Origin of the sequence: Agromyces sp. Soil535, from assembly GCF_001428255.1 — a bacterium.
Classification (GTDB): Bacteria; Actinomycetota; Actinomycetes; order Actinomycetales; family Microbacteriaceae; genus Agromyces.
This window is the reverse complement of sequence record NZ_LMRW01000026.1, coordinates 54979-111335: the sequence shown is the minus strand read 5'-3', so window position 1 is coordinate 111335 and position 56357 is coordinate 54979. Positions and strand designations below refer to the sequence as shown.

Genomic DNA, 56357 nt, shown 5'->3' with positions numbered 1-56357 from the left:
GTTGCAGGCCGCGATCGCCGCGGTGCACGACGAAGCGGCCTCGACCGAGACGACCGACTGGATCGAGATCCTCGGCCTCTACGACCTGCTCGCACGCCTCGCGCCGGGTCCCATGGTGACGCTCGGGCGCATCGTCGCGGTCGCGATGGTGGAGGGGCCAGAGGCCGGCCTCGCCGCGCTCGACCGCGCCGAGGGCGACGATGACGGCGGGAGCGGGTCGACGCTCGCCGACCACCACCGCACCTGGGCGGTGCGGGCGCACCTGCTCGAACGGGTGGGATCCCCGGATGCCGCGTCGCTCGCGTTCGCCGAAGCCGCCCGCCGCACGCTCAACGGGCCCGAGCAGCGCTATCTCGCCGCGAAGGCGGAGGCGCTGCGCAGCACGGCGGGTTGAGGAGCGCTGCGCGCCTCCTCAACCCGCGCAGGCGGTCAGAGGTCGAGCACCTCGAGTGCGACCTCGACGTCGTCGCCCCCGCCGATGCCCTCGGCCGTGCGCACCGCCTTCTTGACCGGCAGCACGTAGCTGCCCTGCTTCGCATCGGGGAACACCGACGTCGACCAGGTCGAGCCGCCGATCGTCACCCGCACGCGCACCGCCCCGAAGCCACGCGGCATGCGCGGCACCTCGCGGATGTCGTCGGCTGCCTCGTCGGGCAGGGTGACGAAGAACCAGCCACCCTGAGCGCTCCACTCCCAGAGCGGCGCGGTGAAGCGGAATCGCATGTTCGGATGCTACCTGCGAGGTCCGACACGCGCGGGCCGCGCTCCCGAGCCACGTACCCTTGAGCGCATGAGTCGGCCCCCTGCCCCGGCGCGCCTTGCGACGCGTCGCGCAGCCACGACCTCGAGAGCGGCGGTCGGGCTGTCGCTCGGCATCGCCCTCGTGCTGCTCTTCGTGGCGATCCGCGTGCTCGCGCCCGAGTCCGTCGGCGACGTGCTGTCGAACACGGTGCGGGACTTCTTCACCCTCTCGATCAGCGTCGTCATCGAGAGCCTGCCGTTCGTCTTCCTCGGCATCCTGCTCTCGATCGTCGTGCAGGTGTGGCTGCCCGACGGCTTCCTCCTGCGGCACCTGCCGAAGAACGCGGTCGCCCGGCGCGTGACGATCTCGCTCCTCGGCGTACTCCTGCCCGTGTGCGAATGCGGCAACGTGCCGCTCGCACGCGGCCTGATCCTGCGCGGACTCACCGTGGGGGAGTCGATGACGTTCCTGCTCGCGGCGCCGATCCTGAACCCGGTCACGATCATCACCACCTACCAGGCGTTCGGATGGTCCGACGGCATCCTCGTGTCGCGCATCCTCGGCGGCTTCGTCATCGCGAACCTCGTGGGCTGGATCTACAGCCGGCACCCGAGCCCGATGAACCTGCTCACGCCGCGATTCCAGGCGAGTTGCGCGCACGCGCACGACGAGGTGCACGCGCCGCGCGTGCGTCGCACCGTCGACATGTTCGCGAAGGAGACAGGGGCGATGCTGCCGGCGCTCTTCGTGGGGTCGGCGGTCGCGGGCCTCATCCAGGTGGCCGTCTCACGCGACGTGCTCATCACGCTCGGCCAGAACCCGGTGCTGTCGGTCTTCGCGCTCATGGCGCTCGCGTTCGTCATCGCGATCTGCTCGAACGTCGACGCCTTCTTCATCCTCGCGTTCGGCTCGACATTCATGCCGGGCGCGATCGTCGCGTTCCTCGTGTTCGGCCCGATGATCGACGTGAAGATGCTCGCGCTCATGCGCACGACGTTCACGGCGAGGACACTGCTCCAATTGACGCTGATCGTGGGGCTCGCGAGCGCCGCGCTGGGGCTGGGGGTGAACGCCCTTGCGTAGGCGCCTCATGGCACGGTGGCAGGGCATCGTCCTGGCACTCATCGGCATCGTCGCGACGGTCTGGCTCGCTCTGACCGACCGGCTCGGACTGTACATCCACCCGCGCTACGCCGTGTTCACGGTGGTCATGGCGCTCATCGCGGCGGTGCTCGTGATCGCGGCCTTCGCCATGACGCCCGTCGGAAACGACGACGCAGACCAGAACGACGGGCACGACGGGCACGACGGGCACGACGGGCACGACGGGCACGACGGGCACGATCACGGTGGCCACGGCGATGACGGCGCCGAGGCGGACCTTTCGCCGGTGCCGAGCCGCCGCGCCGACACTGTGCGCGCCGTGCTCGCAGGCGCGATCGTCGTGGGCGCGACGGTGGCGCTGCTCGTGCTCCCGCCCGCCACGCTGACCTCGGCGACGGCGACGCAGCGCGCGATCAACAGCGGCGGGACGACCCTGGCGAGCGCCGACGCGCCGACGCTCGTCGGCGGCGACACCTCGCAGTTCACGGTCAAGGACTGGGCGCTGCTGCTCCGGCAGAACCCCGATGCCGGGTACTTCTCCGGCAAGACGATCGAGGTCACCGGGTTCGTCACCGCCTCGCCGGATGACCCCGAGAACGTGTTCTACGTCTCGCGCTTCGTGGTGACCTGCTGTGCCGTTGACGCCCAGCCCGTCGGCGTGCCCGTCTACCTACCCGGATGGGATGACCGCTTCGACCCCGACCAATGGGTCACGGCGTCAGGCGCGTTCCAGCCGAATCCGGGCTCGTCGAGCGCCGAGCCGCTGCTGCTCGAGCCCGCCGATCTCGCTCCCACCGACCAGCCCGCCCAGCCGTATGTCTTCTGACGCGCGACGCACCGACCGTCGACGTGGCGTGTTCCGGCGTCGGTTCGTGGGCACGATCGTCGTGCTCGCGACGATCGCAGTCGGCTTCGCGCTCGTCGGCGCGTTCCAGGGTCCGCGGGTGGTGGACGGCGAGATCGACGCAAGGACCGCCACCCGGCTCGTCGGCCAGCAGCTCACGCTCACCCTCGACCAGGCCGTGTCGTCGCTCGATGAGGGCGACGTGGAGGTCGAGCCGGCGGCGTCCGCCACCGCCTCCGCTCATGCGGGCGAACGTGCGGTCGTCGTCACGTTCGACGAGCCCCTCGACTACGCCACGGAGTACACGGTGCGCGTGCCGGGCGTCGTCGGTGCCGCCCCGACGGCGGGCACGCTCGAGTACCGCTTCCGGACCCCCGACGAGGAGGTGTGGACGCTCCTCCGGCGCAGCGATCGCGGCGAGGACGACGTCGTCCAGCGTTCCTCGCTCGCGGATCCCGAGCCCGAGGCGGTGATCGCCGCGCCGCGCATCCAGGAGTTCGCCCGGGTGGGCGACATCGTCGCGGTCGCGACGGTCGACGACGAGGACCGGAACGACCTGCTGCTCTCGAAGGGCGGCCAGGCGCAGCCGGTCGACGTCGGCCTCCCGGATGAGGCTTCGATCCGCGACCTCGCCGCATCGACGACGAACCCGCTCATCGGCTTCGTCCTCGACACGCCCGCACGCGACGGCGTGAAGCAGTACGAGGCGACCCTGATGACGATGGACCTCTCGGGCGCGGCGCCGGCGGATCCGACACCGGTGCTCGGCCTCGACGGCACTCCGCTGCGCGTGTCGAGCTGGGTGTTCGTGCCGGGCACGACGTCGATGATCGTGCAGGACTTCGACGGAGTGCTGTTCCTGGTCGACGTGCTGGGAACCCAGCCCATGACGCCGCTAGGGGCGCACACCGAGATCCGGGGGTTCGTTCCCGGCACCACCCGGCTGGTGATCGCCGATCCCGATCGCGGTGCGCTCATCGACCTCGCGGACGGCACCACGACCACGCTCGAGCTCGCCCCGGCGAACCTCGCCGACAACGTGTACCCAGGCCACGTGACCGTGCTCGACGACACGTCGCGGTATCTCATCACCCTCATCGCGGCGAACGTCGAGGGCGGCCACACCGTGCGAAGCTCACTGCTCGCCGAGGTCGGCGGTGCCGGCGAGCTCAGCCAGGTGTTCGCGCCCGCGCTCGAGACCAGCCTGATCCGGGAGTACTGCGTCTCGCCGAACGGCCGGTACGCCGCGGTCGCGGTGTCGGCGGAGAGCGGCCGCCCCGACGGGTACTCCGCGAATCCCGGGTACACCGAGACGACGACCTCGATCGTCGAGATCGCGACCGGCCGCACCGTGATGAGCACCCCCGGGGGATTCTCCGACTGGTGCGTCCCCTGACTGAGGCCGACGCCCGCCCGTCGACGAGTGGTCAGCGCAGCATGAGCGCCGCGAGGTTCGACACCGCGCTCCACACGAGCACGACGGCGCCTGAGACGAGGGCGAGGGCGACGACGGCGCCCCCGATGATCCACACGAGGCGCTTCCGCTCGTTCGAGAACCCAGCGGATGCCGCGTGGCCCGCGTCCTCCGGCGGCAGCGGCACCGTGGTGTGCTCCTCCTGCACTTGCACGGTGTTGTCCTCCTCAGAAGTGCGCACCCGGGTCGACTCGTCGACCTCGTCGACGGCGTCCTCGGCGTCCTCGGCATCTGTGGGCCTCGGGGCGGTGTGCGGGCTCCACTTCACGCCGTCCCAGTAGCGGAGCAGCGCGGCATCCACCTCGTCGTCGTACCAGCCCGCGACCCGGGCGCGCTCTGACGTCACGCCGCCCTCTCCTTCCTCTGGAGCCGGATGGCGCGAATCGCGAGTTGCACCGCCGCGACCACCATGAGCGCTGCGAACAGCCACGCCGACCACTCGGGCGAGAGCAGGAACGCGATGGCCACGCCGCCGAAGGACGCGACGGTCGCGGCGAGCCCCACCACGAGGGCGACGCGCAGGTCGACCATGCCGGCACGCGTGTTCGCCACCGTGCCGCTCACCGCGGTCGGGATCATCACCGCGAGCGACGTGCCCTTCGCGACGAGGTCGCTCATGCCGAACAGGGCGATGAACGCGGGCACCATGATGACGCCGCCGCCGATGCCGAACAGGCCCGACGCGATGCCGATGACCACGCCGAGGGCGATCATGCCGAGGATCGGCAGCGCGTCGAGCTCGAGGAGGCCGTCGGCGCGCACGGGTGCGACGAGCACCAGGCGCACCGCGACCGCGATGAGCAGCGCGATGAACAGCCATCGCAGCCACCCGAGCGACAGCCGGCGCAGGAGCCACGACCCGATCCACGAGCCGATGATGCCGCCGACCGCCACGATGAGCGCCGCGAGCAGGTCGATCTGGCCGTTCGCGAAGTACGTCAGGGAGCCGGCGATGGCGGCCGGCACGATGGCGGCGAGTGACGTGGCGGACGCACGGCGCTGGTCCATGTTCGCGAACACGATGAGGAGCGGGACCATGAGGATGCCGCCGCCCACGCCGAACGCCCCGGACAGCAGTCCTCCGGCCGCGCCGACGAGCGCGAGGCGCACCCACGGCAGGCGCGCCGGAGCAGTGGGCGCGTCGGGGGTGGTCACCCGCCCACTGTACCGGCGCCCGGGGCGAGGCCGCGGTCAGGCGGCGCGGTCGGCCGCGCCGGTCGCGACGGGGTCGTGGGCGCCTGACGCGTGTGCGCCGACGAGCGCGTCGTCGTGCCCGGTGAACGGCGGCTCGCGGCGCACCGCGGCGGCATCCGCCGCATCGATCGGCATGACCGCGGCGACGGCGACCGAGCGACGCACCAGGCGCGCGGCGAGCACGAGCACGACGCCGAGCACCGCGCCGCTCGTGTTCATCACGAGGTCGCGTGGGTCGGAGATGCGGTCGGGCTCCGGCACCTGCACGAGTTCGATCAGCGTGGTGAACGCGAAGCCGGCGAGCAGGGCGAGCGGCCAACGTCGCCGTGGGATGAGCAGCGCTGCGAGCAGCCCCACGGGGATGAAGAGCGCGACGTTGAACGCCATCTCCGAGAGATACCCGGTGGTCCAGGTGACGGGTGCCGTCCACGCATCGGGGTTCAGGATGCCGCCCACGAGCTGGTTGCCGGTCGTGCGCCACGGCGCAGGGCCGACCGTCACCCACAGCACGACGGCTGTATAGGCGAGGGCGACGAATCGCAGGGGGCGGCGGTTCATTCCCCGATTCTCCACTGTTTTCCTATGAGCGTGCTGGCACATTGCCGCATGTCCGCCGATCGTCCGGATCGGAGGCCCGACCGTCCATCGGGCTCCCCGGCGACCTCGGCGACGCCGAGTGGACGTCATCCCATGTCACGATCCGATCCCGAAGGGGTGTGTTGCCGCGCGCAACCGGCTAGGGTAAGTTCAACGATTCCTCCATCAAGCGGGCGCTCGCCCGTGCCTCCACCTGATTGCCCGGAGGCGGACCGATCCGCGTGGCATGACCCGATACGAGACGGCGGATGCCTGAGCGCACACCCGCCCCTCGCCCCATCGCATCGACGGCACCGTGTCGTCGACGCCGCGATCGACCGTGATCGCATCGGGCACGCATTCAGCGGCCCATACGACAGAAGGACAGCAGTATGGCAACCGGAACCGTCAAGTGGTTCAACGCCGAAAAGGGCTTCGGCTTCATCGCTCCCGACGACGGCAGCGCCGACGTCTTCGCACACTTCAGCGCCATCACGGGCAGCGGCTACCGCTCGCTCGAAGAGGGTCAGAAGGTCGAGTTCGAGGTCGCGCAGGGCCCGAAGGGCCTGCAGGCGGAGAACATCCGCGGCCTCTAGGTCTCGGCTCTCACCAGGCGAACGCCTCCACAGCAGTTGCTGCGGGGGCGTTCGTCGTCAGCTCGGGCGTACGGATGCCGCGGCATCCGTCACCTCGTCACGCCACGAGTGGCGTGGCTCGTATCCGAGCAGTCGACGTGCCTTGTCGATGGAGAGCAGCGTGTCGTTGACGCCGAGGTCGCCGCGCACCGGGACATCCGGGAACACCTCGGCGACGAGCTCGGCGTTGGGACGCGACATGACCGTGTCGGCGGCCGCGATGATGAAGCGATCGAAGCCGGGCCCCGCGTTGGCGAGCGCACGGCTCACCGCCTGTGCGCCGTCGCGGGCGTCGATGTAGCCCCAGAGGTTCCACTTGCGCAGGGTCGCATCGGCGTCGAACGAGGGGAACGCCTCGTAGTCCGCGGGATCCATGACGTTCGAGAACCGCAATGCAGTGATCGAGAGCTCGGGATTCCAGCGCACGAGCTCGATCGCCATCGTCTCCTCGAGGTGCTTCACGAGCGAGTACGTGCTCTCGGGGCGCGCCGCATACTCCTCGTCGACGGGGATGTACGGCGGGGGCACGTCGAAGGGGAGGCCGAGCACGGTCTCGCTCGACGCGTAGACGATGCGGGTGATGCCCAGGCGGCGGGCCGCCTGGAAGACGTTGAACGTCGAGAGCATGTTGTTGTGGAAGGTCGCGACGTCGCTCAGGATGCCGGGGGCGGGGATCGCCCCCAGGTGCACGATCGCGTCGACGCCGTCGTGTCGGTCGTCGACCCCGGCGATCGCGTCGACGACCTGGCCGAAGTCGGTGAGGTCGACGCGGGTGACCGCGGATCGTTCCCCCTGCTGGTCGAGGTTCACGACCTCGTGGCCCTCCTCGCGGAGCGTGCGGACGACGGTGCGGCCCAACTTGCCGGAGCCTCCGGTGACGGCGATGCGCATTGGACAAGTCTTGCACCGGATGAACGGCAGGCGCCGGGGTAGTCTCGTCTTCCGCGCGACACGCCGGGAAATCCGGCGTGTCTCCCAGCCCGTTCCCATGTGCAGGCCATAGCGTTCGAGCATCTGCAGCGGGTGGTTTACCCGCGATCCCCGGCTGGGAAGTCGACGACCAGCTGGGACGAAGACATCTCACACACCGAATCCCTCGGTGCGATCCGGGCGACGAAGCCCCGCACCGGTGCCGCAGACATCACACGCAGCTTTACCGCCCTCTCCCGCGTCGTTCGCGAATCGGGCCTTCTGAACCGCACGCGCTGGTTCTACCTCGGCCTCGTCACCGTCCTGACCCTCGCCCTCGGCGGCGCGATCACGGGATTCATCCTGCTCGGCGACTCGTGGTTCCAGCTGCTGATGGCGGGCGCGCTCGGCCTCATCTTCACGCAGTTCGCGTTCCTCGCGCACGAGGCGTCGCACCGGCAGGTGCTCGAGTCGGGCCCCGCCAACGACCGGATCGGGCGTGCCATCGCCGCGGGCTTGGTCGGCATCAGCTACTCGTGGTGGATGACGAAGCACACGAGGCACCATGCCAACCCGAACAAGGTCGGCAAGGACCCCGACATCGACTTCGACACGATCTCGTTCATCGAGGCGGATGCCGAGAAGCAACGCGGCCTCATGGCGCTCATCACCCGCAAGCAGGGCTACCTGTTCTTCCCGCTGCTCACGCTCGAGGGCGTGAACCTGCACTACCGCTCGATCAGCACGCTCTTCGAGCGCGGACCCGTGAAGGGTCGCTGGATCGAGCTGAGCCTCATCGCCGCGCGATTCGCCGTGTACTTCGGCGCGATCTTCTGGGTGCTGCCGCTCGGCATGGCATTCGCATTCATCGGCGTGCAGCTCGCGGTCTTCGGGGTGTACATGGGTGCGTCGTTCGCGCCGAACCACAAGGGCATGCCGATCATCCCGGCCGACGCGAAGCTCGACTTCTTCTCGAAGCAGGTGCTCACCTCGCGCAACGTCTCGGGAGGCGTCTGGGCGAGTGCGCTGCTCGGCGGACTCAATTACCAGGTCGAGCACCACCTGTTCCCCAACATGCCGCGCCCGCACTTGGCGAAGGCCCGCGAGATCGTGCGCGAGTACTGCGCCACCCTCGACGTGCCCTACACCGAGACCACGCTCGTGCAGTCGTACGGCATCGTCATCCGGTACCTCAATCGCGTCGGGCTCTCCGCGCGCGACCCGTTCGACTGCCCGATGGTGAACCAATTCCGCCGGGTCTGATCGACATGCACTTGACATGTGCGACTGGGTTCGCACCACATGCTTCCGTCGGCGGACGTCGCCGTCGGAACCCCGCACGGCCTGAGGTCGTGCACGTCGCAGCCGCTACGGCGGCTCGGCTTTACAGAAGGAAATGAACATGGCAACCGGAACCGTCAAGTGGTTCAACGCCGACAAGGGCTTCGGCTTCATCGCTCCCGACGACGGCACCGCCGACGTCTTCGCGCACTTCAGCGCGATCGCGTCGGGCGGCTACCGCTCGCTCGAGGAGAACCAGAAGGTCGAATTCGAGACCGCCCGCGGCCCCAAGGGCCTGCAGGCCGAGAACATCACCGTCATCGGTTAGTTCTCGCAACACCTGATCGGCGGCTCGCACCGCCGGTCGACGAGCGGATGCCGCAGCCCGCACCTCCCCGTGAGGTGCGCGGCGCGGCGTCCGCTTTCGTGCTTTCCGGCGGCCCTCCGGCACCCCGGCACTGCGGCACTGCGGCACTGCGGCACTGCGGCACTTCGGCACTTCGGCACCTCCTTCCTCGGGGACGAAGTACTTCGGCCGCCGCACCGACGAGGTTTCGAGCATGCTCAGAGGACGGCTCCCGTAGGCTCGCGGAAGACCCTGAAGGAGGAGCCCCGGATGCAGCGCCCCAGTGACGGAACCGTGCTCGTGATGAGCGAGCGCAGCGGCATCGAGATCGACTACTGCCCCACCTGCCGCGGAGTGTGGCTCGATCGGGGCGAGCTCGACAAGATCATCGAGCGGGGTGCACGCGAGTACGGCGGTGTCCAGCAGCTCGCCGCGGCTCCCGCCGCTCCTTCACCGCCCCAGGCTCCGGCGTACGGCCAGCCGCCCGCCTACGGGCAGCAGTCGTACGACGACCGCGGATATGACAGCCGCGGATACGACAACCGCGGCCATGACAACCGCGGCTACGGCGACCAGGGCTACCCCCGCAAGAAGAAGCGGGAGAGCTGGCTCTCCGAGCTCTTCGACTGAGTCATCAGGCGGGATCGGCCCGCACGTCGACGACCGCGAACGGATGCCGCGGCGCGCGCCCCTCGAGGCGTCGCGCCGCGGCATCCGTCGCCTGCGGTGTCTCCGCCCAGGCGGCGAGGGCGCGGGTTACGCGGCCGCGCCCGAGATGTTCACCAGCCAGGAGATGCCGTACCGGTCGGTCAGCATGCCGAAGGCGTCGCCCCACGGCGCGACCTCGAGCGGCTGCGCCACGGTGCCGCCGTCGGCGAGCTTGTCCCAGTAGCCGCGCAGGGTCGCTTCGTCCTCGCCCGAGAGCGAGACCGAGAACCCGGCCGGCTCGCGGTACTGCACGTGCTTCGGGGTGTCGGCGCCCATGATGGTCAGTCCGTTCGGCCCATCGAGCTGGCCGTGCATGATGAGGTCGTTCTCCGACGGGTCGTGCGCCGACTGGAAGTCGGCGAACGTGTTCAGCGTGAGCTCACCGCCGAAGACCGAGTAGTAGAACTCCATCACCTCGCGGGTGTTGTCCTTGAAGTTGAGGTAGGGGTTGAGCGTGACGGGCATGGTGGCCTCCAGATCGTCGTCGTTCCTCCGCCCGATTCTGCACCGATCGGCTCGCCGACGCGAGGGGGGTCGACGTGAACGGATGCGATCGCGAGGCTGAACGCGAACAGGTGTTGACAGCGGCATCCGAGCGTCGTAAATTGTAATCAACCAATTGATTGATCAAGCATCGAGTTGATAAAGGAGGCGGGCGATGGTCATCGATCCGAGCTCCGACGACCGCCTCGACCGCGCCTTCATGGCGCTGGCCGACCCGGTTCGCCGGCGCATCATCGCCCGTCTCAGCCGCGGCCCTGCCACCGTCAACGAACTGGCTGAGCCGTTCGAGATCTCCAAGCAGGCGGTCTCGAAGCACATCCAGGTGCTCGAGCATGCGGGGCTCGTGACGCGTTCGCGCGACGCGCAACGCCGACCCGTGCACCTGGATGCCGCGCAACTCGAGGCGCTCACCGCGTGGATCGATCGCTACCGACTGATCCACGAGCAGCAGTTCCGAAAGCTGGACGCGCTGCTCGCCACCACCAGCGGCACCGATGCCGCGACCTCCGACGCCGGCCCCGAGGCCGGCTCCGCACAGGAAGCAACGGAATCATGACCACCACCACCCACCCCGTCATCATCACCGCACCCGAGGGCCTGCCGTTCATCGACATCGAGCGCGAGTTCGACGCGCCCGTGGCCGCCGTGTTCAACGCGCACCGCGACCCCGAGCTCGTGAAGCAGTGGACCGGCCCGAACGGCTACGAGATGACCATCGACCGCTGGGACTTCAGGACCCACGGCGGCTACCGCTACGTGCACACGAATCCCGAGGGCGAGTCCTTCGCATTCAACGGCACGTTCCACGTCGTGCGCGAGAACGAGTTCGCGATCCAGACCTTCGAGTTCGAGGGCTACCCCGACGTCGTGAGCATCGAGTCCGCGACCTTCGAGGACCTCGGCGACGGCCGCACGCGCCTGAAGATCCACTCCGTCTACCCCGATGTCGCCTCGCGCGACGGCATGGTCGCGAGCGGCATGGAGAGCGGCGTGCGCGAGGGCTACGAGCGACTCGACGAGATCCTCGCCCACTGAGCGAGCGGATGCCGCGCGCGTACCCGGCCCGCGGCATCCGGGCCCGCGGCATCCGGGCTCGCCGGCAGTACTCAACGAATCGAATGGAGCACATCATGGACTGGACCCTCGAGGTCGTCCTCCTCCCCGTCACCGACATCGATCGTGCGGTCGCGTTCTACCGCGACCAGGTCGGGTTCGACCTCGACCACGACACCCGCACCGACCTGATGCACGTGGTGCAGCTCACGCCCAGGGGATCCGGATGCTCGATCGTGATCGGCGACCTGCCTTCGCAGACCGAGATGGCGCCCGGCTCGATGCGCGGCCTCCAGCTCGTGGTCGCCGACGCGGCCGCAGCCCGCGAGGAGCTCGTATCGCGCGGCGTCGAGTGCAGCGAGATCACCATGTTCGACGACCGCGACGGTGGCACCTTCTTCGGGTTCGCCGACCCCGACGGCAACACCTGGGCCGTGCAGCAGATCAAGGCTCGCGGCGAGCGCCCGCTCATCCCCGTCGAGGCGCGGCAGCGGTTCGGCGCCGAGCAGGAGGGCTGAACGCCGCCGACACCACCACGAGCGGATGCCGCGGGCCCGTCCCAACCCGGGATGGCCGCGTCATCCGCTCGTCGGCGCCACGGGCTGGCGCAGGATCGTGCGGAGCTTCTCGGGCGCCGTGCGCCGAGGGTCGCCGAGGTAGATCTCGTGGTGGCGCCCGTTGAAACGCAGGCCGTGCTCGGGCATGAACTCGTCGTGGAGGCGGGCGAGGGTCGGCCCCTCGTCGTCGTACGAGCCGAGATGGAGCGTCTGCACCGTACGGCCCTCTTCGATCGACTCGAGACGTGCCAGGCGGGCGGCGGGGGCCCTCGCCACCGCGTGCTCCCGTGCCGCGGCGAACAGCTCGTCGGTGATCCAGTCGGGCTGCCAGATCATCATCGTCCAGTCCCATGCCGACTTCTCGCGGGTGACGAAGGTCGCAGGATCGTCGGCGCTCCAGAGCCCCTCCAGCGGGCCGACGACGTAGTCGCGCCCGAGCTCCCGCTTGCTCGCGAACTTCGCGGCGTACGACACCGCATAGAGGGCCTCCACGGCGGCCGCGTACTCGGGCGCGGCGTTCGGGTCGCCATGACCGTCGATCATGCAGAACCGCTGCTCGGGGACCTCGACGATCTCGAATCGACCGCGAGGTGCGGTGTACCAGGGCAACTCGCGCTTCGGATCGTACTTCCCCGCCATTCGCACAGTGTGCCACGGCGCGACATCCGGTCAAGGCATTGCATCGAACCCGATCCGCGGGGATCATTTACCGGGGGGTTCATGCATGGGGAGGCAGGCGAAGGCGACCTGGATCGGCGAGCACGGCGGTGCCGCGGAGGTCACGCTGCACCTGGAGGCGGCGGGGTTGCACATCTCCGGGGAGCGGCGGGCGCGGGTGCCCCGATCGGCGTGGTCGCACGTCGAGGCGGCCGACGGCGTGGTCTCGTTCGAAGCTGATGGGCAGACGTACCGTTTCGAGTTGGGTGCTGCGGCGCCGACCTGGGCGCAGGCACTGACGACCCCGCCGCCGGCGCTCGCCGAGAAGCTCGGGGTGTCGCACGGCGAGACGGTCGCAGTGCGGGGCGAGTTGCCGCTGCCCGAACTCGACGATGCACTCGCGGACGCATCGCGCGTGCCGCCCTGGGAGGCGGACGTGGTGGTCGTCGTCGTGCGCACCGACGCCGAGCTGGAGTCGCTGCCCGTGTGGTTCCGCGAGTGCGGCATCGGCTCGCACGTGTGGATCGTGCACGGCAAGGGCCGCGCCAGCACGGCGCCGGGCGACAACGCCGTGCGGGAGGCGCTGCGATCGGCCGGTTGGCGCGACACGAAGGTGAGCGCGGTCGCCGACGAGTGGTCGGCGACGAGGTACTCGCCGGCGAAGGCGTCATGAGCGCAGAGCCCCGCGTGCTGCGGTACACCGCGTTCGCCGACGATCCGGACGGCGGCAACCCGGCCGGCGTCGTCCTCGATGCGTCTGAGCTCACCGACGACGCGATGCAGCGCATCGCCACCGAGCTCGACTACGCCGAGACGGCATTCGTGACCGGCGAGGCCGACGGCGTCCGAACGGTGCGGTACTTCTCGCCCATCGCGGAGGTGCCGTTCTGCGGGCACGCCACCGTCGCCACGGCCGTCGCCATCGCCGAGCGCACGCGACCGGGCACGCTGCGCTTCGCGACGCCGGTCGGCGAGATCGTCATCGAGACGAGCGACGACGGCATCGGGCTCCGCGCCGCGTTCACGAGCATCGACACCGAGCTCGCGCACTTCCCCGAGTTCGTGCTCGACGCGCTGCTCGAGCTGATCGGCGTCGATCGTTCGCAGCTCGACGAGCGCTATCCGCCGCGGCTCGCCTTCGCCGGCGCATGGCATCCCGTCATCGTGATCGCCGAGTCGCATGTCTTCGACGGGTTCGGATTCGACCCGGGAGCGATGCGCGCGTTCATGGACGCGCAGGGGTGGCCACTCACCGTCGCGATCCTGCACCGGCTGTCGGATGCCGCGCACGGCGCGCTGCGGTTCGAGGCGCGCAACATCTTCCCCGTCGGCCGCATCACCGAGGACCCGGCGACCGGCTCGGCCGCCGCCGCGGTGGGCGGGTACCTCCGCGGCCTCGGCGCGGTGCATCCGCCCGCTCGGATGGTCATCGAGCAGGGGCGCCACGTCGGCCGGCCCAGTCGGCTCGACGTCGACATCCCCGAGCGAGGCGGCATCGTCGTGAGCGGGCGGGCGGTGCCGATCCGCTGAGACGTGGCCACGTGGGTGGGGAGTCGCCCCGCGGGCTAGGCTCGACTCCATGCATACCCGCACCCTCGGACGCACCGGTCGCCCCGTCTCGGTGATCGGGCTCGGCACCTGGCAGCTCGGCGCCGACTGGGGCGAGGTCGACGAGGCCGACGCGCTCGCCGTGCTCGACGCGGCCCACGAGGTGGGTGTCACGTTCTTCGACACCGCCGATGTCTACGGCGACGGACGAAGCGAGTCGCTCATCGGGCGCTGGCTGGTCGCGAACCCCGACTCGGGCGTCACGGTCGCCACGAAGATGGGGCGACGGATGCCGCAGGAGCACGAGAATTACTCGCTCGAGCACTTCCGCGCCTGGACCGAACGCTCCCGCGCGAATCTCGGAGTCGACACCCTCGACCTCGTGCAACTGCACTGCCCGCCCACCTCGGTGTACAGCGACGACCGCGTGTTCGACGCGCTCGACACCCTCGTGGATGAGGGGGCGATCGCGAACTACGGCGTGAGCGTCGAGAAGGTCGAGGAGGCACTCACCGCGATCGCGCGGCCGCACGTGGCGAGCGTGCAGATCATCCTGAACGCGTTCCGGCTGAAGCCGCTCGACGAGGTGCTGCCGGCCGCACGCGCGGCGGGCGTCGGCATCATCGCGCGCGTACCGCTCGCGAGTGGGCTGCTGTCCGGCCGGTACACGCTCGACACGCAGTTCGCCGCGAACGACCACCGCACGTACAACCGGCACGGCGAGTCCTTCGACGTCGGCGAGACGTTCTCGGGCGTCGACTACGCGACGGGCGTGCGGGCGGCGGGGGAGTTCTCCGAGTTGGCGCGGGCGGCGGCGCCCGACGCCACGGCCGCCCAGGTCGCGCTCGCGTGGATCGCGGCGCAGGACGGCGTGAGCTCGGTGATCCCCGGCGCGCGCAACCCCGAGCAGGCGCATGCGAACGCCGCGGCCGGGGCGCTCGAGCTTCCCGCCGGATTCGACGACTCGGTGCGGGCGCTGTACGACCGGGAGATCCGCGCGCAGGTGCACGAGCGCTGGTAGCGGTCCAGAACGGCGGAAATACGATCCGCCGCGCCGCGCAGCCGGCATGATCCCAGGCGGCAGATCGTATATCCGCCAGAGCGTGCGCCATCCGGCGCGCCGGCCTGGGCGCGCGGGTACTCAGCCCGCCCGGAACTCCCACCCGGTGATCCACGGCGGGTCCTCGCCGTGCTCGTACGCGTACGCGCGCGCCGCCGCCCGCGCCGCGTGCCACTCGTCCGCGATCTCGGCGACGCCGGGCCGCGAGGCCAGGCCCGGCACCCGGTGCACGACGTCGAGTGCGAGCCGGTATCGGTCGAGGTCGTTGAGGTGCAGCATGTCGAACGGCGTGGTCGTGGTGCCCTTCTCGATGAAGCCGCGCACGTGCAGGTTCGCGTGGTTCGTGCGCCGGTAGGCGAGCTGGTGCACGAGCGACGGGTAGCCGTGGAACGCGAAGATCACGGGCGAGGACCGCATGAAGATCGCGTCGAATGCGACGTCGCTGAGCCCGTGCGGGTGGTGCGAGGCATCCTGCAGCCGCATCAGGTCGACCACGTTCACGACGCGCACCTTGAGCTCGGGCAGGCGGTCGCGCAGCAGTTGCGCGGCGGCGACGACCTCCATGGTCGGCACGTCGCCCGCACACGCGAGCACGACGTCGGGCACGGATGCCGCGGGGTCGGCCGCGTCGAACCCGGGCTCATTGCCCGCCCACGCCCACACGCCGAGCCCTGCCGTGACGTGCGCCTCCGCCTCGGAGGCGGTGAGCCACTGCGGCTCTGGCTGCTTGCCCGCGACCACGACGTTCACGCGGTTCTGCGTGTCGAACGCGTGCCGCATCACGGCGAGCAGGGTGTTCGCGTCGGGCGGCAGGTAGACCCGCACGACGTCCGCCTGCTTGTTGACGACGACGTTGAGAAAGCCCGGGTCCTGGTGCGAGAAGCCGTTGTGGTCCTGGCGCCAGACGTGCGACGAGAGCAGGTAGTTGAGCGAGGCGACGCCGCCGCGCCACGGCACCAGGCTGGCTGACTCGAGCCACTTCGCGTGCTGGTTGAACATCGAGTCGACGATGTGGATGAACGCCTCGTAGCTCGTGATGAGCCCGTGCCGCCCGGTGAGCAGGTACCCCTCGAGCATGCCCTGCATGAGGTGCTCGCTGAGCGCCTCGATCACGCGGCCCTCGCGGGCGAGGTGCTCGTCGAGCGGATGCAGCGACTCGGCCCACGCCCGCGAAGTCACGTCGAACACCGCGCCCAGCCGGTTCGACAGCACCTCGTCGGGGCCGAAGAGCCGCACGTCGTCGGGGTTCTGCCGCAGCACCTCCGCGAACCACCGGCCGAAGACCGTGGTCGACTCGGCGGAGGCGCCGCGGGCGTCGGCGGCGACCTCGACGGCGAACGGCTCGGTCGGCGGCAGCTCGATCGCGCGCGCGATGCCGCCGTTGGCGAGCGGCGTCGCGCTCATGCGCAGCTCGCCCCGCGGCCGGAGTGCGTCGAGCTCGGGAATCGGGCGTCCGTCGCGATCGAACAGCTCCTCGGGCCGGTACGAGCGCAGCCACGTCTCGAGCATCGCGAGGTGCTCCGCGCTCTCGCGCACGCCGGCGAGCGGCACCTGGTGCGCGTGGAAGGTGCCCTCCACCTGCACGCCGTCGACGACGCGCGGCCCGGTCCAGCCCTTCGGCGTGCGCAGCACGATGGCGGGCCAGCGCGGGGCGGCGTCGGCGAACGCGCCCGCCGCGGCATCCGCACGGATCGAGGCGATCCGGTCGAACGCCACGTCGACTGCGTCGGCGAGCCGCACGTGCACGGCCATCGGGTCCTCGCCGTCGAAGCCGCCGGTGACGAGCAGCGGCTCGTAGCCGTTGCCGCGGAAGAACTCCACGAGCTCCGCCTCGGGGATGCGCGCGAGCAGCGTCGGGTTCGCGATCTTGAAGCCGTTGAGGTGGAGGATGGGCAGCACCGCACCGTCGGTCAGCGGGTTGAGGAACGAATGCCCGCGCCAGCTCGTCGCGAGCGGCCCGGTCTCGGCCTCCCCGTCGCCGACGACGCACGCCACGACCAGGCCCGGGTTGTCGAGCGCGGCTCCGAACGCGTGCATGAGCGAGTAGCCGAGCTCACCGCCCTCGTTGATGGAACCGGGCGTCTCGGGCGCGGCGTGCGACGGGATGCCGCCGGGGAACGAGAACTGCCGGAAGAGCCGCGCCATGCCCGCGCGGTCCGCGCTGACCGCGGGGAACAGCTCCGAGTAGGTGCCGTCGAGCCAGGTGTTCGCGACCATGGCCGGGCCGCCGTGGCCGGGCCCGCACACGTAGAGCGTCGGCGTGCCGCGTTCCACGATCGCGCGGTTCAGGTGCGCGTACACGAGGTTCAGGCCGGGCGACGTGCCCCAGTGGCCGAGCAGGCGCGGCTTGATGTCGTTGGGTTCGAGCGGCCGGTCGAGCAGCGGGTTGCGCATCAGGTATATCTGTCCGACGCTCAGGTAGTTCGCCGCCCGGAACCACTGGTCGACGAGCTCGAGGGGCACGGATGCCGCCGCCTCGCCGGTTCCCGAATCCTCGCCCTGCCCGACCGCTCCGGCCATGGTCTCCCCACCCGTTCGATTCAGCGTGCGCTTCGAGCCTAGGTCGCGGCCCCGGCCCGAGGCCAGCCTCGCATCAGCGGGCGAGTATGGTCGAAGCGATGAGCGACGCGCCCGTGCCCCGGACGGCGGGCCGGCGCGCATGATCCAGATCTTCACCGGGTTCGCCGTCATCGCGCTCGCGGTGTTCGTGGGCTGGGTCGCCGGCCGCACCGGCGTGCTCGGACCCGGCGCCCGCCAGGTGCTCGCCCAGCTCAACTTCAACGTGCTCGCGCCGTTCCTGCTCTTCTCGGTGCTCGCGACGGCCGACGTCGGCGCGCTCTTCTCGGCGCTGCTTCCGGTGTCGGCGCTCGCCGCGGTCGCGATGATGCTCGTGTTCGGGCTCGTGTCGCTCGCGATCTGGCGGCGTGGGCTCGCGCGCACGGTGATCGGCTCGCTCGCCTCGGGCTACGTGAACGGCAACAACTTCGGCATCCCGATCGCGGTGTACATGCTCGGCGACGCCGCCTACTCGGCGCCCGTCGTGCTGCTGCAGCTGCTGTTGTTCGCCCCGGTGGCGCTCGCCGTGCTCGGCGCCAAGGTCGAGGGACGCACGTCGGCGTGGGTGATCATCCGCACCACCATCACGAACCCGATCATCGTGGGCTCCCTGCTCGGCGTGCTCGTTGCGGTCACGGGGCTCGAGTTGCCGCCGATCGTGCTCGAGCCGATCGAGCTCATCGGGCACGCCGCGGTGCCGCTCATGCTCATCGCCTACGGACTTTCGCTGCACGGGCAGCGCCTGCTGAAGCCCGGCACCGGCCGACGTGACGTGCTGCTCGCCACGATGCTGAAGCTCATCGTGATGCCGGTCGCCGCGTGGGCGCTCGGGCGGTTCGCCTTCGGGCTCGACGGCATCGACCTCTACGCCGTCACGGTGCTCGCGGCGTTGCCGACCGCGCAGAACGTGTTCGTCTTCGCCCAGCGCTACGAGACCGCCGAGGTCGTCGCCCGCGACACCGTGTTCCTCACGACGATCGGCTCCGTGCCGGCGTTGCTCGCAGTGGCGCTCCTCCTCGGCTGACCGGTCACGGCAGGATGGTCGCGAGCGAAGGAGACCACATGCCGTTCCTCACCGACGACGGACGACCCCTCGACGAGCTCGTGCTCGCCCAGCGCCCCGCCGACGGCTACCGCTTCCACGTGCGTGCGCCCTTCGTCTACGAGGATCCGGTGTCGGGCCGGCGCTACCGCGTGCCAGCGCGGCCGCCGGGCGGACCCGACTCCGCTCCCGACGAACGCGAGCCGCGGGTGCACGGCATCACCGACCTCGCGTCGGTGCCGATGTGGCTGTGGAGCTTCATCGCGAGCTACGGCCGGCAGTCGGCGCCCGCGGTGCTGCACGACGAGCGATCCGTGGATGCCTCCGAGCTCGGCGACCGCCGGGCGGCGCTCGCCCAGCGACGCGAGGACGACCGGGTGTTCCGCACCGCACTCCGCGAGCAGCGCGTCCCGCTGCTGCGGTCGTGGCTCATGTGGGGATGGGTGGCCGCCGACCGCGAGCTCGAGTTCAACGGCGCAGCGGGGGTGCTGCTGCTCGTGCAGGTGATCGTCGGCGGGCTCGTGGTGCTCGGGGCATCCGTGGCCGCCATCTGGCAGCCGTGGTGGCTGCTCGCCATTCCCATCGCCGCGCTCGCCGCGCTGCCGTGGGGTGCGCTGGCGCCGCTCGTGCTCTTGCTGACGGGCTCGATCCTCGTGCTCGGGCCCTTCCTGCTGCTGCACCTCGTGGCGCTCGTGCCGTTCCGGCTCGTCGAGGCGATCGTGGAGGTGCTCTCGGGCGGCGATCCCATGGATGTGCTGCGGCCGACCCTGCGCGCGTCGAGGCGTGGCGGACCCACGGAGGGCTGAGGCTCAGCCGCCGGAGCTCGTGGCGCCGCCTGTTGCCGCGGCCGGCGGCCGCCACCCGTGGAAGCGCTTCGCCCACGTGGCCGACTCCGACCAGCGGGCCTCGAGGATCGCGACCCTGCGCTCGACGGTCTCGGGCGGGGCATCCGGCGCCGCAGGGTCGGGGCGCTTCGGGAACCGCACGGTGGCCGTCACCATCGGCATGTCGCCCGAGAGGTCGGAGTCGTGGATGGTGACGCCGTGCTCGTCGCCGGCGCCGATCACCCGGTCGCGGGCGAGCCAGTCCATGCGCTCGAGGATCGGCTCGGCCCACTCGAGCAGGATCTGGCTCTTGTAGGCGTCGCCCATGCCGTGCACCACCACGAGGGCGACGTCGAAGACGCCGTCCTCGGGTGCCTTCGCCGATTCCGAGCCCGCGTCCGGGGCGATCAGCATGCAGTCCTCCTGGGTCGTCGGCGTGCCGGCGTGCGTCGGCCTGAGCGAACGTCAGTGGGCGCCGCAGGGGCGGATCAAGCACCCGCCCCCGAACGCGTGGCACGGCGCCGACGCAGAGCGCCGTAGCCGCGCAGCAGCCGCGGCACGACGACGTACACGGCGAGCGGTACGACGACGAGCGTGAGGACGAACGCGCGGAGCACCGGATGCCACGACTCCGAGATCGGCGCGAGCAGCATCATGCCGATCGCGACGAGCGGGAAGATCGCGAGCCATGTGATGACGGCGCGCACGTGCACGGACGGCGGCGTCGGCGCGACGCTGGCGACGCGGGCGGCGGGGGTGGCGGGAGCGGCGCTGGTTGTGGCGGTGGTTGCGGTGGGGGTGGGAGCGGTGGGGGTGGTCATTGGGATTCCTCGTGGTCATTTCCAACTGAATGGTTGTAATTGAAGCACATCGGATGGCGCAAAGCAACTATATGGTTGGAAATTGCTAGACTGGGGCCATGGCCTGGGATACCGAGCGCACGAAGCAACGGCTCCTCGACGCCGCGACGGCGGAGTTCAGCGCGCACGGCCTCGCCGGCGCACGCATCGACCGCATCGCCGCCACCGCCGGCGTCAACAAGGAGCGCATCTACCAGTACTTCGGCAAGAAGGACGACCTCTTCGCCATCGTGCTCGCGACGCGCCTGCGCGCCTCCATGGACGAGGTGCCCATGCGTGGCGTGGGGCCAGAGGCGGCGGGCGACTACGCGGGGCGCCTCTTCGACCACCATCTCGCCGACGACGTCATCCCGCGGCTCGTGTTCTGGGAGGGCCTCGAGCGCGGCGCGGCCACGTCGGCCGACTCGGCCAGGGCGGCCTACCACGACGAGAAGGTCGAGCGCTTCCGAGAGCTCCTCCCCGGGGTCGACCGTGCCACGGCCGGCGAGCTGCTCCTCACGATCGTCTCGCTCGTGAACGCCTGGCCGGTGCTCGGGCACCTCGACGCGTTCCTCGTCGGCGACGGTCCCGACCGCGCGGCACGGCGTCGCGCCACGCTCGTCGCCTCGATCACGGCCCTCGCGCGCGACGCGGTCGACGCCGCGGCATCCGAGCAGACCCGACCAGCCGACCCCGCTGCATCCGCCGGTCGTGGGGCGGAAGTTCAGTGATAGCCCTGATGCCCGCGGTGCCACACGCTCGTAGCGTGGGAACCGATCGCCGGACCGCGGACCGCAGGGGGAACTGTCACCGCGGCAGGTGATCGGATAGCCGGTCAGCACCTCGTCCCCGAACCTGGTGCGGGCCGGCTTCCCCCATTTCCTCCCCGGATCGGCGGGCGGACCTTCCGGGCGACACCCGGACGATGAGCGGAGCACCCCATGGACCAGCGGATGACGCGACCCGCGCGGATGACCCAGTCACACCCCGCGCGCGCCGGCCTCCTGCCGAAGCGCCTCGACCGAGCCGTGAGCTGGTCGGACTTCCGCACGGCGGTGCGCTACGACCCGGACTACCGACTGCTGCTGGCCGTGCCCGCCATCAGTGCCAAGCGCGCCGAGCACACGTGGCTCGGCGAGGCCGTGTCGCTGCACACCCGGGTCGGCGACGCCGACGTCTACCGCCGCGTGTACGAGCACGGCTCCGTGTACTGGTCGGAGCGCACGGGAGCGCATGAGGTGCACGGCGAGATCGCCGCGCGGTGGCTCGAGGCGGGCGGCGAGGCCTCGTACCTCGGCCTGCCCACCGGCGACGAGCAGCGACTCGTCGGTGCATCCCGGCGGACCGCGATGGGTCGCGCCGACGGCGGCTTCGCCCACTTCGAAGGCGCGTCGATCTACTGGACCACGCGGCACGGCGCTGCGATCGTGCACGGCATGGTCCGAGACATCTGGGCGCTGCTCGGCTGGGAGCGGTCGCCGCTCGGCGTCCCGGTCGCCGACGTCGTCGTCGATGCGACGGGCGTGATGAGCGGATGCTTCGAGCACGGCACGATCACGTGGTCGCCTTCGGGCGGCCCCGAGATCGTCGTGACCGCGCCGGCGGCATCCGCTGCGTTCGGCGAGGCGACCTTGTCGTTGACAAGTTGACCTGCTGACAAATCGACCGATCGCCGAGCGCGATTCGCTGGCCCGGCTCTGGAGCGCCTTCGCGCCTCACGGCTGAGGGACCGGACGCGACACCGCAGGGCGCTCGCTACCCGGTCTCCACCTCGCGCCAGAGCGGCGAGCTCACGAGCCGCACCTCATCGAGGGCGACGAGCGATCCGTCCACGGCGCGTCGGCGTCGCTCCGCCTCGGTGGGCAGGTGCACGGCCGCGCCGGGATGCAGCGGGACGATCCGCAGCGTGAGCTCGGCGCCGGGCGCCACCGCAAGTGCGTCGAGTCCGATGGTCCACGTCGTGCCGTCCCAGAACCGGTCGAGCACCACGCGTCCGTCGACCTCGAGCACGGCGACGTCGCCAGCCCAGTCGACGTGCAGCACGCGTCGGCCGGGAGCGGCCTCCAGCACGGTGAAGGTCCACGTCGTGCCGTGCCGCGCGATCGCGTCGGCGTTCGGGGCGGCGGCGCGTCCGGCGCGCGCGCCGTAGCCCGCAGGCGGGGCCTCGCCGACCGCGCCGGGCACCGGCTCGAGCGCCACGTCGACGCCGACGCCGGGTGCGTCGACGGCGATCGGCACGAACGCCGCGGCATCCGGGTCGTATTCCAGCACCCGCGGCCGCGCCGACGACCGCACCGCGATCCGGCCGTCGGCCTCGACGTGCACCGGCGCCGCGCAGCGCAGCAGACGGCGTCCGTTCGGCCCGTCGAGCACCCAGAGCTCCGCGGCGCATGCCGCGGGCAGCACGAGCACGGGCAGGCGGGCGTCGCCCTGCAAAACGTCGACCCGGCGCGGCTCGTCGGCGTCGACCACGAACACGCCGGGCGCCGTCTCGCGCACCGCGCCCGCGGCATCCGTCGCCGTGGCCCCGTCGGCCGCCAGCTCGACCGGGATGCCAGGCCCGGCGACCACCACGAGCGTCGGCCGCTCGGCCTGGCCGAGCACGGTCAGCGGCGAGGCCGTGGCCCAGCGCAGGCGCACGCCACCGAGCTCGAGGTTGACCGGCCAGTGCGCGATCGTGCCGACCGGCACGTCGACCGGCGCGTGCGGCAGCGTGACCGTCTCGTCGCCGAGACGCACGGCGAAGCGCGCGCCGCGGAACGTGTCGAGCGGCGCATGGGGCTGCTGCCACGTGACGAACACCCAGGCCGTCGCGCCGTCGGAGCGGATGGCCCACCGCAGCGTCTCGGCGTCGTCGACGCCCGCCGGCAGCACGTCGGGCAGCGTCGAGGGCATGTCGGCGAGTCGCTCGCCGAACGCGGCGAGGAACGCGTGCTGGCGACGCAGCTCGGCGTGACTCCCGGCGAGCACGCCTGCGGCCCCGATCGGCGCGTGGAAGTCGTAGTCGAACCCCGGCAGGTCGTTCGGGTAGCCGGTCGCCTGCGACTCCTGGAGCCCCGGGCGGGGATTCACGCCGCCCGCGTACATGTAGTAGCCCTGCCAGCCCGAGCCGTTGCCGATCTTGTTCTGGGCGACGGCGGCGATGTCGCGCGCACCGAGGAGTGGGCGGCGATGGTACGCGGTGGCCATCCCACCGCCCAGCTCGCAGGTGGCGGCGGGGAAGTCGGGGGACGGCACCCTCGATGCCGTGACCTGCCGCCCGATGCCCGGATGGTCGCGCAGGTCGGCGCCGATCCCCGGATCGTCCCAGGTGTGCGAGAAGAAGAAGTGCTCGCGGAATGTGGTGTCCCACGGCTGGTCGACGTCGACCCAGAACCCGTCGCCGTAGCCCCCGTAGAGGGGGAGCACCTCGCCCGCGGGCAGGTCGGCGCCGCCCCACGCGGTCGCGGTGTAGACGGGGGCGGTCAGCCCGTGACGGCGCGCCATCGCCTTCAGCGTCACGAGGTGGCCGGGCTGGTCGTAGAGCTCGTTCTCGAGCTGGATCGCGATGACCCTGCTCGTCGGTCCGCAGAGCGGTGCGAGCTCGGCGCCCAGCGCGGCGAACCACTCGTCGACGAGGGCGAGGTAGGCGGGGTCGTCGGTGCGGTGCCCGACCGGCGCGTGCTGCACCCAGTCGGGGAAGCCGCCGTTGCGTACCTCGCCGTGCGCCCACGGGCCGATGCGCAGCACGACGTCGAGTCCGACTCGCGCGCAGAGGGCCACGAACGCGGCGACGTCGAGCCCGCCGTGGAAGTCGCGGCGCCCAGGTTCGGGCTCGTGGTGGTTCCAGAACACGTACGTGGCCACGGCGGTGACGCCGCCCGAGCGCATGAGCCGCAGCCGTTCCTCCCATTCGGCGCGCGGGACGCGGCTGTAGTGGAGTTCGCCCGATACCGGGATCGCAGGCCGGCCGTCGACCTCGACATAGCGGTTCGTGAGCGCGAAGCGATCGTGCCGGTCGATCGCGTTGCTCATCGCGGGGCGTGCGAGCGGCCGGTCGTGCGGGCGGTGGGTCGCGGTCAGCGGGTTCGTCGTGGCGGTGAGCGGGTTCGTCGCGGTCGACGCGTTCGCCGTCGCGGTCGGCTCGGCGGGCGGCGGGGCGAGGGTCACGACGGGCTGCTCCTTCGACTGTGTGCGCTCCCAGTTCTACCACAGGCGCGGTCGGGCGCTTCGCCCGTGACAGACTCGGACGGATGCCCCAGTCGCTTCCCGACCTCGCCCCGCGCCCCTACGACGCCGACGCGATGTACGACGCCTTCGTCGACTGGGCCGACGGCCGCGGCTTCTCCCTCTACCCCGCGCAGGACGAGGCGATCATCGAGATCGTGTCGGGCGCGAACGTGATCCTCTCGACGCCGACGGGCACGGGCAAGTCGCTCGTCGCGGTCGCGGCGCACGCGGCATCCGTCGCCAGTGGCGGGCGCAGCTACTACACGGCGCCCATCAAGGCACTCGTGAGCGAGAAGTTCTTCCAGCTCGTCGACATCTTTGGCGCGCAGCACGTGGGCATGGTAACGGGCGACAGTTCGGTGAATCCGGATGCCCCGATCATCTGCTGCACGGCCGAGATCCTCGCCAACCTCGCCCTCCGTCACGGGCCGGATGCCGCGGTCGACCAGGTCGTCATGGACGAGTTCCACTACTACGGCGACCCCGACCGGGGCTGGGCGTGGCAGGTGCCGCTCATCACGCTCACGCGCGCGCAGTTCATCCTCATGTCGGCGACGCTCGGCGACGTGGCCGGCATCGCGTCGGACCTCACGCGTCGCACAGGCCGCGAGACCGCGCGGGTCACGGGCGTCGACCGCCCCGTGCCGCTGCACTTCTCGTACGCGAAGACCCCGGTGCAGGAGACCGTCGAGGAGCTCATGGAGACGCGGCAGGCGCCCGTCTACATCGTGCACTTCTCGCAGGCCGCAGCGATGGAGCGGGCCCAGGCGCTCTCGTCGATCCGCGTCGTGACCCGCGAGCAGCGCGACGAGATCGCCGACGCGATCGGCGGATTCCGCTTCACCACCGGCTTCGGCAAGACGCTCTCCCGGCTCGTGCGGGCGGGTATCGGCGTGCACCACGCCGGCATGCTGCCGCGCTACCGGCGGCTCGTCGAGACGCTCGCGCAGCGCGGGCTCCTCCGCGTGATCTGCGGCACCGACACGCTCGGCGTCGGCATCAACGTGCCGATCCGCACGGTGCTCATCACGGCGCTCTCCAAGTACGACGGGCAGCGGACGCGGCAGCTCTCCGCCCGCGAGTTCCACCAGATCGCGGGGCGCGCAGGTCGCGCCGGCTACGACACCGCGGGCACCGTGGTCGTGCTCGCGCCCGACCACGAGATCGAGAACGAGGCCGCCGTCCGCAAGGCGGGCGACGATCCCAAGAAGCTGAAGAAGATCGTGCGCAAGAAGCCCGCCGCCGGGTTCGTCACATGGGGCGAGGGGTCGTTCGAGCGTCTCGTCGCGGCCGAGCCCGAGCCGCTGGTGCCGCAGCTGAAGCTCACGGCGGCGATGCTGATCAACGTGATCGGACGCGGCGGCGACGTCGCGCGCGGCATCCGCTCGCTCTGCTTCGACAACCACGAGCCGCGTGCCCGCCGGTTCGAGCTCGCGCGACGCGCCCTCGAGATCCTCCGCACCCTCCGCGACGCGGGCGTGGTCGAGCTCCTCCGCCCGTCGGCGCCGGGGCGGCTCGCCGACCTCCGCCTCACCGTCGACCTCCAGCCGAACTTCGCGCTCAACCAGCCGCTCTCGCCGTTCGCGCTCGCCGCGATCGAGCTGCTCGACCCCGACGCCGCTCCAGGCACGGGAATCGGCACCGGCCACTACGCGCTCGACGTCGTGAGCGTCATCGAGTCGACGCTCGACGATCCCCGCCCCATCCTCTCGCAGCAGCAGTACAGGGCCCGCGGCGAGGCGGTCGCCGCGATGAAGCAGGACGGCGTCGAGTACGAGCAGCGCATGGAGGCGCTCGAGGAGGTGACCTGGCCGAAGCCGCTCGACGAGCTGCTCACCCAGTCGTTCGAGACGTTCGCGTCGAGCCAGCCGTGGGTGCGAGACTTCGAGCTCAGCCCGAAGGCGGTCGTGCGCGACATGTTCGAGCGCAGCATGTCGTTCGGGGAATACGTGTCGTTCTACCAGCTCGCCCGCAGCGAGGGGCTCGTGCTGCGCTACCTCTCCGACGCGTTCAGGGCGATCCGGCAGACCGTGCCCAGCGAGGCGAAGGACGAGGAGCTGCTCGACCTCATCGAGTGGCTCGGAGAGCTCGTCCGGCAGGTCGACTCGAGCCTCGTCGACGAGTGGAACGAGCTCGTCGACCCGACGAGCCATCTTCCCGAGGACGAGGCGCCGGTCGTGCCGCCCGCACCGCCGTCGGTCGTGACCAACCGCCGGGCGTTCACGGTGCTCGTGCGCAACGAGCTGTTCCGGCGCGTGCAGCTCGCCGCGCTCGAGCGCGACGCCGAGCTCGCCGAGCTCGATCCCGACGCCGGATGGCCCGACGCGCTCGACCGGTACTACGCCGAGCACGACGACATCGGCACGGGACCCGCCGCCCGGTCGCCGCGGCTCGTCACGATCGATGAGACGGATGCCGCGTCCGGCACCTGGAGGGTCGAACAGACCATCGACGACCCGGCCGGCGACCACGACTGGCGGATCCGCGCGGAGGTCGACCTGGAGGCATCCGCGGAGGAGGGCGCCGCGGTCGTGCGCGTCACCGAGGTCGTGCGCCTCTAGCCGTTCTGCGGGTCGAAGACCGGCGCGGCCGCGTCTCGCGTCTGCGGGTCGAGGAGCGGCGCAGCCGCGTCTCGCGTCGGCGGGTCGAGGAGCGGCGCGGCCGCGTCTCGAGACCCGTCACGCCAGTGCAGGAACAGTCTGCCGACCCTCGGCGTGTCGGCGTGCTGTAGCCGTGCAGAACGGCGTTTCTTCCTACGTTTGCCGGGGAGAGCCGTTTGGAGTGGTTCCGTCCGGCAATCAGCGGCGTCACGCCAGGGCCAGCACGCTCGCGGCGACGAGCGCGAGCACGAGCCCCGCCCACTGCACGGGCGCGATGCGTTCCTTCAGCACGAGCGCGGCGAGCAGGATGGTGCCCGCCGGGTACATGGCGCCGAGCACCGCGGCCACCGAGAGGTCGCCCGCGCGGATGCCGATGAGCAGCAGCCCGTTCGCGACCACGTCGACGATCCCGCAGGCGACGGCGAGGCGGATGCCGGCCGCGGTGGCGGTGCGCGCCGGCGCGAAGGCGGTGCCGACCGACGAGGACCGTGGCATCCGCTCGCCCGGGGCGTCGTGGCTGCGGCCGGCGCGGAGCGCGGCGACGAGCGCGAGCACGCCGACCGCGGCGAACATGATCGCCGAGTTCACGCCCCGGTTGAGGAGCAACGGCACGACGCCGCTCTCCGCCGTCGTCTGGTCGATCGCGATGAAGAATCCGCCGATCGCGATGCCCGAACCGGTCGCCATCAGGATGCCGCGCAGGCTCGGCCGCACGGCACCGCGCTCGGGTACGAAGCCCACGAGCACGACCGCGACGAGCGCGAGGCCGAGTGCCCAGTAGCCGATCGCCGCGAAGCGCTCGCCGCCGATGACGAGCCCCCACACTATGGGAACGACCGCCGAGACGACGGCCGTGAGCGGGGAGAGGATGCTCATCGGGCCGATGGCGAGGCATGCGTACAGCAGGGAGATCGCCACCGCGCCGATGACCCCCGAGACCGCACCCCAGAGTACGTCGTGGGCCGTCCATTCCCCACCGAGGAGCGGGGCGACGACGAGGAGCAGCACGAGGCCCGTGAGCGAGGCGACCGCGGTCGCGAGCACCGCACTCACGCGCTTCGCGGCGAGTCCGCCGAGGAAGTCTGCCGCGCCGAAGACGAGCGCCCCGGCCAGCGAGAAGACGGCGGTGAGCATGGTCGTCCCAGCGTACCGGCGGGCATGGCGCGCTCATCTGAGCAGCATCGAGGACGCTCGGTGCACATCTGCGCGGCATCCGTGAACACTCTGTGAAAAGCGGCGGATGTTGCAATGGAAACCCCTTGGCAGGGTGGGGGGTGGCTCCTATGCTTCGGATCAGTACCCCCGCGAGCCCGACCCGAAACGTTCGTCGCGTGCGTGGCCTCCGGGGTGGAATCCCAGAGGAGAGTCATGCCACGTCGCAGCACCATCCGTCGCATGTCAGCCGTGGCGGTCGCCGCGGCGGGCACCCTCGTGGCGGGGCTCCTCGCCACGCCGCCGGCATACGCCGCAGAGGTCACCCACACGATCGCGCAGGTGCAGGGCACCAACGTGGCGACGTCGCCGCTGGTCGGTCAGACCGTCACGGTCGAGGGCATCGTCACCGGCGACCACCGCACGGGCGGCTTCCGCGGCATCTACCTGCAGACCGCCGGCTCCGGCGGTGCGACGGATGCCACGCCCGGCGCCTCCGACGGCCTCTTCGTGTTCCTCTCCAACAACCCCGCCACGGGCGTCGCGATCGGCGACAAGGTGCGTGCGACCGGCCCGGTGAGCGAGTTCAGCACGGTGACCCAGATCACGGCATCGGCCGCCGGTTCGGTGGAGCTCGTCCAAGCCGCTGCGGGCTTGCCGGCGACGACGCCGCTGCCCGCGACCGTCCTGGGCGGTGCACGAGAGCCGTTCGAGGGCATGCTCGTGTCGCCGACGGGCACCTACCGCCTCGTCTCCAGCCACAACCTGCTCCGCTTCGGCGAGCTCTGGCTGAGCGCCGGCAGCACGATGCCGGTCGAGGCGTTCGAGACCGCCGTTCCCGGAACGACCGCGGCGAACACCATCACGACCGCCAACCGGAACAGCCGCATCCTCCTCGACGACGGCTACAGCATCGGCGTCCGCAACGCCGACGGCTCCGACAACCCCGACCACCCCGGCGACCAGCCGTACCTCACCAAGGACGTGGTCGTGCGCAACGGCGACGCGGTGAACTTCCCGACGGGCGGCTCGCTCCTGAGCTTCGGCTTCAACGAGTGGCGCCTGCAGCCGCCGGTGCCGATCACGGACGCGAGCCCGGCCGCCCTGAAGCCGACGTTCACGACTGGGAACCCGCGTCCCGCGACGCCTCCGGCGGTGGGCGGTGACATCACGGTCGCCGCGTTCAACGTCCTGAACTACTTCACGACGTTCACCGACGAGAACCCGCAGGCACGCGGAGCCGCGAACGCCGAGGAGTTCGCCATCCAGAAGTCGAAGATCGTCACGGCGATCAACGCGCTCGACGCCGACGTGGTGGCGCTGCAGGAGATCGAGAACTCGGTGAAGCTCGGCGAGGCGCCCGACGAGGCGCTCGCCGACCTGGTCGCCGGTCTCAACGCCGCGGCAGGGTCGAACGTGTGGGACTACGTGCGCACACCCGACGCGCTGCACGACGCGGCGATCACCGACTTCATCACGAACGCCATCATCTTCAAGCCGGCCGCGGTGAAGCCCTCGGGCGAGGCGAAGACGATCATCGACGAGACCGTGTGGGACATCGCGCGCGAGCCGATCGCCCAGACGTTCAAGTTCGGCAAGCAGTTCGTGACGGTGGTGGCCAACCACCTCAAGTCGAAGAGCGGCACCGACCCGAGCCCGCAGCCCGGCCAGGACGCCTTCAACGACGAGCGGGTCGAGGAGGCGCAGTCCGTGCTCGCCTTCGCGAACAGCCTGTCCGAGGGTCGCAAGACCGACATCTACCTCGTCGGCGACTTCAACTCCTACGCCAAGGAGGACCCGATGAAGGTCTTCGCCGACGCAGGGTGGAGCGACGTCCTGTTCACGAAGGCACGCGGCCAGTACACCTACACGTTCGACGGCGAGCTCGGCTCGCTCGACCACGTGATCGCGTCGCCCTCCGCGGCCGACAAGGTCACGAAGGCCGGCGTCTGGTCGATCAACTCGCCCGAGTGGGCTGGACGCGAGTACTGGGCCCCCGCCGCCGAGGCGGGAATCCCCTACCGCTCGAGCGACCACGACCCGATTCTGGTCGGCGTGGAGACGGAAGGCGTGCCCAGCACGGTCGACATCGACCTGGTGACGGTGAACGACTTCCACGGGCGCATCGAGCAGTCGGCCCCGTCGGGAGGCATCGCGGCCCTGTCTACGGCGGTGAAGCAGATCCGCGCCGGAAACCCGAACACGGTGTTCGCGGCCGCCGGCGACATGATCGGCGCCTCGACGTTCACGTCCTTCATCCAGCAGGACGTGCCGACGATCGAGGCACTGAACGCGGCCGGGCTCGACGTGAGCTCCGTGGGCAACCACGAGTTCGACCAGGGCTTCGCCGACCTCACCGACCGGGTCATGCCGCTGGCGCTCTGGGAGTACCTCGGCGCGAACATCTACGACAAGGACACCGGGCTGCCGGCGCTGCCCGAGTACTTCCTGCAGACGTTCGACGGCGTGACGATCGGCTTCGTGGGTGCGGTCACGGATGAGCTCCCCTCGCTCGTCACCCCGGCCGGCATCGCGGACATCACGGTCGGTGACCCCACCGAGGCGGCGAACCGCGTGGCCGACCAGCTGAGCGACGGCATCGACGAGAACGGCGAGGCCGACATCATCGTCCTGCTGGTGCACGAGGGCGCGGCGACGACCGCGATCGAGTCGGCGACCGACCCGAACTCGCCTTTCGGGAAGATCGTGCTCGGTGCCGACGACAACGTCGACGCGATCGTCTCCGGCCACACCCACCTCGCGTACAACCACGTGATCGACGGTCGGCCGGTGATCTCGAGCGGCCAGTACGGCGAGCGATTCTCCAAGATGGACATCCACTACGACAAGGCGACGAAGTCCTTCACGATGAAGAACGAGATCTTCAACCTGATGGACGGCACGACGCCGCTCTACCCGGATGACCCCGCGGTCAAGCCGATCGTCGACGAGGCGGTCGCCGTCGCGAACGAGCTGGGCAACGTCGTGCTCGGCACCGCGAGCGCGGACTTCCTCCGCGCGACGTCGGCGGCGACCTTCACGGAGAACCGCGGCGGTGAGTCGACGCTGGGCAACCTGGTCGCCGATGTGCAGCGCTGGTCGCTGAACGAGGACGGCACCCGCGATGTGGACGTCACGTTCATGAACCCGGGAGGCCTGCGAGCCGACCTGGCAGCGGGGGAGGTCACCTATCGCGAGGCGGCGAACGTGCAGCCGTTCGCGAACACGCTGGTGACGATGAACCTCACCGGAGCGCAGATCAAGTCGGTGCTCGAGGAGCAGTGGCAGCCGTCGACCGCGGCACGGCCGTTCCTCAAACTCGGGGTGAACCAGGAGCTGACCTACACCTACGATCCGAGCGCACCGAAGGGATCGCACATCACCGAGATGCTCCTCGAGGGCGTGCCGATCGACCCGGCTGCGACCTACTCCGTGGGCGTGAACTCGTTCCTCGCCTCGGGTGGAGACAACTTCTTCACCCTCGCGCTGGGCGCGAACAAGGCCGACAGCGGCAAGATCGACCTCGAGTCGATGGTCGACTACTTCGAGGTCTTCGACACGATCTCGCCCGACTTCGCCCAGCGCGCGGTCGGCGTGATCGTCGGTCCCGACGACGGTGACGGGTATGACGTCGGCGACCAGGTCACGGTGAACCTCTCGTCGCTCGACTTCAGCCGGAACGAGCCGGCGGCCGGCACGGTCGTCGTCTCGTTCGGGGGGGCACAGCTCGGCACGGCGTCGGTCGATCGGGCCTTCACGCCGGCGTTCGACGAGGTCGGCAAGGCGACCGTGATGTTCACGATCCCGGCCGTCACCAGCGGGCCTACGCGGTTCGACATCGCGGTGCCGTCTACCGGCACGACGAGTTCGTTCGTGATCGACGTCGACTGAGTCGCCGCTCCATAAGGGACGGCCCCGGGCACGAGCTCGGGGCCGTCCCGTTGCGCACGCCCCGGTTAGGCTGAAGTGGTGACTTCCCGGGGCGCGCGCGCAGCTCGTGGAACGGCGGTGGCCGTCTTCGCGACGTTCGTGGCATCCCTCGCGCACACCGTCGGCGGTGGCGGCCCGCCCGGGTCCGTCGCAGTCGTGGTCGCCCTCGCGTTCTCGGTCCCGCTCGCCGTGGCGCTCACCGACGCACGGGCGAGGCTCGTCCGCACCGCCGTGTCGGCGCTCATCGCCCAGGCCGCGCTCCACCTCTGCTACGCGATGGGCGCCGCCGCCCCGGTCGTGGCCGGATCCTCAGCGACCCACGCCGGCCACGATGCCGGTGCGCACCTCTCCGTGTCGTCCGTCGCCACCGTCGACCACGGGAACGCCTGGATGCCGGTCGCCCACCTCGTGGCCGCGGCTATCACGCTCGCCGCGCTGATGCTCGCCGACCGGTTCGTCGATACGGTCGCCCGGGTCATCCGAGTGCTCGTGCGGTGGCTCACGGTGATCCCGGCGCCGGTCGCCGTGCGGTCGCTTCGCGTTCCCGTCGACGGCCCGCGCTCGCACCTCGTCGCAGTGCTCCTCGCTTCCGGGCTCGGGTCGAGAGGTCCTCCGGTCGAGGTGGCAGCGGCCTGATCCGCTGACGCTTCCGAATCACTGATGGACGCCGCCACGCGCGTCCGACCTCGACCACGAAAGACCATTCATCATGCGTATCGCACGCCTCTCCGCCGCCGGCCTCGCCGGAGGCGCCGTCCTCGCCCTCGCCGCCGTACCGCTGGCCGCGAGCGCGCACGTCACCGTGACCCCGAGCGGCACCGCCGCCGGCGGCTACACGGTGCTCACCTTCGCGTTCAGCCACGGCTGCGAAGGTTCACCGACGACCGCTCTCACGTTCGACATCCCCGAGTCGATCGAGAGCGTCTCACCGACGCTCAACTCGAACTGGACCATCGAGAAGGTCGCGGACGGCGACCGCACCTCGCAGGTCGTCTACACCGCGATCACTCCGGTCGAGGACGGGTTCCGCGACACCGTCGAGCTCTCGCTGCCCCTCCCCGAAGACGCGGCGGGCGAGACGCTCGCCTTCCCTGTGCGCCAGACCTGCGAGGTGGGTGAGACGAACTGGAACCAGCTCGCCGAGGAGGGTGAAGACGAGCCCGAGAATGCGGCACCCATCATCGTCGTCACCGAGGCCACCGGCGACGAGCACGGCCACGGCGCCGCGACCGACGATCAAGCCGAGCACGACGAGGCGACGGCCGAGGCATCGGATGCCGCATCCGGATCCGCCGACGTCGTGGCCCGCGTGCTCGGTATCGGCGGGCTCATCGTCGGCGTGGTCGGCGTCACGCTGGCGCTCGCCGCGCGGCGCTCACGATCGGACGCCTGATGGTTGCCCGCCCGCACCGCACCCACCGCACCCGCCGAACGAACAGCCGCGCGCGCGTCGGCGCCCTCGCGCTGCTCGTCGTGGCATCCGCGGCACTCGTGGCCCTGCCGGCCATACCGGCATCGGCGCACAACTACCTCGTCGCGTCGTCCCCCGCCGACGGTGAGGTGGTGACCGAGCAGCCGGGCGTCATCTCGCTCGAGACCAACGAGGAGCTGCTCGACGTCGAGGGCGGCGCCGTGATCCAGGTGCAGGGTCCTGACGGCCTGTACTACGGCGACGGATGCACCGAGGTGGTCGGGGTGTCGGCCCAGACGGTCGCGGAGCTCGGCACGCCGGGCGTGTACACCGTGACGTGGAGGGTCGTGTCGACCGACGGGCATCCGGTCTCGGGTACGTGGTCGTTCGACTGGCAGCCGGCCGAGGGCGTCGCCCTCGGCGAGGGGTCGGCCGAGCCGGGCGCGTGCGGCGGCGACGTCGCGGTGAGCACGCCGGGTGCGGCCACCGAGGAGCCGACCGACGAGGCGACCGAGGAGCCGGCGGATGCCTCGTCGGGCAGCGCTTCGCTCGACGCGCTGTGGATCGTGGGCGGCGTGCTCCTCGCCGCGGTCGCTGCGCTCGGCACGTGGCTCCTGATGCGGCGCCGAACCTGAGGATGAACCGGCTCACCCGTCGGGGGTGCTCGTTACACTCGACGGGTGAGCTGGAACCCGGAACCCCATGGCACCGAGGAGGTCCCGTGGGATCCCGATGAGGTGCTCCCGCCGCCAGACGACGAGTGGGCGCCGCCGCTCGACGACGGGTGGGTACCGACCGGAGAGTCGGCGGGGGCCACGTCGGCGCGCGTGACTCGCCCCGCCCCGTCGAGCGCATCGCCCCGCGTCATCCGGGCCGCGCCGCCGCGCTTCGCGAAGGCCGCCGAGGCGCTGCACACCGTCTTCGGCTACGACGCCTTCCGCGGCGAGCAGGCCGAGATCATCGCCCAGGTCGCCGCGGGCGGCGATGCGGTCGTGCTGATGCCGACCGGCGGCGGCAAGAGCCTCTGCTATCAGATCCCGGCGCTGCTGCGCGAGGGCACGGGCATCGTGGTCTCCCCGCTCATCGCGCTCATGCACGACCAGGTCGACGCGCTCGTGCGCAACGGCGTGCGCGCCGCATATCTCAACTCCAGCCAGCATCCGGCCGAGCGCGCCGACGTCGAACGCGCGTACCTCGCGGGCGAGCTCGACCTGCTGTACATCGCGCCCGAGCGACTGAACTCCGAGCAGACGAAGCGGTTCCTCGAGGGCGGTCGCATCGCGCTCTTCGCGATCGACGAGGCGCACTGCGTCGCCCAGTGGGGCCACGACTTCCGGCCCGACTACCTCGCCCTCTCCGAGCTCGCCGAGCGCTGGCCCGACGTGCCGCGCATCGCCCTCACCGCCACGGCGACCGAGGCGACGCATCGTGAGATCACGTCGCGGCTCTCGCTCGACGGCGCGAGGCATTTCGTCTCGAGCTTCGACCGCCCCAACATCCAGTACCGCATCGCCCCGAAGCTCGAGGTGCGAGCGCAGCTGCTCGACTTCGTGCGCAGCGAGGGCACGACCGCCACGGGCACCCCGGTCTCGGGCATCGTCTACGCCCTCTCGCGCGCCAGCACCGAGAAGATCGCCGGATTCCTCGCCGCGAACGGGGTGAACGCGCTGCCGTATCACGCCGGCCTCGACGCGGCGACCCGCCGCCGCACGCAGGAGCGGTTCCTGCGCGAAGACGGCGTGGTGGTCGTCGCGACGATCGCCTTCGGCATGGGCATCGACAAGCCCGACGTGCGCTTCGTTGCCCACGTCGACCTGCCGAAGTCGGTCGAGGGCTACTACCAGGAGACGGGTCGTGCGGGGCGCGACGCTGCGCCCGCCACGGCGTGGCTGGCCTACGGCCTGCAAGACGTGGTGCAGCAGCGACGCATGATCGACGAGAGCCCGGGCGACCTGGCGCACCGTCGCCGCTTGTCGCAGCACCTCGACGCGATGCTGGCCCTCTGCGAGACCGTGCAGTGCCGTCGCCAGAACCTGCTGGCCTACTTCGGCGAGACCAGCGAGCCGTGCGGCAACTGCGACACCTGCCTCGAGCCGCCCGCCGCGTGGGACGGCACGGTTCCCGCGCAGAAGCTCATGTCCACGATCGTCCGACTGCAGCGCGAGCGCCGGCAGAAGTTCGGCGCCGGGCACCTCATCGACATCCTCCGCGGCAAGGAGACGCCGCGGGTGCGCCAGTACGGCCACGACGCCCTCGCGACGTGGTCGATCGGCGCCGACCTCGGCGAGCAGCAATGGCGCGGCGTGGTGCGGCAGCTGCTCGCGCAGGGCCTGCTCGCCACCCACGGCGAGTACGGCACGCTCACGATCACGGATGCCGCATCCGACGTGCTCTCGGGCGCCCGCAGCGTCATGCTCCGCACCGAGCCTGACCGGCCGGTGCGGTCGCGCGGGCCGAAGGCCGCGCCCGCCGCGGCCGACCTCGAACCGGCCCAGGCCGAGCTCTTCGAAGCGCTCCGCGCGTGGCGCGCGGGCGAGGCGCGCGACCAGGGCGTGCCCGCGTACATCGTGTTCGGCGACGCCACCCTCCGAGCGGTCGCGGTCGCGCGTCCCGCCAGCCTCGACGATCTCGACGGCATCAGCGGCATCGGGGCGAAGAAGCGCGAGGCCTACGGCGAGGCCCTGCTCGCCGTCGTCGCGGCGGCGTAGCACGCCCCGACGCCCGGCGCGCACGCGTCGCGCCGCCGACCGCTCGCCGTCCGGTGACGCTAGGATCGCGGCAAGCGGGCCGCGTCCGCGGCATTCGTCGCCTTCGACCAGGGAGCGCCATGTCAGACCAGTTCGGCCCCAAGCGTCCGCTCGGCGTCACGATCGTGGCCGCGCTCGCGATCGTCTCCGGGGCCTTCGACATCATCGGCGGCATCGCGCTGCTCGCGACGCAGTCCACCCCGGAGGTGGCCGACGCCTTCGGTGGCGCCGCGCTGGCCACGACCCTCGCGATCGTGGAGATCGCCATCGGCATCATCATGCTGGTCATCGCCTACGGGCTGCTGCGCGGCAATGCCATCTCGCGCATCGCAGCGACGGTCGTCCAGGTGATCTCACTGGCGGGCTCGATCTGGATCGGCATCGCCCAGCCCTCGACGCTGGCGACCGAGATCGTGAGCGCCCTCGTCGCGCTCGCGATCCTGATGCTGCTCTGGACGGGCGAGGCCACGCGCTACTTCAAGGGGCTCGCGCCCGACGAGCCGACGAGCTGATCCGCGCCGATCGGGCAACACGGGGGCTGAGCGCGAGGCATCCACTTACTCTTGACAGAGCACTCGCTTCCGAATACTCTGAACAAAGTATACGGAGGTGAGTATGTCGAAGCGACCCGTGAGCAACCCGCTCGCCCTCGCAGTGCTGTCGTGCCTCTGGGAACGCCCGATGTACCCCTACGAGATGACCACCACGCTGCGCGAGCGCGGCAAGGAAGACAGCATCCGCCTGAACTTCGGATCGCTCTACGCCGTCATCAAGTCGCTCGAGAAGCACGGGCTCATCGAGGAGGCTCGGGTCGAGCGCGAGGGCAACCGGCCCGAGCGCATCGTCTACGCCATCACCGAAGCGGGGCGCGTCGAGTCGCAGGAGTGGATGCGGGAGCTCATCGGCACCCCGGTCAAGGAGTACCCCGCGTTCGAAACCGGGCTCTCGCTGCTCCCCCTGCTGCCGCCCGATGAAGCGATCGCCCTGCTCGGGCAGCGCGTCGAGCGGCTCGACGCCGAGCTGGCCGAGCGCGCCGAGATCGCCGAGCGAACCGCACGAATGGGGCTCCCTGAGCTCTTCCTGCTCGAATTCCACTACCGAGTCGCCATGATCACCGCCGAGCGCGACCACGTCGTCGCGCTCCTCGGCCGACTCGAGTCGGGCGCCGTCGTCGAGCTCGGGGCGTGGGCCGACCTGCACCGCATGATCGCCGAGGGTGCGTCGATCGAGGAGATCCAGGCTCAGATCGCCACGTACTTCCCGGAAGGAGCCGCCGCCCCAGACAGCTGATCACCGAACACAGACCGATGGCCCGGATGCGGCAACACCCGAGCCATCTCGCAACCGAGTCGTTCAACGTGAATCGAATCCATCCCAGTGCGTGCCGCCATTGTATCGGCCGCACCTCACGATCGGACGGCTCCCCACTGAGGAGGAGCCTCATGGCTGCATCACCCGACGGGATGGCCCTCGCGGCCGTCGATCTCGTCAAGACCTATTCGCAGGGGCGCGGAGCGCCCGCCCTTCGAGCTCTCGACGGGCTCACCTTCCACGCCGAGACGGGCACCGTCTTCGGCCTGCTCGGGCCGAACGGCGCGGGCAAGTCCACCACGGTCAAGATCCTCTCGACGCTGTCGCGTGCCGACTCGGGCGACGCGTCCGTCGCCGGCATCGACGTGCGCCGTCACCCCGAGCGGGTGCGGAGCGTGATCGGATTCGTGGCCCAGAAGCAGGTGTCCGACCCGATGGACACGGGCCTCGAGAACCTGGTGCTCGCCGGCCAGCTGCACGGGATGCCGACGCGCGTGGCACGCGCTCGGGCCGGGGAGTTGCTCGACCGGTTCGCGCTCACCTCCGCCTCCCGCCGCCAGGTGAAGACCTACTCGGGCGGCATGGCACGCAAGCTCGACGTGGCGATCGGCCTCATGCACCAGCCTGAGGTGCTGTTCCTCGACGAGCCCACGACGGGGCTCGACCCCGAGGCGCGCGCCGAGATGTGGGCCGAGATCGAGCGGATGTCCCGTGAGGAGCGCATGACCGTGCTGCTCACGACGCACTACCTCGATGAGGCCGACCGGCTTGCGAACCGGCTCGCGATCGTCGATGCCGGCCGCATCGTCACCGAGGGCACCCCCGAGGAGCTGAAGAGCGACCTGCGCGGTGACGCCGTCGTCATCGAGGTGCACGAGGCATCCGTCGTTCCCGACGTGCTCGCCGCGATCGCGCGAGTCGGCGTGCTCCGCGACGTCGCCGCCGAGGGACGCACGGTGCGAGCCCGCGCCGACGAGGGCGGCGCCGCCCTGCCGGTCGTGCTCGGCGCGCTCGACGCGGAGGGGCTCGCCGTGGCATCCGCCACCGTCGCGAGGCCCAGCCTCGACGACGTCTACCTCGCCCACACCGGACGCACCTTCGCCTCGGCGCACGCCCGCTCGACTCGCGAGCACGCCGATGCCGACGAGGACCTCGAGGAGGTCGCATCATGACCACGATCACCCAGCCGATCGACCGTGCCGCCGAGCGTGGATTCGCGCGCCCGAACATCATCCGCCACACGGCGTACCTCACCCTGCGCCACCTCAGGGCGGTGGTGCGCGTCCCTGCGTTCGTCGTCATGAGCCTCGTGCAGCCGCTCATCTGGTTGCTGCTGTTCGGGCAGCTCTTCAAGTCGGTGGTCGAGATCCCGGGCTTCGAGGGCGGCGACAGCTACCTCGAATTCCTCACCCCCGGCATCGTCATGATGATGGCGCTCTTCGGCAGCGCGTGGGCGGGCACGAGCTACATCCAGGACATGGATCGCGGGGTCATGGACCGCTTCCTCACCTCGCCGACGAGTCGCGGCGCCATGATGGTGTCGACGCTCGTGTACCAGGCGGTGCTCACGCTCGTGCAGTCGCTCGTCGTGCTCGGTGTCGCGTGGCTCGGCGGGGCGCGGTTCGAGGGCGGCGTCGCCGGCATCCTCATCCTGCTGCTCGCGGCGATGCTCCTCACGGCGTCGTTCTCGGCGCTCTCGAACGCGGCTGCGCTGCTCGCCCGCAACCAGAACGTGCTGATCGGCATCTCGCAGCTCATCACGATCCCGCTCATGTTCCTGAGCTCGGCCCTCATGGACACCAGCCTGTCGGCTGACTGGGTGGCGAAGGTCGCGGCGTTCAATCCGTTCGAGTGGGCCGTCGTGGCGGGCCGCGAGGCGCTGTCGGCGAGTCCCGATTGGGCGAGCGTCTGGGGCCACCTCGGTCTGCTCGCGGCGTTCACCGCCGTGCTGGCGTGGGTCGCGACGCGGGCGTTCCGCGTGTACCAGCGCAGCGCGTGACGCTTCGGCCGGCACTCGATCGGCGGCGGGGGGTCGAATCCCGAACAATAGTCGGTTTATGATGGAGGGGATGCCGCGACGCGGCCCGACCCGAGCATGAAGGAGTGCTGGCATGACCGATCAGCTGAACAGGGATGCCGAGGCATCCGTCGCCCCCGTCGACGACCGCTATCGTGACGCGAGCCTGCCCGTCGAGGAGCGCGTCGAGATCCTCCTCTCGCAGATGACGCTCGAGGAGAAGGCCGGCCTCCTCTTCCAGACCATGATCACCGTCGGCGAGGGCGGCGAGCTCGCCGGGGAGGACCCGACCTTCGGCCTGCCGGCGACCGAGGAGTACGTGATCGGGCGCGGCATGACGCATTTCAACGTGCTCGGCGCCGCACCCACCGGCCGCCAGATGGCCGAGTGGCACAACCGGCTGCAGGAGCTCGCCGCATCGACCAGGCTCGGCATCCCGGTGACGATCTCGACCGACCCTCGGCACTCGTTCAGCGACAACCCGCTCGCCTCGCTCATGGCAGGGCCCTTCTCGGTGTGGCCAGAGGCGATCGGCCTCGCCGCGATCGGCCACGAGGCGACCATGGAGCGCTTCGGCGACATCGCCCGCCAGGAGTACACCGCGGTCGGCATCCGCGTCGCCCTGCACCCGCAGGTCGACCTCGCGACCGAGCCGCGGTGGTCGCGCCAGGTCGCCACCTTCGGCGAGGATCCCGACCTGTCGAGCCGCATGGGCGCCGCCTACATCCGCGGCTTCCAGGGGGCCGCGCTCGGCCCCGACTCGGTCGCCACGATGACCAAGCACTTCCCGGGCGGCGGCCCCCAGAAGGACGGCGAGGACCCGCACTTCGCCTACGGCCGCGAGCAGGTCTACCCCGGCGGCCAGTTCGAGCTGCACCTGAAGCCCTTCGAGGCGGCGTTCGAGGCGGGCACCAGCCAGATCATGCCGTACTACGGCATGCCGGTCGGCACCGAGTACGAGGAGGTCGGGTTCGGCTTCAACAAGTCGGTCATCACCGGGCTCCTTCGCGAGCGGTACGGCTTCGACGGCATCGTCTGCACCGACTGGGGCCTGCTCACCGACGCCGAGATCATGGGCCAGCCATTCCCCGCCCGTGCGTGGGGGGTCGAGCACCTGTCGACCCGCGAGCGCATGCTGAAGGTGCTCGAGGCCGGCGCCGACCAGTTCGGCGGCGAGGCGATCCCCGACCTGCTCGTCGAGCTCGTGCGCGCCGGCGACGTGATCGAGGAGCGCCTCGACGTCTCGGCGCGCCGCCTCCTGCGTGAGAAGTTCACGCTCGGCCTCTTCGACCGCACCTTCGTCGACGTCGAGGCGGCCGAGCGGATCGTCGGCGCTGCCGAGTTCGTCGCGGCCGGCGAGGCGGCGCAGCGCGCGTCGATCACCGTGCTCACGAACACCGAGCGAGCGGATGCCGCGGGCCCCGCGGTGCCGACCCTTCCCCTCGCCCGAGGTCTCCGCCTGTACGTCGAGGGCATCGCGCCCGACGTCGCCGCCGAGTACGGGGACGTCGTCGACACCCCCGATGCCGCCGACGTCGCGATCCTGCGCCTGCACGCGCCCTATGAGCAGCGCGCCACGATGTTCGAGAACTTCTTCCACGCGGGCTCACTCGAGTTCCCCGACGAGACCGTCGCCCACGTGCGCGAGGTCGCGGCATCCGTGCCCACCGTCGTCGACGTGTTCCTCGACCGTCCCGCGATCCTCACGCCGATCGCGGGCGAGGTCGCGGCGATCGTGGCGAACTACGGTGCGAACGCGCGGGCGCTCCTCGACGTGCTCGTCGGCGATGCCCGGCCCGAGGGGTCGCTGCCGTTCGACCTTCCGTCGAGCATGGCCGCCGTCGAGGCGAGCCTCCCCGACGTGCCGTTCGACACCGCCGACCCGCTGTTCCGGTTCGGGCACGGCCTGCGCTTCGCCGGCTGAGCGGCGGCTCACCAGCCCGCCTCCACTCGGCGACGGATGCCGCGCGCTCTGGCCGTGGCATCCGTCGCCGCGCTAGCATCGGCCCAACGGGGTCGTCGCGAGGGCGTGGCGAAGGCGAATGGGGGGCGCATCATGGCTGAAGCAGGGGCTCGACCGATCACGGTCGCGATCGTGGCGGTACTGGCGTTCCTCTCGGGCGTCGTCGACATCATCACGGGTCTCCTCCTCATGTTCGATGCGGGCAATCCCGAGGTGAACGCGGCGTTCGGGGGGTCGGGCGGGGCGCTGGCCTCCGCGATCGGCTCGATGCTCCTCGGCGTGGTCGTGGTGGCCCTCTCGTTCGGCATCTGGCTGGGCCGTTGGGTCGCCCGCATGATCGTCTCGGTGCTGCAGGCGCTGTCGCTCATCCACTCACTGTTCCTCGCCGTCGCCTACATGGGCAACCCGATCGGCGAGTGGGCGAGCGTGCTGGTCTCGGCGGTCGTGCTGATCCTGCTCTGGACGCGCCCGGCGAGCGCGTACTTCCGCGCCAGCGAGGTCGCCGCGCAGTAGCATCGCAGCAGGCGCGCCGCGTGCGGGCGGCGCCGAGGTGGGGGAGTGGTCATGTCGAATTCCGTCGCTCGACCCGGGGGTGTGACCCTCGTCGCGGTGCTCACGTGGATCTCGGGTCTGCTCGACATCATCAGCGGCACCGTGCTGCTGTTCCAGACGAGCGTCGACGCGACCGTCGAGCAGTTCGGCGGAGCGAGCCAGCTGATCGCCTCGGCGTTGCTCACGATCCTGATCGGCGTGGTGGTGATCGTCGTCGCCGTCGGCCTGCTGCGCGGCAACAACGCCTCGCGCATCGTCATCACGATCTTCCAGATGCTCTCGATCATCGGGTCGGTGTTCCTCGCCATCGCCTACCCGGCCGGCGCCATCGGCGAGTACTTCAGCATCGCGCTCGCCGCGATCGTGCTCATCCTGCTCTGGACGAGAGGCGCGAGCGCCTACTTCCGCGAATGAGCGCCTCGCGGGCGAGCGGATGCCGCGGCATCCGCTTGTGGACACTGCATCGCGCGACGAACCCGTGTTTGTAGGGTCTCGACAGTCCTCTGCGAGACGTCACGCGAGCCGTTTGTAGGCCGCGAACGCCTCGTTTCCGAGTCGTCGCCGTGCCGTCCTACCGTGGAATGAGCCAGACCGCCGCACACGAAGGACGAGAACCGACGATGGTTGACACGGCATCCCGCACCACCCCGACGACCACCGGCGGGCGACCCGCCACCGCGCCCCCGAAGCCCGCCCGAGACGAGGTCGCGGCGCCCGTCCCCGCCCCTCGCGCCGACGCGCAGCCGTCGTCGCCGCGCGTCGACGTGGAGCGGCTCGGCCGGCAGCTGCTCGGCACGTGGGCCGACATCCGCATCGTCGCGCGCGAGCGCGCCGCCCAGCCCGACCTGCAGCGCATCGAGGGCCAGAGCATGGAGGAGCACCGCGAACGAGTGCTCTGGCAGCTGAAGACCCTCGCCGCGCAGGGCGCCGTGCTCAAGGCGTTCCCGAAGGAGCTCGGCGGCGACGACGACCACGGCGGCAACATCGCGGCGTTCGAAGAGCTCGTGCTCGCCGATCCGAGCCTGCAGATCAAGTCGGGCGTGCAGTGGGGCCTCTTCGGGGCCGCCGTGCTGCACCTCGGCACCGAGTCCCACCACCGCACGTTCCTGCCCGACATCATGTCAATGAAGGTGCCGGGCGCCTTCGCGATGACCGAGACGGGTCACGGGTCGGATGTCGCGGCCATCGGCACGACGGCCACGTACGACGAGGCGAAGCAGCAGTTCGTCATCGACACGCCGTTCCGCGGTGCCTGGAAGGACTACCTCGGCAATGCGGCGGTGCACGGGACCGCCGCCGTCGTGTTCGCGCAGCTCACTACCAAGGGCGTCAACCACGGCGTGCACGCGTTCTACGTGCCCCTCCGCAACGCGAAGGGCGGGTTCCTCGAGGGGATCGGCGGCGAGGACGACGGCCTGAAGGGCGGGCTCAACGGCATCGACAACGGTCGCCTGCACTTCACGAACGTGCGGGTGCCGCGCGAGAACCTGCTCAACCGCTACGGCTCCGTCGCCGAGGACGGCACCTACTCGAGCCCGATCGCGAGCCCCGGCCGCCGCTTCTTCACGATGCTCGGCACGCTCGTGCAGGGTCGCGTCTCGCTCGACGGCGCCGCCACGAGCGCCGCGGCGATGGGACTCACGATCGCGATCACATACGGCAACCAGCGCCGCCAGTTCAACGCCGCGAGCGACACCGAGGAAGAGGTGCTGCTCGACTACCAGCGCCACCAGCGCCGCCTCATCCCGAAGCTCGCCACCACGTACGCGCAGGTCTTCGCGCACGACGAGTTCCTCGTGAAGTTCGACGCGGTGTTCTCGGGCAAGGCCGACACCGACGACGACCGCCAGGACCTGGAGACCATCGCGGCGGCCCTGAAGCCGCTGTCGACCTGGCACGCGCTCGAGACGCTCCAGGAGGCGCGCGAGGCGACGGGCGGCGCCGGCTTCCTGGCCGAGAACCGCATCGTGGGCCTGCGCCAGGACCTCGACGTCTACGTGACCTTCGAGGGCGACAACAACGTGCTGCTCCAGCTCGTCGCGAAGCGCCTGCTCACCGACTTCTCGAAGCAGTTCGCGAATGCCGACGCCGGCGCGATGGCCCGCTACGTCGTGCAGCAGACGGCCGACCGGGCCTACCACGGCACGGGCCTGCGCCGCCTCGCCCAGACGATCGCAGACTTCGGCTCGACGGCCCGCTCGGTCTCCGAGCTCCGTGACGAGAACTCCCAGCGCCAGATCCTCACCGACCGCGTCGAGACGATGATCGCCGAGATCGCCGGCCGCCTGCGCGACGCGCGCAAGCTGCCGAAGGCGGATGCCGCGGCCGCGTTCAACCGCAACCAGAACGAGCTCATCGAGGCCGCGCGTGCGCACGCCGAGCTGCTGCAGTGGGAGGCGTTCACCCGGGGACTCGCGCAGACCACCGACCTGGGCACGAAGCAGGTGCTCACGTGGGTGCGCGACCTGTTCGGCCTCGGCCTCATCGAGAAGCACCTCGCGTGGTACCTCATTCACGGCCGCCTCTCGCCGCAGCGCGCCCAGGCGGTGACGGCGTACATCGACCGGCTCATCGAACGCCTGCGCCCGCACGCACAAGACCTCGTCGACGCCTTCGGGTACCGCCCCGAGCACCTCCGGGCGAAGATCGCCACGGGCGTCGAGCAGGAGCGGCAGGATGAGGCGCGCGCGTACTACGCCGCGCAGCGCGCAGCCGGCACGCTCCCCGCTCCCGAGAAGTCGAAGAAGTAGCATCCGCTCGCACGAAGGCCGGGCCCCGGGAGGGGCCCGGCCTTCGTGCGTCGATCACCGACTCGGGGCGGCGCCCGACGAGCGACGGACGACCAGCTGCGGCGGTGGAACGACCATCTGAGGGACCTCGGTGCCCTCGATCTCCGCGAGCAGCTTGTGCACCGACAGGCGACCCGCGGCCTCGAAGTCGATGTGCAACGTCGTCAGTGGCGGATCGAAGTACGCGGACTCGGGGATGTCGTCGATGCCGACGACGCTGACGTCATCGGGGATGCGACAGCCGCGCTCCTTCAGGGCGAGCATGGCCCCGAGTGCCATCTGATCGTTCGCGGCGACGAACGCCGTCGCGTCGGGAAGGCGGGGCAGCGCGACGACGGCCTCGTATCCCGACCTCGCCGACCAGTCTCCCGGCAGGATCCCGATCGAACGGAGTCCCTGACCGATGACGGCGGTCTCGTAGGCCAGGATCCGGTTGCGGGCAGCCGACCAGGTGGCAGGGCCGGCGATGTGCACGAGTGCTCGGTGGCCGAGGTCGGCCAGGTGGGCGACGAGCGCGGGCATGCCCACGGTCGTGAGGTCCGACGGGTGACTGCTGACCGTGTCGTCGACCTCGACGTCGATGTACACCGGCACCCGGAACTCCGTCGTCTCGAAGGCGCGGGTCATCTCATCGGTGGAGGAGAGGGCGAGCACGCCGGCGAGGTCGTGCTGGGTGATGAGCTCCAGCGACTCCTCGATCGCGCGCGGGTTCGCCACGTCGAGCGACACGAGATCGAGCACGTAGCCTGCCTCCCGGGCGGCTGCGCTCGCTCCCTCCGCGACGCGGCTCGGGCCGACCTTCGAGATCTCGTGCGTGAGCGCGCCGATCCGGTGGGACCGTCCCGATTTCAGGCTGCGGGCGGTGAGGTTCGGCCGATACCCCAGCTCGTCGAGTGCGCGCACGACCTTCTCGCGGGTCTCGGGCCGGATGCCCTGGAAGCCCTTCAGGAAGCGACTGACCGTCTGGTGGGAGACCCCTGCGGCCTGCGCGACGTCATAGATGGTGGCCGCCTTCGCCGGCACCGCGTCGCCCGCCCCCGGTTCGGGCGTGTGCGCGTTGATGGTCATCCCAGTCCTCTCCCGGTCCGTTGCAGGCATCTTTCTACACCGCGTGGTCGCGAGTTCGTCACAAAGCCGAATTGGTGCTTGACAAGACGATGTTATCGGCAACATTCTGGTGTCGCCGGAATGTTGTCGAAAACATTCTGGTCACGTCCCCACTGATCCGCCACCTGCGCCATACAACGGAGTACGCACCAGATGAAGACCCGTGAGCCCGTCCAGCCCTTCGGCCGACTGCTGTTCGGCGCCGCCTACTACGCGGAGTACCACCGCGAGGAGCGCACGGCCGAAGACCTCGACCTCATGGAGCAGGCGGGGTTCACCGTCATCCGGGTTGGCGAATCGGTGTGGTCGACGTGGGAGCCGCGCGACGGCGAGTTCGACCTCGACTGGCTGCAGCCGGTGCTCGACGGCGCGCACGACCGCGGGATCGCCGTGATCCTCGGCACGCCGACGTATGCGGTGCCGCCGTGGCTGCAGACGGCCCATCCCGAGATCGCCGCCGAGCGCCGCACCGGGGAGCCCGTGCCGTGGGGCGCGCGCCAGGAGGTGGACTACTCCCACCCGGCGTTCCGATTCCACGCGGAACGCGTGATCCGTGCGGTGGTGTCGAGGTACGCCGACCACCCCGCGGTGATCGGCTACCAGGTCGACAACGAGCCCGGCGTCGAGCTCTTCCACAACCGCGGGACGTTCAAGCGGTTCGTCCGGCGGCTCCGGCAGCAGTACGGCGACGTCGAGACGCTGAACCGGGAGTGGGGGCTGACGTACTGGTCGCATCGCCTGAGCGACTGGTCCGACCTGTGGACGCCCGACGGCAACTCGCTGCCGCAGTACGACCTCGCGTGGCGCCGCTACCAGGCCGACCTGACGACGGAGTTCATCGCCTGGCAGGCCGAGATCGTGCGCGAGTACGCGCACGATCTCCAGTTCGTGACCACCTGCATCGCGTACCCCCGGCCCGCGCTCGACGATGAGGCACTCGTGCGCACGCTCGACATCACCGCCGGCAACCCCTACTACGCGATGCAGGACCACCTCGACGCCACCATCGACCTCGAGCCGGTCACGCCGTGGACGACCTCGGGCGTGGCCGCGCTCATGCGGCAGGCCGACCGGCTCTACTCGTCGAAGCAGTCGCGCTTCCTCGTCACCGAGACCGACGCGCAGACGATCGGGGGATCGGAGTTCAACCTGCCGGCGTACCCCGGCCAGCTCGCCCAGGCCGCATTCGCCTTCGTCTCCCGCGGCGCCGCGATGATCGAGTACTGGCATTGGCACACCCTGCCGTACGGCACCGAGACGTACTGGGGCGGCGTGCTGCCGCACAGCCTGGTGCCAGGCCGGGTGTACCGCGAGGTCTCCGAGCTCGGCGCCAGGCTCGGGCGGATCGGCGACGCACTCGACGGCTTCGAGCCCGACGCCGACGTCGCGCTGCTCTGGTCGAACGACAGCCGGTTCGCGCTCGAGTACTTCCCGCCGCTGATGCGGGACGGCAAGCCCGACGGGCAGTCGTACCAGCGGATCGTCGACGCGTTCCACCGCGGCGTCATCGATTCGGGCGCTCAGTCGCGGATCCTCCACGTGACCCAGGCGCGCGACCTCGGGGGCGCCGAGCTCGCGGCGCGGTTCCCGGTGCTCGTCGCGCCCGCGCTGTATGTCGCATCGGACGACGACCTCGACCTGCTCGTGGAGTACGCGGCGGCCGGCGGGCACCTGATCGTCGGCATCCGCACCGGCTACGGCGACGAGGAGGCGCGTGCCCGTGTCGCCGTCGCGCCGGACCGGCTCCGTGATGCGGCCGGCATCCGCTACGAGGAATTCTCCAACCTGCTCGAGGACGTCCCGGTCGACGCGGAGGACCCGTTCGAGGCATCCGCCGAGGCGACCGCCACCCTCTGGGCGGACGGGCTCATCGCCGACGGCGCCGACGTGCTCGCCCGCTACCGGCATCCGCGCTTCGGCGACTTCGCCGCGGTGACGACGCACCCTCACGGAGAGGGCCGCGTCACCGTCGTGGGCTGCGTGCCCTCGCCGGCGCTGGCCCGCGACATCGTGCGCTGGGCGGCGCCGTCTGCCGTCGCCGACGAGCTCGCACCGGAACGGGACCTGCCCGTGACCGTGTCGTCGGGAACGCTCCCCGACGGCCGGCACGCCTGGTTCGCGTTCAACTGGAGCTGGACCGACACGGTCGTGCGCATCGCTCGCGACGTGGTGGATCCGGCCGACGACGCCCGCCATCCCGCGGGAACCGAACTCCCCCTCTCCGCATGGTCGACGCTGACCCTGCTCGATGGGTGAGGGCCCGGGCACCCCTGCCCCGGCCTCCGAGAAGAAGGAAGAGAAGGTCATGAGGAACGCACCAAGGACAGCACTGGCGCTCGGCGTCGGCGCTGTCACCACAGCACTGCTCCTCTCCGGCTGCACGCCCGGTGGCGATTCCGGTGATACCACCGGTCCGATCACCGACGAGCAGCGAGAGGAGGCACTGAGCACCCCCACCGAGCTCACGTTCTGGACGTGGGTACCCGACATTGAGAACGAGGTCGCCCTGTTCGAGGAGGCGTACCCCGAGATCGACGTCACGGTCGAGAACGTCGGCCAGGGCCTCGTGCACTACCAGAAGCTCCGCAGCGCGATCGAGGCCGGCGAGGGCGCACCGGATGTCGCGCAGGTCGAGTACCAGTACATCCCGTCGTTCGTGCTCCCCGAGTCCCTGCTCGACCTTACGCCGTACGGTGCCGACGACCTCGCCGACGGCTACGTCGGCTGGGCGTGGAACCAGGTGTCGCCAGGTGACGAAGTGTGGGCGATCCCTCAAGACGTCGGGCCGATGGGCAACCTGTACCGCGAGGACATCCTGGCGGCGGCCGGAATCACCGAGCCGCCGGCTACGTACGACGACTACGCAGTGGCCGCCAAGGCCGTGAAGGATGCCACGGGCTCGTACATCTCCAACCTCGGCGCTACCCAGGCCGGGCAGATGATCGGCTTCTTCTGGCAGGCGGGCATCAAGCCCTTCGGCTACGACGGATCCGAGACCGTGAAGATCGACGTCAACAGCGCCGAGGCCAAGGAGGTCGCGACCTACTGGACCGAGCTGATCCAGGCCGACCTGATCTCGACCGACGTCGACTTCAACGACACCTGGTACCAGGGCCTCGCGAACGGCAAGTACGCCGGCTGGCTCACCGCAGCGTGGGCTCCCGTGTTCCTGCAGGGCACCGCAGAGAGCACGTCGGGCCTCTGGCGCGCAGCTCCGCTCCCGCAGTGGTCGGCGGGCGAGGAGGTCTCGGGCAACTGGGGCGGCTCGTCCGACGCGGTGCTCGCCTCGAGCGAGAACCCCATCGCGGCCTACGAGCTCGCGAAGTTCATCAACAACGACGAGGAGTCGGCGATGATGCTCGCGACGGAGCAGTTCCTCTATCCGCCGCAGGTGTCGGTGCTCGAGGATCCCACGTTCGTCGACCAGCAGTCGGAGTTCTACGGCGGCCAGGAGGTCAACAAGCTGTTCGCCGAGATCTCCACAACCGTCGACACCGACTTCGAGTGGGTTCCGTTCATGGACTACGTCTATTCGACCTACGAGGAGACGATGGGCACCGTGATCGCGGACAAGGGCGACATCGCCGCAGCGCTCGACGTCTGGCAGGACGAGCTGGTGAAGTACGCGGAGGACCAGGGCTTCACCGTCGAGTGAGCCCGCGGGGCGCCCGCCGACCGAAGCGGCGGGGGCCCTGCTCCCACCTCCGGCTGCCCGTCCGTCCATCGCCGAGCCGACATCCACCAAGAGAAGGAGCCGCCATGTCGAACTCCCCGGCGCTCACTGTCGAGCGCCCCTCCGCCGCACCACCACCGAAGCGCCGCGCGAGCACGACGAAGCGCAAGCAGCACCTCGCCGCGTACCTCTTCCTCCTGCCGTTCTTCGTCGTGTTCATCACGATGCTGGTGGTGCCCCTCGTCTACTCGGGGTACCTCAGCCTGTTCGAGAGCAAGCTGATCGGCGGCGAGGTCTTCACCGGGCTCGGCAACTACGTCCGGGCGATCACCGACCCGCTCTTCCTCGAAGGTCTCGGCCGGGTGGGCCTGTTCTTCATCGTCCAGGTGCCGATCATGCTCGGCCTGGCACTGTTCTTCGCCCTGGCGCTCGACAGCTTCCGGGCTCGCGGCTCGAAGGCCATCCGCCTGCTCATCTACATGCCGTACGCCGTGCCCGCGGTGGTCGCCACGCTCATGTGGGGGTACCTGTACGGGCCCGACTTCGGCCCGATCGCGCAGATCTCCCGGGCGGTGGGGCTCGGGACACCCGACTTCCTCTCGGCCGAGAACATGCTCGGCTCGATGATGAACATCGTCACGTGGGAGTTCGTCGGCTACAACATGATCATCATGTACGCGGCCCTGCGGTCGATTCCCACCGAGCTGTACGAGGCCGCCGAGATCGACGGCGCCGGTCAGTTCCGACTCGCCTGGAGCATCAAGATCCCGGCCATCCGCCCGGCGATCCTGCTGACGATCATCTTCTCGGTCATCGGGTCGTTCCAGTTGTTCGCCGAGCCGAGCCTGCTCTCGATCATCGCGCCCAACGTGGTGATCAACTCGTACACCCCGAACTTCTACGCCTACAACCTCGCGTTCGTGAACCAGGAGCTGAATTACGCGGCATCCATCGCGTTCCTGCTCGGGATCGTCATCGCGGTGGTCTCGTACATCGTGCAGCTCGGTGCGCAACGACGCGAGCGACGTGAACGGGGGCTGTCATGACCTCGACGGAGACCCGCGCGGCGGTGACGATCGGCGACGCCACGGGATCGCGCCGCGCCGCGCGCCATTTCGCACCCGAGCGGCGTAGGAGCACCTTGCTCACGGTGCTGCTCTGGCTGTGCGTACTGTACTTCGTGCTGCCGTTGTGGTGGCTGCTCGTCTCGTCGACCAAGGACAACGCCGCGCTCTTCACGACGTTCGGCCTGTGGTTCGGTGGGGACTTCTCGCTCTGGGAGAACCTGCAGACGCTGTTCTCCGTGCGCGACGGCATCTTCACGCGCTGGCTCGTGAACACCTTCGTGTACTCGATCAGCGCCGCGGTCGGTGCGACGCTGCTCTCCACCATGGCGGGCTACGCGTTCGCGAAGTACGAGTTCCCCGGCAAGAGGGCGCTCTTCAGCGCGACGCTCGGCGCGATCATGATCCCGCTCACGGCGCTGGCGCTCCCGACCTACCTGCTGTTCTCCTCGGCCGGCCTGACGGACACCCCGTGGGCGGTCATCGTCCCGTCGCTCGTCAGTCCGTTCGGGGTGTACCTCATGCGGGTGTACTCGGCGGATGCCATCCCCGACGGACTCATCGAGGCGGCACGCGTGGACGGGGCGGGTGAGTTCCGGATCTTCTGGCAGGTCGGCCTGCGCCTGCTCGGGCCCGGTCTCGTCACCGTGTTCCTCTTCTCGCTGGTCGCGACGTGGAACAACTACTTCCTGCCGCTGATCATGCTGAACAGCTCGGACCTGTATCCCATCACTGTCGGCCTCGCGCAGCTCCAGTCGGCGGCAAGCCAGGGCGGCGGCTCGCAGGCGCTGTTCTCGACGGTGATCACCGGCTCGCTCGTCTCGATCGTCCCGCTCGTGCTCGCGTTCCTGTTCCTCCAACGGTACTGGCAGTCAGGGCTCGCGACCGGAAGCGTGAAGGAATGAACGACGCGCGGCGGCTCGCCAGCGAAGCTCTTCGAGGAGGGACGACGTGACGATCTGGTACGGCGGCGACTACAACCCCGAGCAGTGGCCGAGGGAGGTCTGGGACGAGGACGTGCGCCTCATGAACCGTGGCGGCATCACGCTCGCCACGGTCGGCGTGTTCTCGTGGGCCCGCCTTGAGCCGCGCCCGGGCGAGTACGACTTCGGGTGGCTCGACGAGGTGCTGGATCTCCTGCACGCGAACGGGATCCGCGTCGACCTCGCCTCGGCCACCGCCTCGCCGCCGCCATGGCTCGCGGTGCGGCATCCCGAGACGCTCCCCGTGACCGAGGACGGCGTGCGACTGTCGGTCGGCAGCCGACAGCAGTACTGCCCGAGCTCGCCCGTCTACCGAGAGCGGGCGCGAGAGCTCGTCACCCGACTGGTGGAGCGGTACGCGCAGCATCCGGCGCTCGAGCTCTGGCATGTGAACAACGAGTACGGATGTCACGTCAGCCGCTGCTACTGCGATGTGTCGGCGGCCGCGTTCCGGGAGTGGCTCGCGGCGAAGTACGGCTCGATCGACGAGCTCAACCGGGCGTGGGGCACGGCGTTCTGGTCGCAGCGGTACGACTCGTTCGAGGAGGTCATGCCCCCGCGTACCGCACCGACCTTCCGCAACCCGACCCAGCTGCTCGACTTCGATCGCTTCTCGAGCGACGAGCTGCTGGCCTGCTACCGGGCGGAGGTCGAGGTGATCCGCGCGCGTTCCGACGTTCGGATCACGACCAACTTCATGGGCTTCTTCAAGCCGGTGGACTACTGGAAATGGGCGCAGGAGGTCGATGTCGTCTCGGACGACACCTACCCCGACCCGGCCGATCCCATGTCGCCCGCCTACGCGGCCATGGTGCGCGACCTCATGCGGTCGCTGGGCGGCGGAGCGCCCTGGCTGCTCATGGAGCAGGCGCCGAGCGCGGTGAACTGGCGCGCGCAGAACGCGGCGAAGTCGCCCGGACAGATGCGCGCGTGGTCGTACCAGTCGATCGCGCGCGGCGCCGACGGCGTGCTGTTCTTCCAATGGCGCCAGTCCGCCGCAGGGTCGGAGAAGTTCCACTCGGGCCTCGTGCCGCACGCCGGCACCGACACACGCGTCTGGCGTGAAGTTGAGCAGCTCGGCGCCGAGCTCGGCGCGCTGTCGGAGCGCACCGGCGACGACGCCATCGCGGGGACGAGGGTGCCGTCCAGCGTCGCGATCGCGCTGGACTGGGACAGCTGGTGGGCGGTCGAGCAGCCCGCGTCGCCGACCACCGTCTCGTACGTCGAGGTCCTGTTCGCGTGGCACCGGGCCCTCAGCTCACTCGGATTGGCGGTCGACTTCGTCCGCGCGCAGGACGACCTCTCCGGCTATCGCGTCGTGGTGGCACCGGCGCATTTCGTCATCACCGACGCCCAGGCCGCGAACCTCGCCTCGTTCGCGGAACGCGGCGGCACGCTCGTCGTCGGCTTCTCCTCGGGGATCACCGACGAACACCTGCACATCCGGCTGGGCGGGTACCTCGGCGAGCCGCTCCGGGCCGCGCTCGGCGTGTGGATCGAGGAGTTCGCCCCGCCTGCCGCACCCGATCTCCGCGCGACGGGCGGCCAAGCGCCGCCGCCGGTGCCGCTCACTGGCGAGCTGCTCGGAGACGACGCGTTCGGCGTCGTGTGGAGCGAAGCCGTGCGCGTGGAGGATGCCGAGATCCTCGCCCGCTTCGGCGGTGGCGCGCTCGAGGAGTGGCCGGCGGTGACCAGGCGCACGGTCGGCGGCGGCCGCGGCTGGTACGTCGCGACGCTGCCCGAGCACGGCGCACTGCGACGCCTGGTCGAACGCGTCGTCACCGACGCCGGGGTCGACGTGCTGCCCGTTGCGGCGAGCGGCGCGAACGTGGAGTGCGTCCGGCGAGGGCGATCTCTGTTCGTCATCAATCACGGGCCTGATGAAGCCCGGATCGACGTCGATGGGATGGACATCCTCACGGGCCGAGCGGCCATGGGGCTGGTGCTCCCGCCGCAGGGCGTCGCGATCGTCGGCAGCTGAGGTCACCGCCGCAGGCGGCGGTACGCCGTCGCCGCGAGCGGCAGGAACACGAGCGTGATCGCGAGCGGCCAGACGGATGCCGCGAGCACCGCGTGCTCGGCGAGCCAGCCGCTCGTGACGCCCGTGGGGTTCCCGAACAGCTCACGTGCCGCCGTCGCGGTCGCGGACACCGGATTCCACGAGGCGATCACGCCCAGCCAGCCGGGCATCGTCTCGGCGGAGACGAACACGGTCGAGAGGAAGCCGATCGGCCAGACGAGCACCTGCACCGCCGTGGTCGCGCCGGCACCGCGGAAGCGCAGGCCGAGGAAGATCCCGAGCCAGAGCAGCGAGAAGCGGAGCCAGAGCAGCAGCAATACGCCGAGCGCGATCTCGGCGGGGCCGGTGGTCGGGCGCCATCCGATGAGGAGCCCGCCGACCATGAGCACCGCGAGGCCGAGCACCGAGTTGGCGAGGTCGGCGATCGCGCGACCGAGTGCCACCGACGTGCTCGAGATGGGCAGCGAGCGGAAGCGATCGGTGATGCCGCGCTTCGCATCCTCCGCCATGGCGGTCATCGTGCCCTCGAGTCCGAACAGCATCGCCAGGGCGAACATGCCGGGCAGCAGGTAGGAGATGTAGTCGCCGCCGCCCGGCACCTCGATGGCCCCGCCGAAGAGGAACCCGAACATGAGGATCAGCATGAGGTTGAACGCGAGGCCGAAGACGAGGCCCCAGGGCTCGCGCACCCAGTGCAGGAGGTCGCGGCCCGCGATGAGCCATCCCTCGCGCAGGGCGTTCGAACGCCGGTCGCGCAGGCCGGGCGCGGCGGCGATGACGGGGTGCGGATGTGTCGTGGTCATCGTGCCTCCTCGGAAGTCAGGGCGGTGCGCGGGGTGTCTCGATCCTCGGCGGGTGCGGTGAGGTGCAGGAACACCTCGTCGAGGGTGGGGCGGCGCAACGCGAGGTCGTCGACCTCGAGCGAGGCGGCGTCGAGTGCGCGCACGATGGACGTGAGCGCCTTGCCGCCATCGGCGACCTCGACCGTGATCGTGCGGGTGTCACGGTCGACGGATGTCTCGGCTCCCGTCGCGTCGCCGACCACCCGCGCGGCCTCCGCAAGCCGACCGCCGTCGGCGAGCGCGGCGTCGACGCGGTCGCCTCCGATGCGCCGCTTGAGCTCCGCGGGAGTGCCCTCGGCGATGACGCGGCCGTGGTCCATGACCGAGATGCGGTCGGCGAGCTGGTCGGCTTCGTCGAGGTACTGGGTGGTGAGCAGCACCGTGGTTCCCGCGGCGGCGACCTCGCGCACGGCCTGCCACACCGTGGCGCGCCCGCGCGGATCGAGTCCGGTGGTCGGCTCGTCGAGGAACAGGATCGCCGGGGTCAGCACGAGGCTCGCCGCGATGTCGAGGCGACGGCGCATGCCGCCCGAGAACCCGGACACCGCCCGGGTCGCAGCATCCGCCAGCGCGAATGCCTCGAGCAGCGCCTCGGAGCGCTGCACGGCCTTCGGCTTCGAGAGGCCGCTCAGCCGGGCGAACAGCGTGAGGTTCTGGCGGGCGGTGAGGGCCTCGTCGACCGCGTGGAACTGGCCGACGAGGCCGATGCGCTCGCGCACGGCGCGCGGGCGGCGGCGCACGGCGAGGCCGGCGATGGTCGCGGTGCCCTCGTCGAGCTCGGTGAGCGTGGTGAGGCACCGCACGGCCGTGGTCTTGCCGGCGCCGTTGGGTCCGAGGAGGCCGTGCACGGTGCCGGCCGCCACGGTGAGGTCGAAGCCGTCGAGCGCCTGCGTCCGCCCGTAGTGCTTGCGCAGGCCGGCCGCCTCGAGGGTCGGGGATGGGTTCGAGCCGGATTTCTGAGTATCGCTCTCTTTCAGCGTACGTTGTACGGGGTTATTCTTAAACCGTACAGCATACGGAGAATGTAGGCTAGCCCCCATGTCGACCGAATCCACCGGGCGAGGCGAACCCGACCGCACTCTCCGGTTGCTCTGGCGCGACCGGCTCGGCGAGCCGGTGGGGTCGCGCGGCCCCAAGCAGCGCACGAGTGTCGATGCCGTGGTCGACGCCGCGATCGAGATCGCCGATGAGGAGGGCATCGAGACCCTCTCGATGCGCCGCATCGCCGACCGTCTCGGGCTGAAGCCGATGTCGGTCTACACCTACGTGCCGGGCAAGGCGGAGCTCATCGACCTCATGGTCGATCGCGTCGCCGGTGAGCAGCCGCTGCCCGCGCCCGGCGGATCGCTCCGCGAGCGCCTCGAGCAGGTCGCGCGCCTCGCGTGGAACGAGTACCTGCGGCATCCGTGGCTGCTCGCCATCGACACGAGCCGGCCCCCGCTCGGGCCGAACGTGTCGGACCGGTGGGAGTGGAGCCTGCGCGCGATCGAGGGCCTCGGCCTCAGCGACCTCGACATGGACCAGGTGATCACGC

Annotated in this window: 53 protein-coding genes (2 of these 53 only partly in view); 38 read left to right on the top strand and 15 right to left on the bottom strand. The window is 70.5% G+C overall.

All coding sequences use genetic code 11. The features are described from left to right. Positions 1-394: the 3' portion of an RNA polymerase sigma factor gene (locus tag ASG80_RS19045; protein WP_056733663.1), read on the top strand. Its footprint begins 845 nt before the window's first position; only the last 394 of its 1239 coding nucleotides appear in the window; the start codon falls outside the window, past its left edge; the stop codon is at positions 392-394. A gap of 35 nt (positions 395-429) precedes the next feature. Here ASG80_RS19045 and ASG80_RS19040 read toward each other — a convergent pair whose 3' ends face one another. Further along, on the bottom strand, positions 430-723 hold the full coding sequence (locus ASG80_RS19040) for a DUF1905 domain-containing protein (protein WP_056733660.1): 294 nt from the start codon (positions 721-723) through the stop codon (positions 430-432). A gap of 67 nt (positions 724-790) precedes the next feature. Here ASG80_RS19040 and ASG80_RS19035 point away from each other — a divergent pair, with 67 nt between their 5' ends. From ASG80_RS19035 to ASG80_RS19025, 3 genes are read left to right on the top strand one after another with little or no spacing between them, the layout of a single operon-like run. Beyond that, positions 791-1825, top strand: coding sequence for a permease (locus tag ASG80_RS19035; protein ID WP_082590697.1), 1035 nt, complete (start codon positions 791-793; stop codon positions 1823-1825). 7 nt (positions 1826-1832) lie between these two features. Next, positions 1833-2672, top strand: a complete 840-nt coding sequence (locus tag ASG80_RS19030; protein WP_056733658.1) for a TIGR03943 family protein — start codon at positions 1833-1835, stop codon at positions 2670-2672. A gap of 28 nt (positions 2673-2700) precedes the next feature. After that, positions 2701-4086, top strand: a complete 1386-nt coding sequence (locus tag ASG80_RS19025; RefSeq protein WP_056733655.1) for a hypothetical protein — start codon at positions 2701-2703, stop codon at positions 4084-4086. 31 nt (positions 4087-4117) lie between these two features. Here the strand turns inward: ASG80_RS19025 and ASG80_RS19020 are convergent, their stop codons facing one another. The 3 genes from ASG80_RS19020 to ASG80_RS19010 are packed head-to-tail and all read right to left on the bottom strand — an operon-like array spanning position 4118 to position 5916. After that, a complete protein-coding gene (locus ASG80_RS19020) occupies positions 4118-4510 on the bottom strand; it encodes a DUF2510 domain-containing protein (protein ID WP_056733653.1) in 393 nt (130 codons plus the stop codon). After that, positions 4507-5319 (bottom strand): sulfite exporter TauE/SafE family protein, encoded by an 813-nt coding sequence (locus ASG80_RS19015; protein ID WP_235508406.1) that lies wholly within the window; start codon positions 5317-5319, stop codon positions 4507-4509. Before ASG80_RS19015 ends, ASG80_RS19020 begins: the two co-directional genes overlap by 4 nt. Before the next feature lie 36 nt (positions 5320-5355). Beyond that, positions 5356-5916, bottom strand: a complete 561-nt coding sequence (locus tag ASG80_RS19010; RefSeq protein WP_056733651.1) for a VanZ family protein — start codon at positions 5914-5916, stop codon at positions 5356-5358. Between the two features lie 410 nt (positions 5917-6326). On the opposite strand from ASG80_RS19010, the gene ASG80_RS19005 reads away from it, so the two are divergent. Further along, positions 6327-6530 (top strand): cold-shock protein, encoded by a 204-nt coding sequence (locus ASG80_RS19005; RefSeq protein WP_056733649.1) that lies wholly within the window; start codon positions 6327-6329, stop codon positions 6528-6530. A 57-nt stretch (positions 6531-6587) separates the two neighbouring features. Here ASG80_RS19005 and ASG80_RS19000 read toward each other — a convergent pair whose 3' ends face one another. Next, positions 6588-7460 carry an NAD(P)-dependent oxidoreductase gene (locus ASG80_RS19000; protein WP_056733648.1) on the bottom strand — a complete coding sequence of 291 codons (873 nt, stop codon included), beginning with the start codon at positions 7458-7460 and terminating at the stop codon, positions 6588-6590. Between the two features lie 186 nt (positions 7461-7646). On the opposite strand from ASG80_RS19000, the gene ASG80_RS18995 reads away from it, so the two are divergent. The 3 genes from ASG80_RS18995 (at position 7647) to ASG80_RS18985 (ending at position 9735) form a co-directional block, all read left to right on the top strand. Next, positions 7647-8741 (top strand): acyl-CoA desaturase, encoded by a 1095-nt coding sequence (locus ASG80_RS18995; RefSeq protein WP_056733891.1) that lies wholly within the window; start codon positions 7647-7649, stop codon positions 8739-8741. A gap of 139 nt (positions 8742-8880) precedes the next feature. Then, positions 8881-9087 (top strand): cold-shock protein, encoded by a 207-nt coding sequence (locus tag ASG80_RS18990; RefSeq protein ID WP_022888559.1) that lies wholly within the window; start codon positions 8881-8883, stop codon positions 9085-9087. Between the two features lie 288 nt (positions 9088-9375). After that, a complete protein-coding gene (locus ASG80_RS18985; protein WP_056733646.1) occupies positions 9376-9735 on the top strand; it encodes a zf-TFIIB domain-containing protein in 360 nt (119 codons plus the stop codon). A 126-nt stretch (positions 9736-9861) separates the two neighbouring features. On the opposite strand, the gene ASG80_RS18980 is transcribed toward ASG80_RS18985, so the two are convergent. Beyond that, on the bottom strand, positions 9862-10278 hold the full coding sequence (locus tag ASG80_RS18980; protein WP_056733644.1) for a VOC family protein: 417 nt from the start codon (positions 10276-10278) through the stop codon (positions 9862-9864). 193 nt (positions 10279-10471) lie between these two features. Between ASG80_RS18980 and ASG80_RS18975 the strand changes: the two genes are divergently transcribed. The 3 genes from ASG80_RS18975 to ASG80_RS18965 all read left to right on the top strand — a co-directional run bounded on the left by ASG80_RS18975 (position 10472) and on the right by ASG80_RS18965 (position 11888). After that, on the top strand, positions 10472-10873 hold the full coding sequence (locus tag ASG80_RS18975; protein ID WP_056733642.1) for a helix-turn-helix transcriptional regulator: 402 nt from the start codon (positions 10472-10474) through the stop codon (positions 10871-10873). Continuing rightward, positions 10870-11352 (top strand): SRPBCC family protein, encoded by a 483-nt coding sequence (locus ASG80_RS18970; RefSeq protein WP_056733640.1) that lies wholly within the window; start codon positions 10870-10872, stop codon positions 11350-11352. Before ASG80_RS18975 ends, ASG80_RS18970 begins: the two co-directional genes overlap by 4 nt. A 95-nt stretch (positions 11353-11447) precedes the next feature. Then, complete coding sequence (locus ASG80_RS18965; RefSeq protein WP_056733889.1) at positions 11448-11888, top strand: VOC family protein; 441 nt, start codon at positions 11448-11450, stop codon at positions 11886-11888. Positions 11889-11948: 60 nt separating this feature from the next. Here ASG80_RS18965 and ASG80_RS18960 read toward each other — a convergent pair whose 3' ends face one another. Then, positions 11949-12566, bottom strand: a complete 618-nt coding sequence (locus ASG80_RS18960) for a GyrI-like domain-containing protein (RefSeq protein ID WP_056733639.1) — start codon at positions 12564-12566, stop codon at positions 11949-11951. Between the two features lie 85 nt (positions 12567-12651). Here ASG80_RS18960 and ASG80_RS18955 point away from each other — a divergent pair, with 85 nt between their 5' ends. From ASG80_RS18955 to ASG80_RS18945, 3 genes are read left to right on the top strand one after another with little or no spacing between them, the layout of a single operon-like run. Then, positions 12652-13257, top strand: a complete 606-nt coding sequence (locus tag ASG80_RS18955; protein WP_056733637.1) for a hypothetical protein — start codon at positions 12652-12654, stop codon at positions 13255-13257. Next, the gene (locus ASG80_RS18950) at positions 13254-14114 is read left to right on the top strand and encodes a PhzF family phenazine biosynthesis protein (RefSeq protein WP_056733887.1); all 861 of its coding nucleotides are present in this window, start codon (positions 13254-13256) and stop codon (positions 14112-14114) included. The genes ASG80_RS18955 and ASG80_RS18950 overlap by 4 nt, the downstream gene beginning before the upstream one ends. 49 nt (positions 14115-14163) lie before the next feature. Then, positions 14164-15153 (top strand): aldo/keto reductase, encoded by a 990-nt coding sequence (locus ASG80_RS18945; RefSeq protein ID WP_056733635.1) that lies wholly within the window; start codon positions 14164-14166, stop codon positions 15151-15153. A gap of 120 nt (positions 15154-15273) precedes the next feature. On the opposite strand, the gene ASG80_RS18940 is transcribed toward ASG80_RS18945, so the two are convergent. Next, the gene (locus ASG80_RS18940; RefSeq protein WP_082590690.1) at positions 15274-17712 is read right to left on the bottom strand and encodes a phosphoketolase; all 2439 of its coding nucleotides are present in this window, start codon (positions 17710-17712) and stop codon (positions 15274-15276) included. A 139-nt stretch (positions 17713-17851) separates the two neighbouring features. Between ASG80_RS18940 and ASG80_RS18935 the strand changes: the two genes are divergently transcribed. Together ASG80_RS18935 and ASG80_RS18930 are read left to right on the top strand one after the other, a co-directional pair. Further along, a complete protein-coding gene (locus ASG80_RS18935) occupies positions 17852-18772 on the top strand; it encodes an AEC family transporter (RefSeq protein ID WP_056733633.1) in 921 nt (306 codons plus the stop codon). A 38-nt stretch (positions 18773-18810) separates the two neighbouring features. Then, entirely contained in the window at positions 18811-19596 is a 786-nt protein-coding gene (locus ASG80_RS18930) for a DUF1353 domain-containing protein (RefSeq protein ID WP_056733632.1), read from the top strand. Positions 19597-19599: 3 nt separating this feature from the next. Here ASG80_RS18930 and ASG80_RS18925 read toward each other — a convergent pair whose 3' ends face one another. Both ASG80_RS18925 and ASG80_RS24225 read right to left on the bottom strand, forming a co-directional pair. Then, positions 19600-20028 carry a hypothetical protein gene (locus tag ASG80_RS18925; protein ID WP_056733629.1) on the bottom strand — a complete coding sequence of 143 codons (429 nt, stop codon included), beginning with the start codon at positions 20026-20028 and terminating at the stop codon, positions 19600-19602. 74 nt (positions 20029-20102) lie between these two features. Then, the gene (locus ASG80_RS24225) at positions 20103-20435 is read right to left on the bottom strand and encodes a hypothetical protein (RefSeq protein ID WP_056733627.1); all 333 of its coding nucleotides are present in this window, start codon (positions 20433-20435) and stop codon (positions 20103-20105) included. Positions 20436-20533: 98 nt separating this feature from the next. Between ASG80_RS24225 and ASG80_RS18915 the strand changes: the two genes are divergently transcribed. Together ASG80_RS18915 and ASG80_RS18910 are read left to right on the top strand one after the other, a co-directional pair. Then, on the top strand, positions 20534-21184 hold the full coding sequence (locus ASG80_RS18915) for a TetR/AcrR family transcriptional regulator (protein ID WP_056733625.1): 651 nt from the start codon (positions 20534-20536) through the stop codon (positions 21182-21184). Positions 21185-21424: 240 nt separating this feature from the next. Further along, positions 21425-22102, top strand: a complete 678-nt coding sequence (locus tag ASG80_RS18910) for an LGFP repeat-containing protein (RefSeq protein ID WP_162256655.1) — start codon at positions 21425-21427, stop codon at positions 22100-22102. Positions 22103-22208: 106 nt separating this feature from the next. Here the strand turns inward: ASG80_RS18910 and ASG80_RS18905 are convergent, their stop codons facing one another. Beyond that, positions 22209-24602: a beta-galactosidase gene (locus ASG80_RS18905; protein WP_235508405.1), complete on the bottom strand. Its 2394-nt coding sequence runs from the start codon at positions 24600-24602 to the stop codon at positions 22209-22211. Positions 24603-24685: 83 nt separating this feature from the next. On the opposite strand from ASG80_RS18905, the gene ASG80_RS18900 reads away from it, so the two are divergent. Then, entirely contained in the window at positions 24686-27223 is a 2538-nt protein-coding gene (locus ASG80_RS18900; RefSeq protein WP_056733622.1) for an RNA helicase, read from the top strand. Positions 27224-27469: 246 nt separating this feature from the next. Here the strand turns inward: ASG80_RS18900 and ASG80_RS18895 are convergent, their stop codons facing one another. Continuing rightward, positions 27470-28396, bottom strand: coding sequence for an EamA family transporter (locus tag ASG80_RS18895; RefSeq protein ID WP_056733620.1), 927 nt, complete (start codon positions 28394-28396; stop codon positions 27470-27472). A 234-nt stretch (positions 28397-28630) separates the two neighbouring features. Here ASG80_RS18895 and ASG80_RS18890 point away from each other — a divergent pair, with 234 nt between their 5' ends. The 13 genes from ASG80_RS18890 to ASG80_RS18830 all read left to right on the top strand — a co-directional run bounded on the left by ASG80_RS18890 (position 28631) and on the right by ASG80_RS18830 (position 45095). Continuing rightward, positions 28631-32305: an ExeM/NucH family extracellular endonuclease gene (locus ASG80_RS18890; protein ID WP_235508404.1), complete on the top strand. Its 3675-nt coding sequence runs from the start codon at positions 28631-28633 to the stop codon at positions 32303-32305. Between the two features lie 78 nt (positions 32306-32383). Further along, positions 32384-32980, top strand: coding sequence for a hypothetical protein (locus ASG80_RS18885; protein WP_156401953.1), 597 nt, complete (start codon positions 32384-32386; stop codon positions 32978-32980). A gap of 73 nt (positions 32981-33053) precedes the next feature. Beyond that, positions 33054-33737, top strand: a complete 684-nt coding sequence (locus ASG80_RS18880) for a YcnI family protein (protein ID WP_056733612.1) — start codon at positions 33054-33056, stop codon at positions 33735-33737. Next, the gene (locus ASG80_RS18875) at positions 33737-34390 is read left to right on the top strand and encodes a copper resistance protein CopC (protein WP_056733610.1); all 654 of its coding nucleotides are present in this window, start codon (positions 33737-33739) and stop codon (positions 34388-34390) included. Before ASG80_RS18880 ends, ASG80_RS18875 begins: the two co-directional genes overlap by 1 nt. Before the next feature lie 45 nt (positions 34391-34435). Beyond that, complete coding sequence (gene recQ / locus ASG80_RS18870) at positions 34436-36463, top strand: DNA helicase RecQ (RefSeq protein ID WP_056733609.1); 2028 nt, start codon at positions 34436-34438, stop codon at positions 36461-36463. 119 nt (positions 36464-36582) lie between these two features. Then, positions 36583-37014 carry a hypothetical protein gene (locus ASG80_RS18865; protein WP_056733607.1) on the top strand — a complete coding sequence of 144 codons (432 nt, stop codon included), beginning with the start codon at positions 36583-36585 and terminating at the stop codon, positions 37012-37014. A 103-nt stretch (positions 37015-37117) separates the two neighbouring features. Then, a complete protein-coding gene (locus ASG80_RS18860) occupies positions 37118-37792 on the top strand; it encodes a PadR family transcriptional regulator (RefSeq protein WP_056733605.1) in 675 nt (224 codons plus the stop codon). A 152-nt stretch (positions 37793-37944) separates the two neighbouring features. Further along, positions 37945-38985 (top strand): ATP-binding cassette domain-containing protein, encoded by a 1041-nt coding sequence (locus tag ASG80_RS18855; protein WP_056733604.1) that lies wholly within the window; start codon positions 37945-37947, stop codon positions 38983-38985. Beyond that, on the top strand, positions 38982-39812 hold the full coding sequence (locus ASG80_RS18850; RefSeq protein WP_056733601.1) for an ABC transporter permease: 831 nt from the start codon (positions 38982-38984) through the stop codon (positions 39810-39812). Before ASG80_RS18855 ends, ASG80_RS18850 begins: the two co-directional genes overlap by 4 nt. A 112-nt stretch (positions 39813-39924) precedes the next feature. Continuing rightward, positions 39925-41754: a glycoside hydrolase family 3 protein gene (locus ASG80_RS18845; protein WP_056733599.1), complete on the top strand. Its 1830-nt coding sequence runs from the start codon at positions 39925-39927 to the stop codon at positions 41752-41754. Between the two features lie 132 nt (positions 41755-41886). After that, on the top strand, positions 41887-42306 hold the full coding sequence (locus ASG80_RS18840) for a hypothetical protein (RefSeq protein WP_056733597.1): 420 nt from the start codon (positions 41887-41889) through the stop codon (positions 42304-42306). Between the two features lie 51 nt (positions 42307-42357). Further along, entirely contained in the window at positions 42358-42759 is a 402-nt protein-coding gene (locus ASG80_RS18835) for a hypothetical protein (RefSeq protein WP_156401952.1), read from the top strand. A gap of 206 nt (positions 42760-42965) precedes the next feature. Beyond that, positions 42966-45095: an acyl-CoA dehydrogenase gene (locus tag ASG80_RS18830; RefSeq protein WP_056733593.1), complete on the top strand. Its 2130-nt coding sequence runs from the start codon at positions 42966-42968 to the stop codon at positions 45093-45095. A 54-nt stretch (positions 45096-45149) separates the two neighbouring features. Here ASG80_RS18830 and ASG80_RS18825 read toward each other — a convergent pair whose 3' ends face one another. Then, positions 45150-46202: a LacI family DNA-binding transcriptional regulator gene (locus ASG80_RS18825; RefSeq protein WP_056733591.1), complete on the bottom strand. Its 1053-nt coding sequence runs from the start codon at positions 46200-46202 to the stop codon at positions 45150-45152. A gap of 192 nt (positions 46203-46394) precedes the next feature. Between ASG80_RS18825 and ASG80_RS18820 the strand changes: the two genes are divergently transcribed. The 5 genes from ASG80_RS18820 (at position 46395) to ASG80_RS18800 (ending at position 53942) form a co-directional block, all read left to right on the top strand. Beyond that, positions 46395-48497 carry a beta-galactosidase gene (locus ASG80_RS18820; RefSeq protein WP_056733589.1) on the top strand — a complete coding sequence of 701 codons (2103 nt, stop codon included), beginning with the start codon at positions 46395-46397 and terminating at the stop codon, positions 48495-48497. A gap of 49 nt (positions 48498-48546) precedes the next feature. Continuing rightward, positions 48547-49896, top strand: coding sequence for an ABC transporter substrate-binding protein (locus ASG80_RS18815; RefSeq protein WP_235508403.1), 1350 nt, complete (start codon positions 48547-48549; stop codon positions 49894-49896). 104 nt (positions 49897-50000) lie between these two features. Beyond that, positions 50001-50960, top strand: coding sequence for a carbohydrate ABC transporter permease (locus ASG80_RS18810; RefSeq protein ID WP_056733587.1), 960 nt, complete (start codon positions 50001-50003; stop codon positions 50958-50960). After that, positions 50957-51883 (top strand): carbohydrate ABC transporter permease, encoded by a 927-nt coding sequence (locus tag ASG80_RS18805; RefSeq protein WP_056733585.1) that lies wholly within the window; start codon positions 50957-50959, stop codon positions 51881-51883. The genes ASG80_RS18810 and ASG80_RS18805 overlap by 4 nt, the downstream gene beginning before the upstream one ends. Positions 51884-51929: 46 nt before the next feature. Beyond that, positions 51930-53942: a beta-galactosidase gene (locus tag ASG80_RS18800; RefSeq protein ID WP_056733583.1), complete on the top strand. Its 2013-nt coding sequence runs from the start codon at positions 51930-51932 to the stop codon at positions 53940-53942. A gap of 2 nt (positions 53943-53944) precedes the next feature. Here the strand turns inward: ASG80_RS18800 and ASG80_RS18795 are convergent, their stop codons facing one another. Both ASG80_RS18795 and ASG80_RS18790 read right to left on the bottom strand, forming a co-directional pair. Then, the gene (locus ASG80_RS18795; protein ID WP_056733581.1) at positions 53945-54784 is read right to left on the bottom strand and encodes an ABC transporter permease; all 840 of its coding nucleotides are present in this window, start codon (positions 54782-54784) and stop codon (positions 53945-53947) included. Beyond that, positions 54781-55737: an ATP-binding cassette domain-containing protein gene (locus ASG80_RS18790; protein ID WP_255355616.1), complete on the bottom strand. Its 957-nt coding sequence runs from the start codon at positions 55735-55737 to the stop codon at positions 54781-54783. The genes ASG80_RS18795 and ASG80_RS18790 overlap by 4 nt, the downstream gene beginning before the upstream one ends. A 124-nt stretch (positions 55738-55861) precedes the next feature. Between ASG80_RS18790 and ASG80_RS18785 the strand changes: the two genes are divergently transcribed. Continuing rightward, positions 55862-56357: the 5' portion of a TetR/AcrR family transcriptional regulator gene (locus ASG80_RS18785; RefSeq protein WP_056733580.1), read on the top strand. 272 nt of this gene lie beyond the right edge of the window; 496 of the gene's 768 nt are visible here — the first part of the coding sequence; the start codon lies at positions 55862-55864; its stop codon lies off the right edge, out of view.

Coding starts and splice junctions, on each gene's coding strand:
- ASG80_RS19040 (WP_056733660.1), bottom strand. CDS start 723: ATGCGATTCCGCTTCACCGCGCCGCTCTGGGAGTGGAGCGCTCAGGGT.
- ASG80_RS19035 (WP_082590697.1), top strand. CDS start 791: ATGAGTCGGCCCCCTGCCCCGGCGCGCCTTGCGACGCGTCGCGCAGCC.
- ASG80_RS19030 (WP_056733658.1), top strand. CDS start 1,833: ATGGCACGGTGGCAGGGCATCGTCCTGGCACTCATCGGCATCGTCGCG.
- ASG80_RS19010 (WP_056733651.1), bottom strand. CDS start 5,916: ATGAACCGCCGCCCCCTGCGATTCGTCGCCCTCGCCTATACAGCCGTC.
- ASG80_RS19005 (WP_056733649.1), top strand. CDS start 6,327: ATGGCAACCGGAACCGTCAAGTGGTTCAACGCCGAAAAGGGCTTCGGC.
- ASG80_RS19000 (WP_056733648.1), bottom strand. CDS start 7,460: ATGCGCATCGCCGTCACCGGAGGCTCCGGCAAGTTGGGCCGCACCGTC.
- ASG80_RS18990 (WP_022888559.1), top strand. CDS start 8,881: ATGGCAACCGGAACCGTCAAGTGGTTCAACGCCGACAAGGGCTTCGGC.
- ASG80_RS18985 (WP_056733646.1), top strand. CDS start 9,376: ATGCAGCGCCCCAGTGACGGAACCGTGCTCGTGATGAGCGAGCGCAGC.
- ASG80_RS18980 (WP_056733644.1), bottom strand. CDS start 10,278: ATGCCCGTCACGCTCAACCCCTACCTCAACTTCAAGGACAACACCCGC.
- ASG80_RS18975 (WP_056733642.1), top strand. CDS start 10,472: ATGGTCATCGATCCGAGCTCCGACGACCGCCTCGACCGCGCCTTCATG.
- ASG80_RS18970 (WP_056733640.1), top strand. CDS start 10,870: ATGACCACCACCACCCACCCCGTCATCATCACCGCACCCGAGGGCCTG.
- ASG80_RS18965 (WP_056733889.1), top strand. CDS start 11,448: ATGGACTGGACCCTCGAGGTCGTCCTCCTCCCCGTCACCGACATCGAT.
- ASG80_RS18960 (WP_056733639.1), bottom strand. CDS start 12,566: ATGGCGGGGAAGTACGATCCGAAGCGCGAGTTGCCCTGGTACACCGCA.
- ASG80_RS18955 (WP_056733637.1), top strand. CDS start 12,652: ATGGGGAGGCAGGCGAAGGCGACCTGGATCGGCGAGCACGGCGGTGCC.
- ASG80_RS18950 (WP_056733887.1), top strand. CDS start 13,254: ATGAGCGCAGAGCCCCGCGTGCTGCGGTACACCGCGTTCGCCGACGAT.
- ASG80_RS18945 (WP_056733635.1), top strand. CDS start 14,164: ATGCATACCCGCACCCTCGGACGCACCGGTCGCCCCGTCTCGGTGATC.
- ASG80_RS18940 (WP_082590690.1), bottom strand. CDS start 17,712: ATGGCCGGAGCGGTCGGGCAGGGCGAGGATTCGGGAACCGGCGAGGCG.
- ASG80_RS18935 (WP_056733633.1), top strand. CDS start 17,852: ATGATCCAGATCTTCACCGGGTTCGCCGTCATCGCGCTCGCGGTGTTC.
- ASG80_RS18930 (WP_056733632.1), top strand. CDS start 18,811: ATGCCGTTCCTCACCGACGACGGACGACCCCTCGACGAGCTCGTGCTC.
- ASG80_RS18925 (WP_056733629.1), bottom strand. CDS start 20,028: ATGCTGATCGCCCCGGACGCGGGCTCGGAATCGGCGAAGGCACCCGAG.
- ASG80_RS24225 (WP_056733627.1), bottom strand. CDS start 20,435: ATGACCACCCCCACCGCTCCCACCCCCACCGCAACCACCGCCACAACC.
- ASG80_RS18915 (WP_056733625.1), top strand. CDS start 20,534: ATGGCCTGGGATACCGAGCGCACGAAGCAACGGCTCCTCGACGCCGCG.
- ASG80_RS18910 (WP_162256655.1), top strand. CDS start 21,425: ATGACCCAGTCACACCCCGCGCGCGCCGGCCTCCTGCCGAAGCGCCTC.
- ASG80_RS18900 (WP_056733622.1), top strand. CDS start 24,686: ATGCCCCAGTCGCTTCCCGACCTCGCCCCGCGCCCCTACGACGCCGAC.
- ASG80_RS18895 (WP_056733620.1), bottom strand. CDS start 28,396: ATGCTCACCGCCGTCTTCTCGCTGGCCGGGGCGCTCGTCTTCGGCGCG.
- ASG80_RS18890 (WP_235508404.1), top strand. CDS start 28,631: ATGCCACGTCGCAGCACCATCCGTCGCATGTCAGCCGTGGCGGTCGCC.
- ASG80_RS18880 (WP_056733612.1), top strand. CDS start 33,054: ATGCGTATCGCACGCCTCTCCGCCGCCGGCCTCGCCGGAGGCGCCGTC.
- ASG80_RS18875 (WP_056733610.1), top strand. CDS start 33,737: ATGGTTGCCCGCCCGCACCGCACCCACCGCACCCGCCGAACGAACAGC.
- ASG80_RS18865 (WP_056733607.1), top strand. CDS start 36,583: ATGTCAGACCAGTTCGGCCCCAAGCGTCCGCTCGGCGTCACGATCGTG.
- ASG80_RS18860 (WP_056733605.1), top strand. CDS start 37,118: ATGTCGAAGCGACCCGTGAGCAACCCGCTCGCCCTCGCAGTGCTGTCG.
- ASG80_RS18855 (WP_056733604.1), top strand. CDS start 37,945: ATGGCTGCATCACCCGACGGGATGGCCCTCGCGGCCGTCGATCTCGTC.
- ASG80_RS18850 (WP_056733601.1), top strand. CDS start 38,982: ATGACCACGATCACCCAGCCGATCGACCGTGCCGCCGAGCGTGGATTC.
- ASG80_RS18845 (WP_056733599.1), top strand. CDS start 39,925: ATGACCGATCAGCTGAACAGGGATGCCGAGGCATCCGTCGCCCCCGTC.
- ASG80_RS18840 (WP_056733597.1), top strand. CDS start 41,887: ATGGCTGAAGCAGGGGCTCGACCGATCACGGTCGCGATCGTGGCGGTA.
- ASG80_RS18835 (WP_156401952.1), top strand. CDS start 42,358: ATGTCGAATTCCGTCGCTCGACCCGGGGGTGTGACCCTCGTCGCGGTG.
- ASG80_RS18830 (WP_056733593.1), top strand. CDS start 42,966: ATGGTTGACACGGCATCCCGCACCACCCCGACGACCACCGGCGGGCGA.
- ASG80_RS18825 (WP_056733591.1), bottom strand. CDS start 46,202: ATGACCATCAACGCGCACACGCCCGAACCGGGGGCGGGCGACGCGGTG.
- ASG80_RS18820 (WP_056733589.1), top strand. CDS start 46,395: ATGAAGACCCGTGAGCCCGTCCAGCCCTTCGGCCGACTGCTGTTCGGC.
- ASG80_RS18815 (WP_235508403.1), top strand. CDS start 48,547: ATGAGGAACGCACCAAGGACAGCACTGGCGCTCGGCGTCGGCGCTGTC.
- ASG80_RS18810 (WP_056733587.1), top strand. CDS start 50,001: ATGTCGAACTCCCCGGCGCTCACTGTCGAGCGCCCCTCCGCCGCACCA.
- ASG80_RS18805 (WP_056733585.1), top strand. CDS start 50,957: ATGACCTCGACGGAGACCCGCGCGGCGGTGACGATCGGCGACGCCACG.
- ASG80_RS18795 (WP_056733581.1), bottom strand. CDS start 54,784: ATGACCACGACACATCCGCACCCCGTCATCGCCGCCGCGCCCGGCCTG.